The sequence below is a fragment of the Streptomyces sp. NPDC005774 genome (assembly GCF_042871645.1).
In the GTDB taxonomy this organism is placed as follows: Bacteria; Actinomycetota; Actinomycetes; order Streptomycetales; family Streptomycetaceae; genus Streptomyces; species Streptomyces pratens.
Map to the genome: position 1 here is coordinate 1 of NZ_JBIAIV010000011.1, position 57,211 is coordinate 57,211.

Annotated in this window: 44 protein-coding genes and 3 pseudogenes (1 of these 47 cut by a window edge); 13 read left to right on the plus strand and 34 right to left on the minus strand. The window is 72.1% G+C overall.

From position 1 onward, the window contains the following. Positions 1 to 10: 10 nt before the first annotated feature. Positions 11 to 952, minus strand: coding sequence for a hypothetical protein (locus ACFYQA_RS12855; protein WP_388915682.1), 942 nt, complete (start codon positions 950 to 952; stop codon positions 11 to 13). 314 nt (positions 953 to 1,266) lie between these two features. Beyond that, positions 1,267 to 1,887, minus strand: coding sequence for a hypothetical protein (locus ACFYQA_RS12860; protein WP_388916125.1), 621 nt, complete (start codon positions 1,885 to 1,887; stop codon positions 1,267 to 1,269). Positions 1,888 to 2,387: 500 nt separating this feature from the next. On the opposite strand from ACFYQA_RS12860, the gene ACFYQA_RS12865 reads away from it, so the two are divergent. After that, positions 2,388 to 3,254, plus strand: coding sequence for a transposase (locus ACFYQA_RS12865; RefSeq protein WP_388915685.1), 867 nt, complete (start codon positions 2,388 to 2,390; stop codon positions 3,252 to 3,254). A 98-nt stretch (positions 3,255 to 3,352) separates the two neighbouring features. Then, positions 3,353 to 3,601 (plus strand): annotated as a pseudogene (locus ACFYQA_RS12870) (ISL3 family transposase); the annotation flags it as partial. A gap of 23 nt (positions 3,602 to 3,624) precedes the next feature. Here the strand turns inward: ACFYQA_RS12870 and ACFYQA_RS12875 are convergent. The 21 genes from ACFYQA_RS12875 to ACFYQA_RS12975 form a co-directional block, all read right to left on the minus strand. Continuing rightward, positions 3,625 to 5,556, minus strand: a complete 1,932-nt coding sequence (locus tag ACFYQA_RS12875; RefSeq protein ID WP_388915688.1) for a GAF domain-containing protein — start codon at positions 5,554 to 5,556, stop codon at positions 3,625 to 3,627. 141 nt (positions 5,557 to 5,697) lie between these two features. Further along, entirely contained in the window at positions 5,698 to 7,086 is a 1,389-nt protein-coding gene (locus ACFYQA_RS12880) for an MFS transporter (protein WP_388915691.1), read from the minus strand. Positions 7,087 to 7,223: 137 nt separating this feature from the next. Continuing rightward, positions 7,224 to 8,021: a 3-hydroxybutyrate dehydrogenase gene (locus ACFYQA_RS12885; protein ID WP_388915694.1), complete on the minus strand. Its 798-nt coding sequence runs from the start codon at positions 8,019 to 8,021 to the stop codon at positions 7,224 to 7,226. A gap of 152 nt (positions 8,022 to 8,173) precedes the next feature. Further along, on the minus strand, positions 8,174 to 9,601 hold the full coding sequence (locus tag ACFYQA_RS12890; RefSeq protein ID WP_388915697.1) for a tannase/feruloyl esterase family alpha/beta hydrolase: 1,428 nt from the start codon (positions 9,599 to 9,601) through the stop codon (positions 8,174 to 8,176). Positions 9,602 to 9,778: 177 nt separating this feature from the next. Further along, positions 9,779 to 11,311 (minus strand): PHB depolymerase family esterase, encoded by a 1,533-nt coding sequence (locus tag ACFYQA_RS12895; RefSeq protein WP_388915700.1) that lies wholly within the window; start codon positions 11,309 to 11,311, stop codon positions 9,779 to 9,781. Positions 11,312 to 11,492: 181 nt separating this feature from the next. Continuing rightward, a complete protein-coding gene (locus tag ACFYQA_RS12900) occupies positions 11,493 to 12,152 on the minus strand; it encodes a CoA transferase subunit B (protein ID WP_388915703.1) in 660 nt (219 codons plus the stop codon). A gap of 1 nt (position 12,153) precedes the next feature. Beyond that, positions 12,154 to 12,936, minus strand: coding sequence for a CoA transferase subunit A (locus ACFYQA_RS12905; RefSeq protein WP_388915706.1), 783 nt, complete (start codon positions 12,934 to 12,936; stop codon positions 12,154 to 12,156). Positions 12,937 to 13,662: 726 nt separating this feature from the next. Further along, complete coding sequence (locus ACFYQA_RS12910) at positions 13,663 to 14,508, minus strand: endo alpha-1,4 polygalactosaminidase (protein ID WP_388916128.1); 846 nt, start codon at positions 14,506 to 14,508, stop codon at positions 13,663 to 13,665. A gap of 50 nt (positions 14,509 to 14,558) precedes the next feature. Next, complete coding sequence (locus ACFYQA_RS12915; protein WP_388915709.1) at positions 14,559 to 15,233, minus strand: spherulation-specific family 4 protein; 675 nt, start codon at positions 15,231 to 15,233, stop codon at positions 14,559 to 14,561. Further along, entirely contained in the window at positions 15,230 to 16,195 is a 966-nt protein-coding gene (locus ACFYQA_RS12920) for an NAD-dependent epimerase/dehydratase family protein (protein WP_388915712.1), read from the minus strand. Before ACFYQA_RS12920 ends, ACFYQA_RS12915 begins: the two co-directional genes overlap by 4 nt. Before the next feature lie 6 nt (positions 16,196 to 16,201). Next, complete coding sequence (locus tag ACFYQA_RS12925) at positions 16,202 to 16,915, minus strand: sugar phosphate nucleotidyltransferase (RefSeq protein ID WP_388915715.1); 714 nt, start codon at positions 16,913 to 16,915, stop codon at positions 16,202 to 16,204. 90 nt (positions 16,916 to 17,005) lie between these two features. Continuing rightward, on the minus strand, positions 17,006 to 18,007 hold the full coding sequence (locus ACFYQA_RS12930) for a GDP-mannose 4,6-dehydratase (RefSeq protein ID WP_386397133.1): 1,002 nt from the start codon (positions 18,005 to 18,007) through the stop codon (positions 17,006 to 17,008). A 178-nt stretch (positions 18,008 to 18,185) separates the two neighbouring features. Continuing rightward, entirely contained in the window at positions 18,186 to 19,595 is a 1,410-nt protein-coding gene (locus ACFYQA_RS12935) for a hypothetical protein (RefSeq protein WP_388915718.1), read from the minus strand. After that, the gene (gene pelF, locus ACFYQA_RS12940) at positions 19,592 to 21,244 is read right to left on the minus strand and encodes a GT4 family glycosyltransferase PelF (RefSeq protein WP_388915721.1); all 1,653 of its coding nucleotides are present in this window, start codon (positions 21,242 to 21,244) and stop codon (positions 19,592 to 19,594) included. Before pelF ends, ACFYQA_RS12935 begins: the two co-directional genes overlap by 4 nt. Positions 21,245 to 21,347: 103 nt before the next feature. Further along, positions 21,348 to 23,549, minus strand: coding sequence for a hypothetical protein (locus tag ACFYQA_RS12945; protein WP_388915724.1), 2,202 nt, complete (start codon positions 23,547 to 23,549; stop codon positions 21,348 to 21,350). A gap of 467 nt (positions 23,550 to 24,016) precedes the next feature. Beyond that, positions 24,017 to 24,553, minus strand: a complete 537-nt coding sequence (locus ACFYQA_RS12950) for a hypothetical protein (RefSeq protein WP_388915727.1) — start codon at positions 24,551 to 24,553, stop codon at positions 24,017 to 24,019. 322 nt (positions 24,554 to 24,875) lie between these two features. Then, the gene (locus ACFYQA_RS12955) at positions 24,876 to 27,101 is read right to left on the minus strand and encodes an SWIM zinc finger family protein (protein WP_388915730.1); all 2,226 of its coding nucleotides are present in this window, start codon (positions 27,099 to 27,101) and stop codon (positions 24,876 to 24,878) included. Further along, positions 27,098 to 30,010, minus strand: coding sequence for an SNF2-related protein (locus ACFYQA_RS12960; protein WP_388915733.1), 2,913 nt, complete (start codon positions 30,008 to 30,010; stop codon positions 27,098 to 27,100). The genes ACFYQA_RS12955 and ACFYQA_RS12960 overlap by 4 nt, the downstream gene beginning before the upstream one ends. A 156-nt stretch (positions 30,011 to 30,166) precedes the next feature. Beyond that, positions 30,167 to 30,745, minus strand: a complete 579-nt coding sequence (locus ACFYQA_RS12965; RefSeq protein WP_388915736.1) for a sugar kinase — start codon at positions 30,743 to 30,745, stop codon at positions 30,167 to 30,169. Further along, complete coding sequence (locus tag ACFYQA_RS12970; protein WP_388915739.1) at positions 30,742 to 31,926, minus strand: ROK family glucokinase; 1,185 nt, start codon at positions 31,924 to 31,926, stop codon at positions 30,742 to 30,744. Before ACFYQA_RS12970 ends, ACFYQA_RS12965 begins: the two co-directional genes overlap by 4 nt. Before the next feature lie 398 nt (positions 31,927 to 32,324). Continuing rightward, a complete protein-coding gene (locus tag ACFYQA_RS12975) occupies positions 32,325 to 33,062 on the minus strand; it encodes a GntR family transcriptional regulator (RefSeq protein WP_388916131.1) in 738 nt (245 codons plus the stop codon). Between the two features lie 128 nt (positions 33,063 to 33,190). On the opposite strand from ACFYQA_RS12975, the gene ACFYQA_RS12980 reads away from it, so the two are divergent. Next, the gene (locus ACFYQA_RS12980; RefSeq protein WP_388915742.1) at positions 33,191 to 34,213 is read left to right on the plus strand and encodes a Gfo/Idh/MocA family oxidoreductase; all 1,023 of its coding nucleotides are present in this window, start codon (positions 33,191 to 33,193) and stop codon (positions 34,211 to 34,213) included. Between the two features lie 62 nt (positions 34,214 to 34,275). Here the strand turns inward: ACFYQA_RS12980 and ACFYQA_RS12985 are convergent, their stop codons facing one another. Then, positions 34,276 to 34,707, minus strand: coding sequence for a PaaI family thioesterase (locus ACFYQA_RS12985; RefSeq protein ID WP_388915745.1), 432 nt, complete (start codon positions 34,705 to 34,707; stop codon positions 34,276 to 34,278). Here ACFYQA_RS12985 and ACFYQA_RS12990 point away from each other — a divergent pair. Continuing rightward, complete coding sequence (locus ACFYQA_RS12990) at positions 34,706 to 35,500, plus strand: SDR family oxidoreductase (RefSeq protein WP_388915747.1); 795 nt, start codon at positions 34,706 to 34,708, stop codon at positions 35,498 to 35,500. The two genes, ACFYQA_RS12985 and ACFYQA_RS12990, sit on opposite strands and share 2 nt — an antisense overlap. Positions 35,501 to 35,571: 71 nt before the next feature. Here the strand turns inward: ACFYQA_RS12990 and alc are convergent, their stop codons facing one another. Continuing rightward, the gene (alc, locus tag ACFYQA_RS12995) at positions 35,572 to 36,747 is read right to left on the minus strand and encodes an allantoicase (protein WP_388915750.1); all 1,176 of its coding nucleotides are present in this window, start codon (positions 36,745 to 36,747) and stop codon (positions 35,572 to 35,574) included. Positions 36,748 to 36,882: 135 nt separating this feature from the next. Beyond that, positions 36,883 to 38,223 (minus strand): allantoinase AllB, encoded by a 1,341-nt coding sequence (gene allB / locus ACFYQA_RS13000; protein ID WP_388915753.1) that lies wholly within the window; start codon positions 38,221 to 38,223, stop codon positions 36,883 to 36,885. Between the two features lie 227 nt (positions 38,224 to 38,450). Between allB and ACFYQA_RS13005 the strand changes: the two genes are divergently transcribed. Continuing rightward, positions 38,451 to 39,257 carry an IclR family transcriptional regulator gene (locus ACFYQA_RS13005; protein WP_388915756.1) on the plus strand — a complete coding sequence of 269 codons (807 nt, stop codon included), beginning with the start codon at positions 38,451 to 38,453 and terminating at the stop codon, positions 39,255 to 39,257. 186 nt (positions 39,258 to 39,443) lie between these two features. Here ACFYQA_RS13005 and ACFYQA_RS13010 read toward each other — a convergent pair whose 3' ends face one another. Further along, positions 39,444 to 39,761 (minus strand): DUF5955 family protein, encoded by a 318-nt coding sequence (locus ACFYQA_RS13010; RefSeq protein ID WP_386397177.1) that lies wholly within the window; start codon positions 39,759 to 39,761, stop codon positions 39,444 to 39,446. A gap of 299 nt (positions 39,762 to 40,060) precedes the next feature. Between ACFYQA_RS13010 and ACFYQA_RS13015 the strand changes: the two genes are divergently transcribed. Together ACFYQA_RS13015 and aceB are read left to right on the plus strand one after the other, a co-directional pair. After that, positions 40,061 to 40,792 (plus strand): NTP transferase domain-containing protein, encoded by a 732-nt coding sequence (locus ACFYQA_RS13015; RefSeq protein WP_388915759.1) that lies wholly within the window; start codon positions 40,061 to 40,063, stop codon positions 40,790 to 40,792. A 130-nt stretch (positions 40,793 to 40,922) separates the two neighbouring features. Further along, complete coding sequence (gene aceB, locus ACFYQA_RS13020; RefSeq protein ID WP_388915762.1) at positions 40,923 to 42,548, plus strand: malate synthase A; 1,626 nt, start codon at positions 40,923 to 40,925, stop codon at positions 42,546 to 42,548. Positions 42,549 to 42,664: 116 nt separating this feature from the next. Here aceB and ACFYQA_RS13025 read toward each other — a convergent pair whose 3' ends face one another. Beyond that, positions 42,665 to 43,579, minus strand: a complete 915-nt coding sequence (locus ACFYQA_RS13025) for a HipA family kinase (protein ID WP_388915765.1) — start codon at positions 43,577 to 43,579, stop codon at positions 42,665 to 42,667. A 655-nt stretch (positions 43,580 to 44,234) separates the two neighbouring features. On the opposite strand from ACFYQA_RS13025, the gene ACFYQA_RS13030 reads away from it, so the two are divergent. Both ACFYQA_RS13030 and ACFYQA_RS13035 read left to right on the plus strand, forming a co-directional pair. Beyond that, positions 44,235 to 45,896, plus strand: coding sequence for an IS1182 family transposase (locus ACFYQA_RS13030; protein WP_388915768.1), 1,662 nt, complete (start codon positions 44,235 to 44,237; stop codon positions 45,894 to 45,896). 160 nt (positions 45,897 to 46,056) lie between these two features. Then, complete coding sequence (locus ACFYQA_RS13035) at positions 46,057 to 46,431, plus strand: TrkA C-terminal domain-containing protein (protein WP_388915771.1); 375 nt, start codon at positions 46,057 to 46,059, stop codon at positions 46,429 to 46,431. A gap of 45 nt (positions 46,432 to 46,476) precedes the next feature. On the opposite strand, the gene ACFYQA_RS13040 is transcribed toward ACFYQA_RS13035, so the two are convergent. Next, positions 46,477 to 46,920, minus strand: a complete 444-nt coding sequence (locus tag ACFYQA_RS13040) for a universal stress protein (RefSeq protein ID WP_388915774.1) — start codon at positions 46,918 to 46,920, stop codon at positions 46,477 to 46,479. Positions 46,921 to 47,834: 914 nt separating this feature from the next. Between ACFYQA_RS13040 and ACFYQA_RS13045 the strand changes: the two genes are divergently transcribed. After that, positions 47,835 to 50,198 (plus strand): heavy metal translocating P-type ATPase, encoded by a 2,364-nt coding sequence (locus ACFYQA_RS13045; protein ID WP_388915777.1) that lies wholly within the window; start codon positions 47,835 to 47,837, stop codon positions 50,196 to 50,198. 4 nt (positions 50,199 to 50,202) lie between these two features. Here ACFYQA_RS13045 and ACFYQA_RS13050 read toward each other — a convergent pair. The 4 genes and pseudogenes from ACFYQA_RS13050 to ACFYQA_RS13065 form a co-directional block, all read right to left on the minus strand. Beyond that, positions 50,203 to 50,358 (minus strand): annotated as a pseudogene (locus tag ACFYQA_RS13050) (flavodoxin domain-containing protein); the annotation flags it as partial. A gap of 225 nt (positions 50,359 to 50,583) precedes the next feature. Then, entirely contained in the window at positions 50,584 to 52,983 is a 2,400-nt protein-coding gene (locus ACFYQA_RS13055; protein WP_388915780.1) for a glycoside hydrolase family 65 protein, read from the minus strand. Between the two features lie 58 nt (positions 52,984 to 53,041). After that, positions 53,042 to 53,914 (minus strand): universal stress protein, encoded by an 873-nt coding sequence (locus tag ACFYQA_RS13060; RefSeq protein ID WP_388916134.1) that lies wholly within the window; start codon positions 53,912 to 53,914, stop codon positions 53,042 to 53,044. A 287-nt stretch (positions 53,915 to 54,201) separates the two neighbouring features. Further along, positions 54,202 to 55,023 (minus strand): universal stress protein, encoded by an 822-nt coding sequence (locus tag ACFYQA_RS13065; protein WP_388915783.1) that lies wholly within the window; start codon positions 55,021 to 55,023, stop codon positions 54,202 to 54,204. A gap of 363 nt (positions 55,024 to 55,386) precedes the next feature. Between ACFYQA_RS13065 and ACFYQA_RS13070 the strand changes: the two are divergent. From ACFYQA_RS13070 to ACFYQA_RS13080, 3 genes and pseudogenes are all read left to right on the plus strand, one after another. Then, positions 55,387 to 55,570: pseudogene (locus ACFYQA_RS13070) on the plus strand (DUF4389 domain-containing protein); the annotation flags it as partial. A gap of 53 nt (positions 55,571 to 55,623) precedes the next feature. Next, entirely contained in the window at positions 55,624 to 55,884 is a 261-nt protein-coding gene (locus ACFYQA_RS13075; protein ID WP_388915786.1) for a 2-oxo acid dehydrogenase subunit E2, read from the plus strand. 111 nt (positions 55,885 to 55,995) lie between these two features. Beyond that, positions 55,996 to 56,130 (plus strand): hypothetical protein, encoded by a 135-nt coding sequence (locus ACFYQA_RS13080; protein WP_388915789.1) that lies wholly within the window; start codon positions 55,996 to 55,998, stop codon positions 56,128 to 56,130. A 35-nt stretch (positions 56,131 to 56,165) separates the two neighbouring features. Here ACFYQA_RS13080 and ACFYQA_RS13085 read toward each other — a convergent pair whose 3' ends face one another. Then, positions 56,166 to 57,211, minus strand: the 3' portion of a protein-coding gene (locus tag ACFYQA_RS13085; RefSeq protein WP_388915792.1) for an alcohol dehydrogenase catalytic domain-containing protein. The gene runs 1 nt beyond the window's last position; only the last 1,046 of its 1,047 coding nucleotides appear in the window; the start codon is cut by the window's right edge — 2 of its three bases fall inside, at positions 57,210 to 57,211; its stop codon occupies positions 56,166 to 56,168.

Consider the following 57,211-nt stretch of genomic DNA (forward strand, 5'->3'; position numbering starts at 1 on the left):
GACCCGCAGCTCAACCGACCCCGGCACCCGCCGAGTCACCCGCACCATCGTGCTCCACCAGCTCACACCCCACACGGCTTAACTCATGGCCATTGACGCTGGGGTAGTCGAGGTGCCCTTGGACCTTCCACCAGCGGCGCAGGGACTCCACCGCGAAGGCGGCGGTGTTTCGGTCGGTGCCCACGTTCACCCAGCCGCTGTCGCGCCCCAGGTCGTAGATGCCGTACGGAATGGCGACCGGGGTGTCGGGGCCGACGAAGTCGTGGTCCGGGGCGGTGATCGGCTGGCCTTTGGGGCGGTAGGTGCGGCCGGGCCGGGCGAAGTCGCCGATCGGTTCCTTCTGTTTCGTGTCCACGCTCACCACCGGCAGACCCCCCGCCAGGAAGCGTTCGGCGGCGGTGTTGATGTGACGGAACTGGGCGTCTCGGTCGGGCACCTGACTGCCGGCCCGAGTCTTGGCCATGCCCTGCAGGCTGAAGCCCATCGCAGCAGCCATTCGGGGGGGACGAGCCGGCCGGCCCGGCATCCCGGACAGGACACCGCGACGCGACCGGCCCACATCAAAGGCGACCGGGTTCATCTGCCGCGCTGGGTGACATACGCGTGCCAGGACGGTGCGAGGCTGCGTGCTGGGAACCATGGCGACTGGCGTAGCCGGTGGTAGCGGCACTGACATCAGTCGCTTGCTGCTTCGCCGTCGCGGTGCGGGCGCCGAGTCGGGCCAGGACGTCCTCGGGGCCTTTGTCGCCCATCCACCGATCGCCGTGAACGTCTTCGCTCCGGTGACGACAGCGGAGCACGCGATCGGCAGGACTGCCACGAACGGGTGACGCTTCCCGCGTCGGCGCCGCGGACCGGCCGGCGTCAGCGGCCGCTCGGCCAGCGGACCGGTCGCGTGGTGCTGATGAGTGGGCGACTTGACCAGGCAGACGGTGGAAGACTGACGGCACATCGAAGCTCCTTTGCGCGAAGAGGACTGGGGAAGGTCACCTCCACAACGGAGCTTCGTTGCGTACGGTCGCGTACACACCCGACATCGTCACACCGCCGCGACCTGCACACCTACATGATCGCTCCGGCTTTGAAATCGCCCTGAGTGCGCCGGCGTGGTGGGCTGGGCTGGCAGGGCTTCGCTGTCCGGATTTATGATGGGATGCCCGGGCGGGTATGTGAAAGCGGGGTGTTCGGGGTGGGGTGTCACAGGGGGGACCCCGGCCCGATTCCAGCGGGCCGGGGTCTTTATGTTGTGCTGGGGTGGCGGTTTGGTCAGCGTCCGCCGTGTCCGCCGAACTCGCCGAATTCGCCGAATTCGCCGAAGTGGTGGTTGATGACTCGGAAGCTGCCCACCACTCCGTCCTTGACGAAGACGCCGCCCTCGACGGGGCAGGGGAACACGCCGTCGCTGGAGCTGTGTGGTCCGACGGTGGCGATGGGGGCGCCGTTGTCGCAGGTGGCCCCGCGGAAGACCTCGACACTCCTCCGGCTGTCGTTGCGGATGTTCAGGCTTCGGGAGCCCAGGCCGCTCACGACGGTGATGCAGTCGCCCGGGGCGTCCGAGTAGGAACGCTCGTTGATGTGGATCCGGCCTTCGAAGCCTCGGTCTTCGAAGCCTCGGCCTTCGTTACCTCGGTCTTCGTTGCCCCGGTCTTCGTTGCCCCGGCCTTCGTTGCCCCGACCTTCGTTGCCCTTGCCCTCGTTGCCCTTGCCTTCGTCGCCCTTGCCGGAGTCGCCGCCCATGGGGGCCGAGGCGGGGGCGGCTGCCTGCTGGACTGCGGGGGCGACCTGGGCCGGCCCGTAGGCGGACGCCGAAGCGTAGGTGATACCGGTGGCGGCCAGGGCCGCGGCGGCCGCGACGGCCGCGGTAACGACGGTGGAACGGGCAATCATCACGCGCTTCTCCTGTCTCGGAAGGTCGGCTGGCCAGCCGACTCGTGATGAACGTACTGACCGATTCCCATATCTGTCATATCGGGACATGAGGGGAAGTCGGAAGATTGCCTCCAATCGGGTTGCAGGGGGCGCTCGCACGCCGTGTCATGGCGTGCTGATGGCCAATCAGGTAACCCTTCCTGTAATGGACTTGATTCTCCGATACGCCGTCCGGGGGACTTGCCGGCGCCTGCTCACCCGCAGCCGCGGCGTGTCGTTCGTTGACATATCGAGTGAAACCGGCATTCCCGTTGTGCTGCTGGGTGGCGGGCGGGGTGTTCGAGCGGGCGGGCCGGTGACGTGACGTGTCGCCGTCCGCAGGGTGAAGTTCCGCCAAGGCCGGTTAGTTAGCGTTTCCGCAGGTCACGCGAGGGGCGTTGACGGGTCCTTGACGTGGAGCAACGGAGCTCGTTGGTACAGGCAGTCGTCCAAGACAGCTTGTCCCGCAAGGAGCTCCGTTGCCTGTTCATTGTGTCTCGCCGTCGGCGCTGACGGCCATCACCCGTACGGTGACTGTGGCCGCGGGCCGGTTCGCTCCCGGGCATCTGGGAGAACTGACGCCCATCATGCCGTTCGAGCTGGTCGAGACCGGCGCCCGGGCCGTGATCGGAGCGGTCTTCGGCCCCACCCGGGAGGGCGAGACCTCCTACTCCACCAGGCTGTTGCACCATCCGGACCCGAAAATGCTGGTGTTGTGGGACCGGGGCTTCGACGGCAACGACTTCCTCGCCGCCGTGCACGCCACCGGCGCACAGGTCCTGGGCCGGATCAGCCGACGCCGCCGCCCACCGGTCCTCCAACAACTCGCGGACTCCTCCTACCTGTCGGTCATCGGCGGCGTCCCGGTGCGGATCATCGAAGCCCGGGTGAACGTCACCTGCGCGGACGGCAGCACCTTCGAGGACTCCTGCCGCCTGGTGACCACACTCCTGGACGCCCGCCGCTACCCCGCCGACCACCTCGTGCGCCTCTACCACGAGCGCTGGGAGCATGAGAGCGCCTATTACGCTCTGCGCCGCACAATCCTGCATGGACGTGTTCTGCGCTCACACGACCCGGTCGGCATCGAGCAGGAGATGTGGGCCCTGCTCACCCTTTACCAGCTCCTGCGCCGCACCATGGTCGAGGCAGCGGAGTCCCAGCCGGGCACCGATCCCGACCGCTGCGGCTTCACCACCGCCCTCCAAACCACCCGCAACCTGCTGGTATCTGCGGGTCATATTCTGCGGGCCCCGGCGCGTCCTGTCCGTGAGTCCCGTGGACCGGCCCAATTTTCGGCCACGAACGTCACGCGGGCGCGGGGCGTCACAGGGCGTCCGGAGTGACCGGAATGTCCAGGCCGGTGAGGGCGCCGGCGGGGTCGGCGCTGCTCGTGGCCGTCCGGTGACCCCGGGCAGCGGCCGGCCGCTGCCCGGGTGACGCCACTCCCTCCGTCGGCAACGACACCAAGTTCACCGAGTGGATCACAGCCGTCCGCGCTTCCGACCCTCCCCACCTGCACGCCTTCGCCAACGGCCTCGAACTCGGCCGCACCGCCATCGCCGTCGGCCTCGCCCTCTCCCACCACAACGGCCCCGCCGAGGGCGTCAGCACGCGAACCGGGAGAACCACGAGGCAGATGCACGGCCGGGCCGGGTTCCCCCTGCTCCGCCACCGCGTCCCCCTCCAGTGATCACCACACGGCGCTACCACCGATTACGGGACGGAGCCCCCCCTGCCTTGTTGGGCGAGGCGGTACAGCCGTAGGGCGACTTGGATTTCGAGGGCTTTGCCGGGGGTGTTCCAGTCGGGGCCGAGGAGTTGTGCGACGCGGTCGAGACGCTGGACCACGGTGTTGACGTGGACGTGGAGGGCGTCCTTGGCCCGGGCGAGGCTGGCACCGTGGTTGAAGTAGGCGGTGAGGGTGCGGGCGAGTTCCGTGCCGCGCTGGGTGTCGTAGGTGAGAACGGGGCCGAGGACGCGGTCCACGTACCCGGTGATGTCCGTCTGGTCGCCGAGGAGGACCCCGAGGAAGCCGAGGTCGGTCAGGGCAGCGCCGTCGCCGGTGCGGCCGAGTGCTTCGAGTGCCTGGAGGCAGCGGTGTGCCTCGTCGTGGGTGTGGGGAAGGTGTTCTGGGCCCGTGGCGGGGCCTGCGGCTCCGATCGTGATGGGGGTGCCGAGGCCGCGGGTCAGTTCGTGGGCGAGTTCCTGGGCGAGTGCGCCCGGATGCGAGGTGGGTGCGAGCAGGATGGTGTGCCCGCTGCGGGTGCCGGCCAGGCCGCCGAGCGCGCGTGCACGGCGCGCGGCCTCGGTCAGCAGGCGTGAGCGCAGGGCCGGGTCACAGGTGAGGACGAGGACCGCGTGGGGCCGGGCGAGATGGATGTCCAGCTTTCTGGCCCGCAGCGTCAGGCTGCCCGTGTTGCGATGGCCGCCCGGTGGTTGGGCGGTGAGCAGGTCGTCGAGGAGTTCGCCACGGACACGGTCCTCCGCTTCGGCCACCGACCGGCGCAGGAGGAGCAGCAGGGCGGTGACCAGACCGGCTCGTTCGAACAGGTGCCGGTCGGCGTCCGTGAGATCGGCCCGGCCGGTGAGGACGAGACTGCCGAGGAGTTCCGGGCCCGCCAGGACGGCGCACACCCAGCTGCCGTCGACGGGGACGGCCCGCCCGCCTCTGCGGGAAGCTTCGATTCCCTGCTCGGACAGGATGACGGGACCGGTCTTCAGGCGGGCGAGTTCGGTGCCGTCCGCGTCGTGGACGGCCAGGCCTCCGCCGAGGAGGGCCGCGATCTCGCGGGCCACGTCGTCGACGGCGCCGCCTCTGAGGACCAGGTCGGTGAGCCGGTCGTGGGCGTCGGCCGCGCGGTGCAGGGCGTCGCTGTGGGCGCGAGCCGTTCCGTTGGCGGCGTTCAGTTCGACAAGAGCGGAGCGGGTCTCTTCCAGCAGACGTGCGCTGTCGATGGCCACGGCGGCGTGGTCGGCCAGGGAGGAGAGCAGGGCGATGGCCTCGGGGGCGAAGTCGCGCGGAGTGCGGTCCGCGGCGAACAGGACGCCGATCACACGTCGGCCGACGCGCAGTGGCACGCCGAGGATGCCGCGCAGGCCCTCCTCGTCGACTCCTTCGTCAATGGCTCCGGTGTGCTTGAAGCGGTGGTCGGTGCGGTAGTCGGGGCTCGCGTAGGGGCGGGCGGTCTGCGCGACCAGACCGCCGAGCCCTTCTCCCATGCCGAGGCGCAGTTGCTGGAACTTGGCGGAGACCGAGCCGGCGGTCACCCGCATGAACGTGTCGCCCGCGGCGGGGTCGTTCAGGGTGAGGTAGGCGATGTCGGTGCCCAGCAGGGTGCGCGCCCGGTGCACGATGGCGCGCAGTACGGAGTCCAGGTCGCGCAGCGCCGCCAAGTCGCCCGCGGTGTCGAACAGGGCGGCGAGCTCGGCCTCCCGTCGCCGACGCTGGGCCAGGGTCCGGTGGATGTCCAGCGCGGTCCGGGTGGCCTCGTCGACGACGTCCTGGTCGTGCGGGTCGGCACCGGCGGCGCGTGCCTGTGCCGCGGGCTGGGCCAGTTGCTCGGCCGGAGCGTCCGCGGCGAGCAGGGCGAGCAGCTGCCGGAGTGCTGCCGTCGCCGCGGTGGAGGCGTCGTTCTTGGTGGTCATGACGGCAGTCTTCCCTCCAGCGCCGCGGCTGGTGCGTGGATGGGCTGTGGTGGCTGGTCCGAAGGACGCTGCGTCCGAAGTGGACGTGCCGCGGTCCGCCCGTGCCCTCCTTGAGCGAGCGGACCGCGGCACAGTGGCTTCTCAGACCCGGTTGGTACTGGCGACCGGTGCCTTCTGCTGCTGCGGCGGCGCATCCGTGGTCGAGACGGTCAGGTCACGGCCACGGGTCTCCTTGATGACCACGACGGTGATGGCGGTGATCACCGCGGCTGCACTGAGGTACACGGCGATGGGAGTCGACGATCCGTAACGCCTGAGCAGCTCGACGGCGATGAGGGGGGCGAGGGCGCCGGCGACGATGGACGCGAGCTGTGAGCCCACGGAGGCCCCGGAGTAGCGGACCTTGGTGTCGAACATCTCGGAGATGAAGGCGGCCTGGGGACCGTACATCGCTCCGTGGAGCAGCAGGCCCGCGGTGACCGACAGGGTGATCACGGTGAAGGACTCCGTGTCGACCAGGGAGAAGAAGAAGAACGCCCAGACTGCCATGCCGATGGCGCCGATCAGCGTCACGGGTCTGCGGCCGATGCGGTCGGAGAGTGCTCCCCACAGCGGGATGGTGACGAAGTGGACGGCGGAGGCGATCAGGACGGCGTTCAGCGCGGTGCTCTTCGGCAGTTCCAGGTGGGTGGTGACATAGACCAGCAGGAAGGAGGTCACGATGTAGTAGGAGATGTTCTCGCCGAACCGGACGCCGATGGCCCCGAGCACCTCACGCCAGCTGCGGCGGAAGACCTCGATGACGGGCGCCTCGTCCTTGGCCCCCTTGGCGGCGTCCGCTTCGGCCTTGGCCTGGGCGGCGAGGAAGACCGGCGATTCGGTCACCGAGATGCGGATCCACAGTCCGACCACGACCAGGACGCCGGAGAGCAGGAAGGGGATGCGCCAGCCCCAGGACAGGAATGCCGCTTCGGACTGGACGGAGGCCAGCAGCGCGAGAACAGCGGTGGCCAGCAGGTTGCCGGCGGGGACGCCGCACTGCGGCCAGGAGGCCCAGAAGCCGCGGTGCTTGTCGCCCCCGTGCTCGGAGACGATCAGCACGGCGCCGCCCCATTCGCCGCCCAGGGCGAAGCCCTGGATCAGGCGCAGGACGGTGAGCAGGATCGGGGCGCCGACGCCGATGGTGCCGTAGGTGGGCAGCAGGCCCATGGCGAAGGTGGCGCCGCCCATCAGCAGCAGGCTGAGCACGAGCAGCTTCTTACGGCCGATCTTGTCGCCGTAGTGTCCGAAGACCATGCCGCCGATCGGCCGGGCCAGGAACCCGATCGCGTAGGTCATGAAGGCGAGCAGCGTGCCCACCAGCGGATCGCTGCTGGGGAAGAAGAGGGTGTTGAACACCAGCGCGGCGGCGGAGCCGTAGAGGAAGAAGTCGTACCACTCGACGGTGGTGCCGATCAGGCTCGCACCGACGATACGGGCGATGCCGCTGGAGCGGGGCTCGCCCGGCTTGGCGGTTGTGGTCTCGGTCATGGGTTCACCGATTCTCGGGTGAGGGTGCGGGTGCGGGGACAGGCGTGGGGGGCAGTCGTGGGGGGCAGTCGTGGGGACAGGCGTGGGGGGCAGTCGTGGGGACAGGGCGGCGCATGGGCGGCGCCCGAGGCGGCGGGTCAGCCGGCTCCCCAGCCGCCGTCGAGGGGCAGTGAGGTGCCGGTGATGTAGCTGCTGTGGCCGGCGCACAGCCACAGCGCGGCCGCGGCGACCTCCTCCGCCTCCAACAGGCGCTTGATGGGTGAGCGGGTGAGTAGCACATCGGTCAGGACGTCGGCGGGGCTGATCCCGTGCGCGACGGCCTGGTCGCGGATCTGGTTCTCGACCAGGGGGGTGCGGACGTAGCCGGGGTTGACGCAGTTACTGGTCACGCCGTGGGGGGCGCCCTCGATCGCGACCACCTTGCTCAGGCCCTCCAGCGCGTGTTTGGCGGCGACGTAGGCCGATTTGTAGGCGCTGGCCCGCAGTCCGTGGACGCTGGAGATGTTGATCACCCGTCCCCAGCCCTGCGCGTACATGTGGGGCAGGCTGCGGCGCATCAGCAGGAACGGGGCGGTCACCATGACCTGCTGGATGAGGGCGAACCGCTCCGGCGGGAACTCCGTCACAGGCGCCACGTGCTGCAGGCCGGCGTTGTTGATCAGGATGTCGACCTCGGCCGGCAGCGCGTCGATCGCGGCCGGGTCGGCCAGGTCGGTGATGTGTGCCTCGCCGCCGATCTCGGCGGCGACCGCCTTGGCTGCCTCGGCGTCCCGGTCGACCACGTGCACCATGGCGCCCGCTGCTGCCAGCGCCGCGGCGCACGCCTTGCCGATACCGCTGCCGCCGCCGGTGACCAGGGCGGCCCGGGACGTCAGGTCCACGCCGGAACCCGTGGACGCCGAGCGGACGGTGGGTGGACGGAATTCGCTTGTCATGGCCGGAAACAGTAGGGACACCGTCACGTCACACCTATGTATTCGACAGACACAATGAGACCTCGATCTGTAGCGGGTGCCACCACAGACCGAGGCGTTCGGTCGGGCAGGGCATGCGGCGGCCGTGGCGCAGGGCCGCGGCCGCCGGGTGGTCACCCGTCGAGACGGCAGCTGGTGAGCAGGCTCGCCGGGGTGGCGCCTTCGGGCCGGCCGACGGTGTGGCTCGCGGGCGGACGATGCCCGGTGGCGAGCCAGCTCTCCAGGGCGGTGAAGGCCGAACGGTGGCAGGGCAGCAGGGGCCGGAGCCGGTCGGGGAAGCTGTCGACGAGGGAATCGGTGTGCGTGCCGTCCTCGATGCGGTAGTAGCGGTGCAGGTGGCCGCGGCCCGATTCACGGATCATGCGGGAGTAGACGTCGGAGTTCTCACTGCTGGGCAGCAGGACGTCCAGCGTGCCGTGGACGGTGATCAGCGGCTTGCCGATGCGGCCGGTCAGCGCGACGCGTTGCACGGCCTTGTGGACCTCGGCCGGACGGGTGGCGTAGTCGTAGTCGGCGTCGCAGCCGGGGGTCTTGGAGGCGCAGTACGGTGTGCCGGCTTCCGTCGCACCGTCGAAGGAGGGGTCGAACTCCTCGCGGTAGATGCGCTGGGTCAGGTCCCAGTAGACCTGGTGGTGGAAGGGCCACAGGAACTCCGAGCCGGCCGGGAAGCCCGCGCGGTGCAGTTCCTTGCGTGCCGGTTCGGCGCCGGGGCCGCCCGCCGCGTAGGCGGGGTAGTGACGCAGGGCGGGCGGCAGGAAGGTGAACAGGTTGGGGCCCTTCGCGTGCCAGAGGGCGCCTTCCCAGTCGACGCCGCCGTCGTAGAGCTCGGGGTGGTTCTCCAACTGCCACCGCACGAGGTAGCCTCCGTTGGACATTCCCGTGGCCAGAGTGCGCACGGGCGGCCGGTGGTACCGCTGGGCGACCACCGCACGGGCGGCGCGGGTCAGCTGGGTGAGCCGGGTGTTCCATTCGGCGACGGCGTCACCGGGCCGGGAGCCGTCGCGGTAGAAGTTGATACCGGTGTTGCCCTTGTCGATGGCCGCGTAGGCGTAGCCGCGGGCGAGCACCCAGTCGGCGATGGCCCGGTCGTTGGCGTACTGCTCACGGTTGCCGGGGGTGCCGGCCACGATCAGCCCGCCGTTCCAGCGGTCGGGCAGCCGGATGACGAACTGCGAGTCGTGGTTCCAACCGTGGTTGGTGTTGGTGGTCGAGGAGTCGGGGAAGTAGCCGTCGATCTGAATACCCGGCACCCCCTCGGGAACAGTGAGGTCATTCGGGGTAAGGCCGGCCCAGTCGGCCGGGTCGGTGTGGCCGGATGCCACGGTTCCCGCCGTGGTCAGCTCGTTCAGACAGTCGGCCTGCTGATGAGCGGCACCCGGGACGCGGAGGTGGGACTGGTTGGCGCAGTGGCCGGCGGCGCGGTCGGGGGCCGGCCGGGCCGAGGCCGATGAGGGAAGCAGGGCTACGGCAGTGGCCAGGGCGAGAGCACCGAGTGCGGTGCGCCCTCTCCAGCTCGAACTGACGCCGATGGACAAAGCCATGGAGAGCCTCCAGGGGACGGCGGTGGATGGACGGGCTGGAGGCTAGGCGGCGCATCCGGCACGGGAACATGTGTGTGCCCGCCACGACGGCGGCTTCTCTCAGGTGGGCCGCCACCATGACGGGCACGGGACCCTGGATGCTGTGGGGAGGCGTCCACGGTCATGACCGGCCTCGCGTCAGTCGCAGGTTCCGTCCGCGACGGTGAAGTGGCCGGCGGGTGACTCCTTCAGGGTGTGGGTGACGAATATGTTGTACAGACCCATGTTCTGTTCCGAGCCCTTGGCGTAGGTGTAGCCGCCGCTGGTTGTGGCGCGTCCTGCCTGAACGTGGGCGTAGTTGGTGGCGGTCCAGCAGGCGGTCACGCCGCCGGTGGTCCGCGCGGTGATCGCGCCGGAGAGCCGTCCCGGCTCGCCGTCGGCGTCACGGGCGGCGACCGCGTAGGTGTGGGAGGAGCCCGCGGTCAGGCCGGTGTCGGCGTGGAACGTGGTGTCTGCCGTGGCGAGCAGGGCACCGTCGCGGTGGACGAGGTAGCCGTCGGCGCCGTCGACGGGGTCCCAGCTCAGGCGAATGGTGGTGTCGGTGGCATCGCTCACGGTCAGACCGGTCGGGGCGGGCAGCTTATTGTCCTCGAAGGGTTCCGACAGGCCGAAGAACCGGGTGATCCAGTGGCTGGAGCAGATGGAGTCCTGGAAGTTGGCGGTGCCGGTGCTGCCGCACTGCTGAGCCCCACTGCCGGGATCGACCGGCGTGGCGTGCCCGATGTCCGGTACGCGGTTCACCTCGACGGCCACCGAGCCGTCCGCGGCGGCGTACTCCTCGTGCCGGGTGGAGTTCGGGCCGATCACGGACGTGCGGGTCGGCTTCTGGGACAGGCCGTGCAGTGCGGTCCACTGGTCGCGCAGTTCGTCGGCGTTGCGGGGAACGACCTTGGTGTCCTTGTCACCGTGCCAGACGGCCACGCGGGGCCAGGGGCCGGACCACGAGGGATGGGCGTCGCGAACCCGCTGCGCCCATTGGGCCGGGGTCAGATCGGTTCCGGGGCTCATGCAAGTGCCGGCGGCTATGAGGTCGTTGGCACAGCCATAGGGCAGACCCGCGACGACCGCGCCGGCCTGGAAGACGTCCGGGTACGCGGCGAGCATCACCGACGTCATGGCGCCGCCGGCGGACAGGCCGGTGACGTAGGTCCGCCGGGCGTCCGCGCCGTAGGCGGAGACCGTGTGCGCGGCCATCTGCCGGATCGACGCGGCTTCGCCCTGGCCTCTGCGGTTGTCGGCGGGCTGGAACCAGTTGAAGCACTTGCCCATGTTGTTCGCGAAAGTGGTCTCGGCGAACACCACCAGGAACTTGTGCCGGTCGGCGAGTTCGGGCAGGCCGGAGTTGTCGGCGTACGTCTGGGCGTCCTGGCTGCAGCCGTGCAGCGCGAACACCACCGCCGACTGGGCGGGCAGGGACGCGGGCCGGTAGACGTGCATGTTCAACTGGCCCGGGTTGGCGCCGAAGTCGGTGACCTTGGTCAGGCCGACCGCGGCGTGGGCCGTAGGCGCCGGACCGACCAGGACAGCGGCGAGGACGAAGACCACGACTGCCACGAGGCGGGACAGCAATCCGCGCCACCCACGCCCCGAGGGGCGCAGCGACGCAACCGGGGGCGGTGCGGACGGGATACGGGACAGCGGGGCGGTGGTTCCCCGAAACGGCGACTGCATGGCGGCTCCCTCGGTGTCATGGGGGGACACCGGGCGCTCTCCTGGCCTGATTCAGCCGAAGTGGCCCGGTGTCCGGCACCGTAGGGCGTGGCTGACGAGCCACGGTATGGCAGGGATCCCCACAGCCCGCTTGCCACGACAGGAACGCGCAGGGATTGTGCCGCCGGCATGTATCTGTTAGTCAGACACCGGCAGGCGCTACCAGATGTGCGGGCACGAGCAGGTCGGCGCCTGTCGCGGTGCGCACGTCGTCGACGCTGACTCCGGGGGCGAGTTCGGCCAGCGAGAACCCGTCGGGGGTGATGTCGATGACGGCGAGATCAGTGATGACGCGCTGCACGACACCCGTGCCGGTCAGTGGCAGATCGCACTTCGCGACGAGCTTGGGGCTGCCGTCCTTGGCGGTGTGCTCCATCAGCACGATGACCCGGCGGGCCCCGTGGACCAGGTCCATGGCACCGCCCATGCCCTTGACCATCTTTCCCGGGATCATCCAGTTCGCCAGATCCCCGGAGGCCGCCACCTGCATGGCCCCCAGCACGGCGGTGTCGATGTGGCCGCCGCGGATCATGCCGAAGGACAGCGCGGAGTCGAAGAAGGACGCCCCGGGCAGCACCGTCACCGTCTCCTTGCCCGCGTTGATCAGGTCCGAATCGATCTCTTCCTCGAGCGGGTACGGGCCGACGCCGAGGATGCCGTTCTCGGACTGCAGCACCACCTCGACGCCCGGCGGCAGGTGATTCGGGATGAGCGTGGGCAGGCCGATGCCGAGGTTGACGTACGTGCCGTCCACCAGTTCGCGGGCGGCCCGGGCCGCCATCTGCTCGCGAGTGAGCGCCATGTCAGGCACCGCCTTCCTGCTCGGTACGCACACACCGTCGTTCGATCCGCCGCTCGGCGGCCGGATCGTCGGGAAAGACCCGAACCACCCGTTGCACGAACACCCCCGGCAAGTGCACCTCGTCCGGATCCAGTTCACCCGGCTCCACCAGGTGCTCGACCTCGGCGACGGTGACGCGACCGGCCATCGCGGCCAGCGGGTTGAAGTTGCGGGCCGAGGAGCGGAACACCAGGTTGCCGTGACGGTCCCCGATGGTGGCCCGCACCAGGGCGTAATCGGTCCTGATGCTCTCCTCCAGCAGGTACTCACGGCCGTCGAACGTCCGCGTCTCCTTCGGCGGCGACGCCACCGCGACCTGCCCGTCCGGGGCGTACCGCCAGGGCAGCCCGCCGTCTCCGATCTGCGTCCCGGCCCCGGCCGGCGTGTAGAACGCCGGGATGCCCGCCCCGCCGGCGCGCAGCCGTTCCGCCAGCGTCCCCTGCGGCACCAGCTCCACCTCCAGCTCGCCGCTCAGGTACTGGCGGGCGAACTCCTTGTTCTCACCCACGTACGAACTGGTCATGCGCGCGATCCGGCCGGCCCGCAGCAGGAGCCCCAGCCCCCAGTCGTCCACTCCGCAGTTGTTGGAGACGACCTTGAAACCACCCGCACCCTGCTCCAGCAGCGCGGCGATCAACGCACTCGGTATGCCGCACAACCCGAACCCGCCGACGGCCAGTGACGCCCCCTTGGGGATGTCCGCCACCGCCTCGTCCATACTGTCGACCGTCTTGTCCAGCCCCATACTGCCCCTTTACGCCAAGGGGCGCGTACGCCCCGAACGGCCCCAGGCGCGCACATCGTCCGACCTGTGCGCCATGGCCTTTCCAACGACGCAACGACCCTAAGGACGCACGACAGCCGACCGGTATAGGTGCTTCCGACACCTTCCGGCCGGGCAGAGTGTGGCTCTCGACCAGGTCCATCGGAAAGGCACACGCCCGGGCTCACCGGCCTCGCGACCGGCCGCCATAGCGCCTGCGACCACACCTGCGGCTTTCAGCTGTGCGATCCAGCCATAGCAGCAACGACCCGACCGTTTCGCCACTCTGGCCGGTCGGTCCCGTCCGCACGAGCCGGAAGCATTCCTGCCGCTCGGCCCGGAGCTTCCTGGCCTCTGCGACTTCCGCTCCTTGCGGATCTCGAAGTCCGTCCCGCCCCTTGAGCCGGGGAGTTGCAACGACCGCCGGATCCGAAGTGCTCCGGCGGGACTTCGTCGTCCCACACGCTCTCGCGCAGGTCTCCCCGACTGTACGGACACCTCCGCGCCTTGAGGCTCTGACCTGGCATTATGCACCTACCGTGGATCGACTGGACGCCCCTGGACGGCCGTTGCCACCTGTGCCACGTCATGTCGAGCGAGGGGCCCGGAATCAGGGCCGGGGCCTCTTTGGGCCCGTCTCAGCGGTATTGCGGGGTGTTCGGTGGTGTCTCACTCACGCTCTGCACGTTCTCCCCTCTCACGCTCGGGTCAGCACGGGTCCCGCCACACCCCCAGTTCCGGCTTCTTGCGCATGGACGACAGTCCCAGCTCGCGGGACTCGGCGCAGAACCCTCCGGTCGGCTCCGCGTACTCCACGTGGAAGACCGCCTTGCCCGCCTCGATGAACGGAGTGAGCTCGGCGCACTCGCCGTACTGCGCGCACTCCTCGTTGACGGCGAAGTCGAAGTCGTCCACGAGGCGCGGGATCTGCGGCAGGTCGTTCTTGAGGCCCACCGACAGGCCGCGTTCGTGTGCGATGTCCGCGATCATGCGGTTGTAGCGGATCTGGTCGGCGGCGGTGAGCGGGAACCCGGTGTCGTGGTCGTAGCCCTCCACCAGGTCCGGCTCCACCGCGTCGAAGCCCTTGTCCCGGCACATGTCGAACCGCCGCTCCATGATCGGCTTCAGCACGGCGATCCGGCGGATGTCCAGCCAGCGCTCGCCCTGCCAGCCGTTGGTTCTGCCGAGAACGGAGCGCGGGAACGCGTCCCGGTCGGGCCGGAAGTCCTCCCAGGCTCCGACGTTGACATAGCAGATCACCTTGCGGCCGTCGCGGTGGAGGCGAGCCACGTCCGCGGCGGTGTTCTCGAAGCCGTCGATGTCGTAGACGGGCACCTCGGCCGACGGGTCCGCCCTGCCGTCGAGCTGCCACTGCCAGGCGAGCCCGGGGCGCGGGCGCCAGGGTGTCCCGCCGGGGGTGTGGGAGGTCCCGGGCGGGACCGGTGAGGTGCGGGACGGGGCGGACCGGTCGTCCGTGCTCCTGGCGCCGTCGGGGCCGGAGCACCCGGTCAGGACCGTGGTGGCCAGCACGGCCAGCGCGGCCAGCACCGTCATCACGGGCGATGCGGGCCGTGCGGGCTCGTACGGCAAAGGATTATTCCCGCTCATGTCCGTCCCTCGTCCTCTGTCACGGCCAGGGCAGGGGTCAGCTCTGCCCAGGGATTGGGCAGTTCACCCGTCACGGGGCCGCAGATCCCCGCGCCCCGGTCCTGCGCGGTGCGTACGGCCAGGGGCACGAGCGCTTCGGGCACACCGTAGACGAGGTGGCAGAGCCGTTCCGGTGGGGGCGGCTTCGCCCGGGCGGAGCGGCTGAACGCGGCGACGTAGGTGGACCAGTGACCCTCGAAGGTGACGGTCAGGTCGGCGAGGCGGACGTAGCCGGGCGCCGGGTCCACGCCGGGGTTGAGCACGACGGTCCGCGCGCCGGTCCGGCGCAGGGACCGGACCAGCCTGCGGCAGCCCGGCAGGCCGTCCGGTCCCGCGGTCACCCGGTCCAGGAAGCAGCCGTCGACCGCGTACCACTCCCGGTGCCGGCGCGCGTCGGCGGTGACCGCGGACGGGTCCCGCGCGCCGTAGTCGGTGTCGACGTAGCCGAGCAGCCGGGCGCCCGCCGCCCGCAGCGCGTCCGCGACCGCCGCGAAGGCCTGGTCCGGGCCGGTCCCGGGACCGTTCGCGGGGTTGAGCACGACGGCGTAGGTACGGTCGGCGGCCATGATGAGCCGGTGCCAGGCGCCCGGGTCCTCGGCCGGATGGACGTACAGGGGGATCAGCAGACTCACGGCGAGCGGTCGCCTTCCGTGCCGGTGGTGTCCGTGCCGCCGTCCGCCCACAGCGCGGCCAGTGACTCCTCGAGGGTGTACGAGGGACGCCAGCCGAGTGCCTTGTCCGCCGCCGTGCTGTCGGAGCACTGCCACGACACCGCCGCCGAGCGGCCCGAACCTCCCGTGGTCCCCGCGCACTCCTCGATTCGTCCCCCGAAACCGGCCCGACGGGCCAGCATGTGCACCAGGTCGCGCACACGGACCGCCTCGCCGCCGCCGATGTTGAGGACGGGCGGGAGCGGCCCGGCCGCCGTGACGGCGAGTACCGCCGCGCGCGCGACATCGCGTACGTCGACGAAGTCGCGGTACGCGGACAGGTCACCGAGCCGCAGCGTCGTCGCTGCTCCGGTCCCCGCCCCTGCCCCTGTCGCCGCGCCGGCCTCGCGCAGCAGGGCGGCGACCCGGCCGGGCAGGCCGGTGGGCGGCGCACCCGGTCCCACCGGATTGCCCACGCGCAGCACCACCGCGTCCAGGCCGGAGGCCGTCACCGCCGCCGTGCCCGCGAGTTTGGTCGCGCCGTACGCTCCGAGCGGGCGGGTCGCCGCCGTCTCCGTCACCTTGGCGCCGGGTTCCCCCGGGCCGTACTCGGCGGCCGACCCCAGATGCACCAGCCGTGCCCGGGGTGCGGCCTGCCGCAGTGCGGCGCACAGGGCGGCGGGGCCACGGGCGTTGACCTCGGCCAGGGTGACCGCGTCCCCGCCGGTCGCGCCCGCGCAGTTGATCACGGCGTCCGGCGCCGCCTCCGCCAGGGTCTTGGCCAGCCGGTCCGGGGAGTCGGCGGCCAGGTCGATGCGCAGACCCGCGCCGGCCCCCGTGGGCGAGCGGCCGGCCTCGGGCAGGTGTGTGTCCGGCAGACCGCGCAGGTGTGCGACGACATGACGGCCCAGGTAACCGGTGCGGCCCAGGACGAGAATGCGCATGGGTACTCAGGCTCCCTTGAGCAGCATGGCCTTGCGGGTGGTGAACTCCGCGTTGGCCCGGTCGTAGTCGTCCGGACGTCCGATGTCCAGCCAGTATCCGTCGAACTCGTAGGCATGCGGCGGGCGCTGGGCGGCGAGGAGGTCCAGGACGAGTTCGTCGAAGCCCAGCGGGAGGCCGGGCGTGTATCCCTCGAGCGTCGAGCGGGACAGCCCGTAGACACCCATGGAGACGAGGTAGTCCATGCTGGGTTTCTCGGTGAAGGCGATGACCCTGCTCGCCCGGGTGGTCAGCACGCCGAAGTCGATGTGGACCTTGCGGGCGTAGGTCGCGATGGTCAGCGGGGCACCGGACTCCCGGTGCCGGTTCAGGACGTCGGCGTAGTCGAGGTCGGTCAGGACGTCGCCGTTCATCACCAGGAAGGTCTCGGGCAGCCGTTCACGCAGCGTGAGCAGGGGGCCCATGGTGCCCAGGGGGTTCTCCTCGGTGGCGTAGTCGATGTCCATGCCCCACTGGGAGCCGTCGCCGACGTAGGCGCGGATGATCTCGCCGAGATGGCCGATGGCGATGGTGCAGTGGGTGAAGCCGGACGTGGCGAGCTGGCGCAGCACGATCTCCAGGATGGCGTGCTGGTCGCCGATGGGGACGAGCGGCTTGGGAAGGGCTGTGGTGTAGGGCCGCAGCCGGACGCCCTTGCCTCCTGCCAGTATCACTGCGTGCATGGGCCTTCTCCTTCGGATCCTTCGTGTTTCCCGGGGACGTGCCGGACGCGGATCGGGTGGTACGGGTCGGACCGGGGCGGACGGGGCGGGTCAGATGTTGTAGATGCCGGCCTTGTAGCGGGCCAGGTTGGCCGGGGCGCGGAAGAACTCCACGGTCCGGGCGAGTCCTTGCTCCAGCGTGTGGGCGGGTTTCCAGCCGGTGGCGTCGGCGAGCCGGGTGGCGTCGGCGACCAGCCGCATCACTTCGGAGTTGGCGGGCCGCAGCCGGGCCGGGTCCTCCCGCACGTCGAGGGCGCTGTCCATGACCTCGCCGATCAACGCGACGAGGTCGCCGACCGAGATCTCCCCGCCGGTACCGGCGTTGAAGGTGCGGCCCACGACCTGCTCGGCGGGGGCGGTGCCGACGGCGAGGAATGCCTGCGCCGTGTCCTCGACGTAGGTGAAGTCCCGCGTGGGCCGCAGGTCGCCGAGGGTGATGGTCCGCTCCCCCGCCGCGACCTGGCCGATGACGGTGGGGATCACCGCGCGCATCGACTGGCGCGGCCCGAAGGTGTTGAACGGCCGCAGCGTCACCACCGGAGTGTCGAAGCTCGCGTGGTAGCTGTCGGCCAGCCGGTCCCCGCCTGCCTTCGAAGCGGCGTACGGAGACTGGGTGTTGATGGGGTGGTCCTCGGTGATCGGCACGGTCCGCGCGGTGCCGTAGGTCTCGCTCGTGGAGGTGTGCACCAGTCTCGGCGTACTCAACTGGCGTACTGCTTCGAGCACGTTGAGGGTGCCGGTGACGTTGGTGTCCACGTAACTGTGCGGCGCCCGGTAGGAGTACGGGATCGCGATGAGCGCGGCCAGGTGGTAGGCGCAGTCGGCCCCTGTGAGCAGGTCGCGTACCGATCCGGGGTCCCGGACGTCGCCGAGGACGATGTCCACCTGGTCCAGGACGTCCGGGGAGAGGGTCTCCAGCCATCCGTAGGAGGAGAAGGAGTTGTACTGGGCCATGGCCCGGACGCGGTACCCGGCAGCGACGAGCGCTTCGGTGAGGTGTGAGCCGATGAAGCCTTCGGCCCCGGTGACGGCGGCGAGCGGTGCGGAGGTCAACTCGGTTTCCTTCCGGTTACTTGAACGGGTGAGGTGCGGCGGTACCGAGTGGTGCGCGGTACCGGGTCGTGGTGCGCGGTGCCCAGGGGCGGTGCGCGGTGTCGGGTCGTGGTGCGGGATGGTGCCCGTCTGCCCGGCTGCCCGGTGGCACTGGGGTGCGGGGGATACGCGGGGACGGTCAGGCGTGTACCGCCGGCCGGCCGAGCAGCCTCAGCACGCACACCGACAGGCACAGGGCCGCGGCGCCGCAGCACAGCGGCAGGACGGCCGGCCCCGGCGGCAGGCGCAGCAGGGTGACCAGGGCGGCGCAGCCCGCGGCGGTCAGGCAGATCAGGGCGGAGGGCCAGGCGACGCCGAACGCCTGGAGCAGCAGGGCCGTCCACAGCGTCGCGGCCAGGAGCAGCAGCGCGGCCGGATCGGCTCCGGTGAGGAGTGCCGCGGGCGTCAACGGCAGGAGATAGGCGAGCAGGCAGAGACCGAGGAGGCCGGCGGACCTCAGGAGGAAGGCGGTGGGCGTCGCGGTCGCCCGCAGCGCCGCGACCGACCAGCCCCGGTAGCGGTACAGCAGCCACTCGGCCGGTCCCATGCTCACGGTCAGCACGATCACGGCGTACGGGTGCTGTCGGCCCTCCAGCAGGACCAGTGACGCCGCGGCGAGGCCGAACAGTCCGTAGGGCAGGGAGGCCGGCAGGGGTGGTCGGCGCGCGCCGGGGACGGGCGGGGTGCCGAGCACGCTCCGAAGCGACCAGCCGGCGGCGGCGAGCGTGGCCACCAGGGCCAGCAGGGGCAGACCGAGCCTCAGCACGGGGCCTGGCTCCCCCCACGCCAGCAGCACGGCGCCGGCGATCAGCGGTGTCAGGGATGCCAGCAGCAGCCTTTCCCGGGCGAGGACCAGCAGTGCCGAAGCGGCGGCCAGGTACAGCGACTGGCCGGCGGCGGCCAGGGTGACCGGTCCACCGCCGGCCACCACGGCCGCGGTCGCCGTGGCCAGGACCGCGCCGAGGGCGGCCCCGGTCAGCAGGGTGCGGCCCGCCTCGTGGCGCCCCGTCGCCAGGCGCAGGTGGGCGCGGTGCCCCAGCGCCTGGCCCCAGGCCCAGGAGACGACACCGGCCGCGATGAGGGCGGGTGCGTACCGTGCCGCCTGCCCCAGCGGTGCGGCGAGCAGGTAGGCGAGGCCCGGCAGGGCGAACAGCACGCCGCGCAGCAGACAGCGCGCGGTGTCGGGACGCCAGGGGTCGGAGGTGGGCGCGAGCTCGGGGAACGTCCTGGGGACGCGTTCGTACAGGGCGGAAGCCAGGGAGAACAGGTTCGGATGGCCGTACCGCTGCCGGACGGCGTCCGCGGACAGTCCTTCCGCCTCCAGCAGCGCGGCCACCTCGTAGGGGTGGACGGCGGGGCCGATGCGGTCGGCCAGGGCGGCGGCCAGCCGGTCCACCTCCTCCTGGTCCGGGACGGGCCGCGGTGAGCGCATCACGAGGGTGGGGTCGTCGGCCGGGAGGGTCCGCGGCAGCCGTAGGGCGGCGGCCGGCCGGAGGGCGAGGGTCTCCTGTTCGGCTCCGCCCGGCTCCAGTGCCATGGGGCCGCTCATATGGCCGCACTCCTTGTCGCCATGGGTGACGGAACCTGTGTGCGCTCGTTCGGGGACGGTGCGGCCGCGACGGCACCCGGAACGTGCCCGTTCTCGTCCGCGGCCCGGACGGCCGTGGCGGCGGGGCCTGCCGGCCGCTGTGCGTACGTCCTCGTGCCGTCCTGTGTCCCCGTGCCGTCCCGTGTTCCCGCCTCGGCCGACTGCCGCCGGGTGCCGGACAGTTCCAGGTAGATGGCGCGGAAGGTGTCGACGGTCCGGCGCAGGGTGAACTGCTCGATCACCCGGAGCCGGGCCGCGTCCCCCATGGCCGCGCGCCGCGCGGGATCGCCGAGCAGTTCCAGCGCGGCGGCGGCCATCGCGGCCGGGTCCCGCGGCGGTACGACGAGACCCGTGTCCCCCACGGCCTCGCGGACTCCGCCGACGTCGGTGGACACCGTCGCCCGCCCGCAGGACATGGCCTCGATCAGTGTGAAGGGGAAGCCCTCGCTGATGCTGGAGAGCATCACGACGTTGCCGGCGGCGTACGCGTCCTTGATGTCGTCGACGCGGCCCTCGAAGGTGACGGCGTCCCCGTGACCGAGTTCGGCGGCGAGGGCCTCGCACCGTTCCCGGTAGGCCTCCCCGCCCCGGGGTGTTCCGCCGAACAGCCGTAGCCGGACGTCGGGACGTTCCGTCCGGACCAGGGCGAGGGCCCGGACGAGGGTCTCCAGGTCCTTGATCGGGTCGACGCGGCCGGCCCAGCTGAGGGTCGGCACGTCCGGTTCGGGTCCGGCCGGTGGGAAGGCGTCCGGGTCCACCCCGTTGTAGACCGTGCGGATCGACGCCGGGTCGGCCCCGCCCTCCTCCTCCCACAGTCGGTTGTAGCGGTTGCCCGGCGTGATCAGGGCGGCCCTGCGGTAGCTCTCCTCGGCCAGGAGCCGGAAGAAGCCCAGGACGAGTGCCTTGACCGGCCAGCGGTAGGGACCGGTGCGGTAGCCGAGGTAACGCTCGCGGAGGTAGACGCCGTGTTCGGTGAGAAGCAGAGGGACACCGTGCCGTTCCAGGGCGGCCAGTCCGGGCAGGACGGCGAGACCACCGCTGACCGCGTGGGCGACCCCGTCCTTCGGCAGGGGTGCGGCCAGCGGGCGCAGGGCGTGCTCGAGCAGTCCGGTGGCGGTGACCGCGTCGTGCAGCGTGGGGCGGGCCTCACGGACGACCAGGCCCCGGCGGTTCCACACGGCGGTCAGCACCGCGATCGCCCGGTCGCCGCGCAGGAACGGGCTGAGTGTTCCGTCGGCGGCGGCCCGCGCCATGGTGTACAGGGCCGGGGCGAATCCGCTCTCCGCGCACGGGTCGAGCAGCGCCGTCAGGAACTGCTCGTAGGCACCGGCCAGGACTTCGCGCGGACGCCGCCCGGGCGTGCGGCCCTCGGGCGGGATTCCCCACATCGGGACGGTCAGGACGTTCGAGACGTGCGCGGGCAGGTCCCACACGACGGGTTCGCGGCCGGTGCCCGTGACGGCGAGGACGTCGAAGTCGAGGTCGGGCATGCCACGGACGAGTTGGTCGCACCAGACGCTCACTCCGCCGTGACTGTGCGGATAGGTGCCTTCGGTGAGCAGGGTGACGCGCGTCGAGCTGGGGCGTCGCGCGCCGTGGTGAACGTGCATCGGTGGGCTCCACGGCCGGGTGTGAGGTGCGGGGAGGGTCGTGCAGGCCCGGTCCCGGCCCCCGCTCACGCGTCGGGGGCCGGGCTCTCGGGTCGTGCGCCGTTCAGCTCCGCACGGTGTACGGGACGTGGTCGCTCACGCCGGCGGGGACCCGGGTGTCCGGGGCCGGCTCGGTGACAGGGGCCGTCCCGGCCGGGGCGCTCGGGTCCGGCGCCTTCGTCCCCGGGGCCGTCGGTTCCGGGGCCCGCCCGTCGTCGGTGGCGGCACCGGTGCCGCCACCGGTCGTGGCGGACTCCGGCAGGGTGAAGGCCAGGGCCTGGCCCTCCGTCGGCGTCCAGCCGGACGTCCGGCCCGCGTACGCCTCGCCGAACGCATCGCCCTCGAGGGTGGTTCCGGTGGGCACGGTGACGGTGACGGTCGTGCCGTCCGGTGCCTCGACGGTCACCGTGCCGCCGGTGCGGTAGGCGGTGACCTGACCGCCCCGCAGGGCGTCGGCCCAGGCGGCGCGGCGCTGGAGTTCGGCGCCGATGTCCTTCATCCGCAGGTTCACCACAGGGGTGTTGTCGGCGAACAGGGCCTCATAGCCGTCGAGTACGCCGTCCAGGACCGGGTAGGCGATGCGGTCCTCGGCCAGGTTGGACTGGTGGATGAAGTGCGGTTTGGGGTCGTTGGCGAGGACGTGGCCGAGTCCGATCCGGGTCTCGAGGGGGACGATGTGCTCGGTGTACCCCGTCGCGGTGTCCAGCGGAGCCGGCAGGCACGTCGTGGTGGCCGGGTTGTCCTCGCAGATTCCGCTTCCGCCCTGGGCGCGGCTGGTGTAGATCCAGTTGTACTCGTCGACCTGCTCGGCCGCCCGTCCGGCGTTGAAGAAGACGTTCATCGGGTAGCGCGAGACGGTCGTGGCCGGGCCGACCCTGCGCTGCGCGGGATCGCGGGAGTTGTCCGAGGCGAGCCAGGTGACGCCGTTGTCGGCGAGGGCGGGGGCGAGGTTCGGGTTGTCGTCGGGCTGCTGCGGCAGCACCTTGAGTCCGGAGTGTTCGCCGGTCACCAACTCGTCGTTGTGCAGGGGCAGTCCGGCGGTCTCGCCCCAGACGCGGTTGGTGGCGATCTCGTCGGAGATGGCCGTGCGGCCGACCCACTTGGTACTGCCGTCGGCGTGGGTGGCGCACCGCCACGGCACCACTGCCGTGTCCTGTTCGCAGCCGAGGAAGGCGTGCGTGTAGGTGTGGTTGATCCAGCGGAACCGGTCCCGCTCCGCGATCAGTCTGTCCGCCAGGGGGTCGGCTCCGCCGTTGCCCTCGCGGTGGTCGACGCTGCCGGCGCCGTTGTAGGCGAGGTCGAGGGTGAAGTCCTGCTCGTTCTGCCAGGAAGTGGCGTGGTCGACGTCGGCGGGGAGCATGCGGATCGGGTCGGGTGTGCCCTCGCCCTCGGGGCAGTCGACGTCGCCGGGGGTGCAGTTCAGCTCCGTGTCCCAGCGGTCGTCGGCGGCGAGGACGTCGTCTACGTGCACGGCGAAGTAGTTCCTGGAGGCGCCCAGGTGCACGCCGCCGGTCATCCAGTCCACGATGCCGCGGGCCAGCAGCCTGAACTGCTGCTGGTGCTGGTTGTAGACGAACGTGACGACGAGTTCCCGCCGCCCGTCGTGCCGGTACTCCCCCACCAGTGAGCCCCGCCCGGGCCCGCCCGGGATCGCGGCCTCGACGTACGGGGTGAAGTCCGCACCGGCCACGGGGGTCGAGAGGTAGGCGTAACTCTCGCCCACGGTGGGAGAGTTGTCCTCGAAGGGGACCTGGCCTTCCAGGTAGCCGAAGGGGCCTGCCCGGCCCGCGGTGGTCACCTCGGCCCGCACTCCGTCGACGCTGCCGGCGTAGCCGCCGTCGACCGGGTACCGCAGGCCCGCCTCCGGACGCGCGTAGGTGTAGGCGTCGACCTGCGGGATGTCGTAGGTCCGCTCGTAGGCGGCGAGCGCCGTCATCTCGGGCGAGTTCACCGGGAACGGGTTGTCGTTGGGCAGAACCACCGCCTGGTACTTGGCACGGGGTCGCCCGTCCACGGTATCGGCGAGGAAGCCTGCGTCGAGGGCGGGGCGGTCGGACCGGGTGAGGTCCACTTCGGTGTACGGCGTGCCGGCGGCCTCGAGTTCGGCCGCGATCGCGTCCACGGCCGGGCCTCCGTCGCTGACGACCAGAATGCGCAGGTCGACGCGGGGTAAGTCGTCGGCGGCGTGTGCGGCCGCACACGGCAGGCCGAGGGCGGCGATGAGTGCGCCCACCGTGAACACGGCGGTGCGTGTGATCCGCTTCATGCGGTGCAGTCCCCTCCCACGGACAGGGGTGGACACCGCTCCGCCGGAGCCGACGCACCCCCTCGCGTGACGCCGGCGTCCCCCTCAGAAGCCAGTCGTCGACGCATCCGTCGCATCACATGGTGATGCCTTTGTGTGCTTTTTGTGGGTGAGTTGCGAAACCTGACGGAAAAGTGCGGGTGGCCATTGGGGTGCCGGCGGTCCGGAAGCGACCGGTGCGGCGCCTCGGGACACGGGAGGCCGGAGGGGGCGCGTGGAACACCGGAGCAGGTCGGAGACGTGAACGGCCCACCGGCGGGCCGGGTGGCCCGCCGGTGCGACTGCCGGAGGTCTGGACTTCTTGGCGGGTGTGGTACCGAACCGGATTCGGTCAACGGCGTCGGAAACCGGCAGACCGTCAGACCGCCAGACCGCCAGACCGCCAGACCGCCAGAGGCACGGCGGGCCAGTCAGGCCCGACAGACCCGTCAGGCGCAGAGCACCCGGGTCTCGGGCGTGTACACCGGACCGCCGCCGGCGCTCTCGCTGTCGCTGAACTCGGCGTAGTAGTACGAGTAGAAGCCGATGTTGCCGTTGCAGCCGGAGTCGGGGGCGACCTGCAGGGTCAGCGTGACGGTCCGGCTCTGCCCGGGCGGGACGGTGGCGCCGTAGTTGGCGCCGAGGTCCGCGGGCCCGGTCCCCGCGCAGGGGGTGCTGCCGGCCGCGGTGGCCAGGGCGCAGCCGGTGAAGCTGTACTTCAGGTCGGGGCGCTGGGTGGTGAGCCACGTGGGGTCGATCGTCTGGTACACGAACCAGACGTCGTACGTCCTGTTGTTGGTGAGGGTCATCGACAGCTGGACCGTGCCACCGGGCGTGGTGGTGGCGGCGTCGGCGGTGAACGTCAGCTCGGCGGGCGCGGGGTCGGCCGCGGTGGCCTGGGGGGCCATGCCGAACAGGGCGAGGACGAAGGCGAGAACGGTGGCGAGAACGGTGGCGGGACCGAGGCGTCTCAGTGGTGATCGCATGACCCGGGAGGCTAAACAGGCACCCCCGCGACCGTCTCCCCCGCACGTGGCCTCCCGCCCGCCCACCGACCGAAAGCGCACCTGCCGTGAAGGAGTCGTGCGCACCTCGTGACGCCCGCCGGCCGGTGGCATCACCGCACCACACGGGCGGTCCCGGTGGGGCAACCTGGGCGACGGGCGGAACGGAGCGGCCGCACTGCCGCACCCGGGGCATTGGCGCGTACCGCTCGGGTGACAGCACGATGGCGTACGGTGACGACCGGTGGTGATCGGCGTAGGCGGCCTTCGGCCGCCTACGGACCCGCCCCGGACACCTGGCGCATCACAGAGCGCTCGGAGCGTCCAGGCCGATGAGGGCCCCGACGGGGTCCGGGTCGGGGGTGCCGCGGGGCCACCAGTCGTCGTGGCCGGGCTCGGACTCGTACGCGTACCAGAGGTGGTCGCGGCCGAGGCGGAGCTGGAGGTGTCCCCGGGGGTGGGTGAGGCGGTTGTGCCAGGGGCGGAAGGCGGGCAGGTCCGCGGCGAGGAGGAGGGGGCGGGCACGGTCGAAACGGCCGGCCGGCGGGTCCCAGGGTTCCTCCAGGACCTCGAGTCCGGCCGGGCCGCCCTGGCGCCAGGCGGCGACCGCGCGGGCCAGCTCGGCGGGGGTGCTCCCGGCCGCGCGGGCGAGGGAGGAGTACAGCGCACGGGTGCCGGCGGTGAGTCCGGAGCCGGGGCGGGCGGCGGCGAGCCGCACGGCGTCCTGCCACAGCGTGAACCGGGCGACGGGGTCACGGCCGGTGGTGAGCAGGGCGTGCGCGCGGGCGGCGGCGTCGGTGGCGAGCTGGTCGAGCGCGAACGGATCCGGGCCGCCCGGGGCCGCCGGGTACGCCGGGGGCTGCTCCGGGTGCGGGGGTGGGGGCAGCGGCGGTGGAAGCGGCGGGAGAGCCCGCGGCGCGACGGCCTCACCGGCCCGCACTCCGGGGAGCGGCTCCGGCTCCCTGTCCCGGGCGACACGGGCCGTGCGGGCGGCACTGAGCCGGGACAGGGCGTCGATCACGTCGCGCTCGCCCCGCCCGCGCAGCAGGAGCAGCACGAACGGGTCGGCGTCGAGCAGCCGGGCGGTCTGGTAGCAGAGGGCGGCGGCGTGCTTGCAGGGATGGCCTGAATCGGGGCAGCTGCACTGCGGGGCGAGGTCGCCGGGGTGGGGCAGCAGCGGGGCTCCGCAGTCGGCGAGGGACTGGGGCATCTCCTTGTCCAGCAGGGCCGCGATGTGGCCGGGCCGGTCGGCGGCCGCGTCCAGGAACCGCTCCCACTCGGTGTCCGCGAAGGTGCGCAGCCGTACCTGCACGCGGTACGGGCGGGGACGGCTGCCCTGGACGTAGGCGAGGACGAGCCCGGGGGTGACGGTGATGGCGTCGACGTGCCCCCGCTCCGCGTACCGGCGTCCGCGCGCGAGCCGCGCGGCGTCCAGCGCACCCTCCTCCAGCGCCGTGACCCACGCGTCGCCCCACCAGGTGTCGGCGAACCCCGTGCCGTCCGCAGTGCGGGGAGGGAACGCGGGGAAAGTACGGCGCAGTTCGCCGTCCCGGGTGGGGGCGGCCATGGAGTGGGTCGCTCGGGGGACGGCGGGGAGTCCCTCGGGGGTCGAGGGTTCCTGAGATGTCGGGGGTGGCGGGGGTGTCTGGGGTGGCGGGGGTGTCTGGGGTTCGTGGGCGGTCGGCGGCCTGTGGGGGCGGCCGTCGGGCTTCGGGGGTGGTTCGGCCGCGTCGGAGGGCGCGGGCGAGGGCAGGGGCGGGGGCGGGAGCGAGGGGACGGCGCCGGTGAGCAGGCTCCGTACCACGGGTGTTCCCGTCTCTTCGGCCTGTGCCTCGCCCGACCGGACACCAGCGGCCCGGTCGCCTCGGGTGGTGCGGGGGAGGCGAGGAACTCGGGGGGCGGTGCCCGACGGGACACGGCTGGTGCGCGGGCCGGTGGTGGTGTCCCGGTCGTCGCTCCTCCGGTCGCCGGTTGCCCCGGCGTCGGAGGACCCGGCGTCGGAGGACCCGGCGTCGGTCTCCGGCCGCGCGCGCAGCGCTTCCTGACGGGCCGAGCGCAGGGCTTCCCGCGCGATGTCTCCGGGGCGCCGGGCGGGCCGAGGCTCCGGGTGGTCCGGGCGGCTCCCGATGCCGTCGGCAGCGGACGGCGGGGCGGCGCCGTCCGCCTCCCCTGCGCGCCGCTCCGCCTGTACGCCGGTGTCGGTACCGGCGTCACCGGCCGCCGATGCGGTCGCCGGGTTCTCGTGACCCGTCGCCGTCTCCCCCTCGGCCTCCGGGCCCGAATCGCCCTTCGCATCCCCGGCCCTGCACTCGTCCCCGTCCCCGTCCGCCGTCCCGGGGCTCCCCGTGTCCGTCGTGCGCCGGGCCCGTACCGCCCTGCGCAGGGCGGTACGGGCCACGTCACCGGGGCGTTGCTCCTGGGCGCCCGCGGGTTTCCCGTCCTCCCCCGCGTCCGGCACCGGATCGGCGCTCGCGCGCCTGCGGGCGGCCCGCAGGGCCTCCCGGGCCTCGTCGGAGGGGCGGGGGGTCATGACGTCCTCCGCAGGGAGACCAGGTCGGACAGCTCGCGGTCGGTCAGTTCCGTGAGGGCCGACTCGCCGGAGCCGAGGATCGCGTCGGCGAGGGCCCGCTTGGCCTCGAGCATCTCGGCGATGCGGTCCTCGATCGTGCCCTCGGTGATCAGGCGGTGGACCTGGACCGGCTGGGTCTGGCCGATGCGGTAGGCGCGGTCGGTGGCCTGATCCTCGACCGCCGGGTTCCACCAGCGGTCGAAGTGGACGACATGGCCCGCGCGGGTGAGGTTCAGGCCGGTGCCCGCCGCTTTCAGGGACAGGACCAGCACGGGGGTCGCGCCGCTCTGGAAGCGGTCCACCATGCGCTCCCGCTCCGGTACCGGCGTACCGCCGTGGAGGAGGTCGACCGGCACCGCGCGCTCGGTCAGATGTGCGGTGATCAGCCGGGCCATGCCGACGTACTGCGTGAAGACCAGGGCCGATCCGTCCTCGGCGAGGAGGGTGTCCAGCAGTTCGTCCAGCAAGGCGAGTTTGCCGGAGCGGGCCGCGAGGCGGTCGCCGCCGGCCCGTGCGTGCGCGTCCTTGAGGTAGAGCGCCGGGTGGTTGCAGATCTGTTTCAGCGCGGTCAGGAGCTTCAGCACCAGGCCCCGGCGGCCCATGCCCTGGGCGGTCTCGATGGCGAGCATCGACTCGCGCACCACCGCCTCGTAGAGCGCGGCCTGTTCGCGGGTGAGCGGGACGGGGTGGTCCGTCTCGGTCTTGGGCGGCAGCTCGGGGACGATGCCCGGGTCGGACTTCTTGCGCCGCAGGAGAAAGGGCCGCACCAGGCGGGAGAGCCGCTCGACGGCCTCGTCGTCCTCGCCGGCCTCCACCGCGCGGGCGTGCCGGGCGCGGAAGGACGTGAGGGGGCCGAGGAGTCCGGGGGTCGTCCAGTCGAGGAGGGCCCACAGCTCGGAGAGGTTGTTCTCGACGGGGGTGCCGGTGAGGGCCACGCGCGCGGGGGTCGGGATGGTGCGCAGCGCCTTCGCCGTGGCCGAGTGCGGGTTCTTGACGTGCTGTGCCTCGTCGGCGACGACCATGCCCCAGCGCTGTGCGGCCAGTGTCGGGGCGGCCGAGCGCATGGTGCCGTAGGTGGTGAGGACGAAGCCGCCGGTCAGGTCGTCCAGGGTCCGGTCCGGGCCGTGGAAGCGGCGCACGGGTACGCCGGGGGCGAACCGCGTGATCTCCCGCTGCCAGTTGCCGAGCAGGGAGGCGGGGCAGACGACCAGGGTCGGCTCGGTGCGGTCCCGTTTCAGATGCAGCGCGATGAGGGTGATCGTCTTGCCGAGGCCCATGTCGTCGGCGAGGCAGCCGCCGAGGCCGAGGGAGGTCATGAGGTCGAGCCAGGCCAGGCCCCGCAGTTGGTAGTCGCGCAGGGTGGCGTCGAGTCCGGGGGGTGGGTCGGCGGGCCGGACGCCCGTGGTGAGGCGGTCCCGGAGGACGGCGAGGGCGCCGACGGGGACCGCCTCGACGGTCTCGCCGTCGGCCTCCGCGGTGCCGGTGAGGGCGACGGACAGCGCGTCGACGGGATCGAGCAGGCCCAGCTCCCGTTTGCGGGCCTTGCGGACGAGGGCCGGGTCGACCAGCACCCACTGGTCGCGCAGCCGGACGACGGGGCGGTGGGCCTCGGCCAGGGCGTCCATCTCGGCCTCGGTGAGCGGGTCGCCGCCGAGCGCGAGCTGCCAGCCGAAGCGCAGCAGATCCTCGCTCTCGAAGAAGCCGCTCCCGTCGGTCGCCGATCCGGGAGCCGGCCGGACCACCGCCGTCGCGGTGAGGTCCTGGGCCAGGTCCCGGGGCCAGTGCACGGCGACACCGGCCGCGGCGAGGCGGGTGGCGGCGACACCGAGCAGGTCGTTCAGCTCGTCCTCGGACAGTGCCAGTACGTCGGGTACGTCCTGGTCGGAGAGCCGGTCCAGCGGGGGCCAGACGCGGGCGGCCCGGCGGACGGCGAGGGCGGCGTCCACGCGCGCGCGGGGGCCGAACGCGCTGTCCGCCGTCCCCGCCCACAGGGCTGCCGCGTCGGCGACGAGGGTGGGGTCGGCGAGGCTGTGCACCTGGACGACCGCCGCGCCCGCACCGCGCGCGCCGGTGCCTCCCGCACTCTCGTCGGCGCCGTCGAACAGGTCGTACGCGGAGAGGTCGAGGCGGAGCGAGACGCGCACACCGGCGTCCATGCCGGCGGCGACCTCGGCGGCCCAGTCCTGGGCACCGGGCAGCCGCTGGGCCTTGCGGGCGGCGAACGGCAGCCCCGAGGCGTACGGCGCGGCCGGGGTGCGGGGCAGCGTGTCCGCGACCGCGTCCAGGAAGGCGCGGACCAGGGCTTCCGGCTGCGGCAGCCGGAGCGGGCCGGGGCCGGGCAACGGGGCGGCGTGGCCCTCGAAGGGCAGGGCCGCGGCCACCGCGCGCAGGTGTGCCACGTCGTCCGGGTCGAGAGGTCCAGCCCGCCAGGCATCGTGGCCGGTGGCCGTCAGGCCGGGCAGCAGCCGGCCGCGCGCCGTGAGCCGCAGGGCGTGCAGGGCGGCGGCGCCCCAGCAGGCGGTGGCGGGGTGCGCCGCTGGGTCGTGCCGGGCGCGGACCAGCAGGGGCAGGGCCTCGTCGAGGGGGAGGGAGAGCGCGGTGACCGTCCGCCGCCGGACTCCGTCTCCGTGCGGGCGGATGACGGTGAGCCGTGTACGCGGGGCGTACTCCGGGACGGCTTCGGCGGGGCCGCTCCCGGGGTCGTAGAAGGCGATGCGTCCGTCGCGCGGCAGGGCCGCCGGCAGGAAGACGGCGGCGAGACCGACGGGGATCTCCGCGGCGGCGGCCGCGATCGCCGCGTCCGCCGGGCCGGCCTCCCCCGTGCCCGCCCCGGCCGTGTGCCGTTCGGCTGTCATGGTCCCCTCGCTCATGCGCCCTGTCACCTCCCGCCCGTCCCCGCGCACGCCCACCCGTGTCGTCGGATTGTTTCGCCTTCGACTCTACGGGCGGGCACTGACAACCGGTTCCGCGGCCGGACCTGTGCGGACCGGGCGCATCCGGTCACGGGCCGGGAGCGGCGGTACGGATCAGGGCACCGTCCGGGAGACGACGTACACCCTGGGGAAGCCCGGCTTGCCCTCGTTGACGACGACATCGTGCGTGGGCGCGGGCTTCTTCTGTCCGTTGACGAGACCGGACCAGATGCCGGGGCGGTCGAACTTCCAGCCGGTGACTTCCCGGTCGCGGTCGCTGATGGTGAGGCTGTCCCGCTTCAGGTCGTCCTGCTGCACGCCCATGCTGGTGAGAAAGGCGCTCAGGCCGGCGTCGGTGGTCTCGAACTCGACGTACAGGCGGCTGGTCTTCCAGTTGTTCGTCTCGTAGGTGGCCACCCACCAGGCGGGGTGCGGGATCGGCACATGGTAGAGGCGGCGCTGCACCTTCGACGGCCAGCCCTGGGTCAGGCTGTTCGCCGAGTACCTGGCCTCCTTGTCCTTGCCGCTGGCCCGGCTCTGGTTCGCGGAGATCATCAGATACCCGGCCGGGACACCGATGAGCAGCACGATGATCAGCAGGGTGAGCGCCCTGCGGCGGATCATGTGCCCGCGGCCCTCGGGCGGCCGGGGCCCGCCGGGACGGCCGGCCCGATGGGGACCCTCGCCCGTCACGGCGTCTCCTGGGTGGCTCGGCCGGCCTCCGCATACCGCTCGTAGCGCTCGTAGCGCTCGACCCGGCGGCGCTTGGCACGGCGGAAGCGGCGGGCGACCAGGCGGGCGAGGTCGGCGGCGCCGACCATGCCGGCCTCGGGGCCGAGCTGGGCGCGGACGATGTGGGCCTCGGGGCGGTAGCCGCGGCCGGTGAGGTGCCGTTTGAACGCGTCCCGCGCGGGGCCGATCAGCAGGTCGTCGGCGGCCGAGACCCCGCCGCCGATGACGAAGCAGGAGGGGTCGAGGGCGGCGGCGAGGTTGGCGATACCGACGCCGAGCCACTGGCCGATGTCCTGGAGCAGCTCGATGCACATGGCATCGCCCTCACGGGCCAGCTCGGTGATCATCGGGCCGCTGATCTCGGCGATGTTCCCTTTGACGTGTTCGATGATCCCGTAGGCGACCGGCGAGTCGGCGGCGGCCAGTTCGCGCGCCTCGCGTACCAGTGCGTTGCCGGAGCTGTACTGCTCCCAGCAGCCGCGGTTGCCGCAGGGGCAGCGGTGGCCACCGGGGACGACCTGCATGTGGCCGAACTCGCCGGCGACGCCGTACTTGCCGCGCTTGACCTGGCCGTCCTCGAGGATCGCGCCGCCGATGCCGGTGCCCAGCGTGATCATGACGAGGTGGTCCTCGCCGCGTCCGGCGCCGAAGCGCCATTCGGCCCAGGCGGCGGAGTTGGCGTCGTTGTCGACCAGGACGGGAACGGCGAGACGGCCGGCGAGGCGGTCGCGCAGCGGCTCGTTGCGCCACGACAGGTGCGGGGCGAACAGCACGCGGTTGCGGTCGGCGTCGACCCAGCCGGCCGCGCCGATGCCGACCGCGTGCACATCGTGCCGGTCGGACAGGTCAAGCACCAGTTCGACGATGGTGTCCTCGACGACTTTCGGGCTCTTGGACTTGTCCGGGGTCTCCGTGCGGAGCCGCTCCAGGATGTTGCCGTCGGCGTCGACGACGCCCGCCATCACTTTCGTGCCGCCGATGTCGATGCCGACGGTCGGCACGCGCGGTGCCGTCAGGTGCGAGCGGCGTTCCCGGGTACCGACCGTGCGGAGCACGGGAGCACGGCGGGAGCCGATGGGGGCGGCGCCCGCCCGGGCGGAACTCAATGCCCTGGGGAGTGTGAGGTCGCGGTAGGTGCTCATCGTCGCCGATTCTGCCTCACGGTGACCCAGGGTGGCGTACCCGGGAGCAAAGGGATCACGTGACACGCGCCGTCTCCGGGGCGCTTTCGGCCGCTTCCCGGCGGGGTCCCGATCCCTCTCGAACGGCTTCCCGACGGCTCCCCCGGTGCGCTCCGGCGGCACCACCCGAGGGGATATCCTTCACTTTTCGACGCCCCGCTCCACAGCCTGGTCACATTGTCCGGACAATGCGATGAAGATCATCTCAAGTCCCTCAAGTCGCCTGGAGTTCACCGGGACTTCAGAACCGGGAAAGAGAGGCCGGGGGGGGCCGAGAACCTCGGGTCCCCGGGCCACGGGGCCACGGGGTCCCAGAGCTCGGGGACCCCGAAGCCCGGGACCTCCGTAACCCGGGGGCGTCACGACCGTACGAGCAGCTGGAACTCGAACGAGTAGCGGTCGGGCCGGTAGGTGTGGGTGCCGAACTCCACGGTGCGGCCGGTGTCGTCGAAGGTCACGCGCTGCATGGTGAGCAGCGGGGCGCCCCGCTCCTCGCCGAGCCGCTCGGCCTCGGCGGCCCCGGCGGCGCGGGCTCCGATGGTCTGGCGGGCGCTGTGCAGGGTGATCCCGGCCGCCCGCATCAGCCGGTACAGACCGGTGGCCTCCAGCTGGCGGGTGTCCAGGTCGAGCAGCCCGAGGGGCAGGTAGTTGGTCATGTACGCCATCGGCTCCCCGTGCGCGAGCCGCAGCCGCTCGATGCGGTGCACCTCGCCCGCCTCGGCCACCCCGAGGGCGGCGGCAACCTCGGGAGAGGCGGGAACGACCGTGTTGACCAGGACTTTCGTGGCGGGGCGATGCCCGGCGGACTCCAGATCGTCGTAGAGACTGCTGAGTTCCAGAGGCCGCTTGACCTGGCTGTGCACCACCTGGGTGCCGACTCCGCGCCGCCGCACGAGCAGGCCCTTGTCGACGAGGGACTGGATGGCCTGACGGACGGTCGGCCGGGACAGGCCGAGGCGCCCGGCCAGCTCGATCTCGTTGCCCAGCAGGCTCCCGGGGGTCAGCCTGCCGTGCTCGATGGCGGCTTCCAACTGCTGGGACAGCTGGAAGTACAGCGGTACGGGGGAGCCGCGGTCCACGCTCAGCTCCAGCTGCACGGTCGGGTCCACTCCTGGTTTGGGCACGGCCCGAGCGTAGCCCTGTGCGGGGTGGACGGGAAGTGGCGTAGTTCGGTTGTCCGGACATACGGATTGACAGGGAGGGGCGCGGGCCGCAGTTTGTTCCCATGCGCATCGGGGTCATCGGTACGGGCCGTATCGGCACCATTCACGCCCACACACTCAGCAGGCATCGCGACGTCGGATCCTTGATCCTCACGGATGCCGACCCTGCCAGGGCCCAGGCTCTCGCACACCGGCTCGGTGAGACGGCGGCGCCCGGGGTGGACGAGATCTACACCTGGGGGGTGGACGCCCTGGTGATCACCACGGCCACGTCCGCCCACGCCGAACTCATCGGCCGGGCGGCCCGTTCGGGGCTGCCGGTGTTCTGCGAGAAGCCCATCGCCCTCGACCTCGCGGGCACGTTACAGGCGGTCTCGGAGGTCGAGGCGGCCGGAACGGTCCTGCAGATGGGCTTCCAGCGCCGGTTCGACCCCGGCTACACCGGCGCGCGGGAGGCGGTGCGTTCGGGCCGGCTCGGCCGGCTGCACACCGTCCGGGCCATGAGCAGCGACCCGGAGCCCCCGCCGGCCGGGTATCTGCCGCAGTCCGGCGGGCTGTACCGGGACACGCTGATCCATGACTTCGACATCGTGCGCTGGGTGACCGGCCGGGAGATCGTGGACGTCTATGCCGCCGGGTCCGACGCGGGGCCGGCGATGTTCCGCGAGGCGGACGACGTGGACACCGGCGCGGCGCTCCTCACCCTCGAGGGCGGCACCCTCGCCGTCCTCACCGCGACCCGGATGAACGGCGCGGGCTACGACGTGCGGATGGAGCTCGCCGGGGAGCGGGACCAGATCGTGGTCGGCCTGGACGACCGTACGCCGATCGCGTCCACCGAGCCGACCGGGCCCCCGGCCGCGGACAAGCCGTGGATGGGCTTCCTGGAACGCTTCGGGCCCGCGTACCAGGCGGAACTGAACGGGTTCGTCGAGGTGGTGCGGGGCGATCGGGCCAATCCCTGCGACGGGCGCGAGGCCCTCCAGGCGCTGCGCGTCGCGGAGGCGTGCGAGCTGTCCCGGCGGGAGCGCAGACCGGTGCGGCTGAGGGAGATCGCGGGCGGGGCGGTGGCGGCCTACGGATGAGCGACGGCCTCCGGGCGGTGGGGAGCTCGGGCGACAGGCGGCGGGCGACAGGCGTCAGGTGCTCAGGGCACGGAGACCGGCAGGACCGTGCCCTGGGCGACCGCGCACAGGGTCGCGGCGCCGTCGTCGTCGAGGGTGTGCAGGTCGCAGCGGACGACGGCCTGGCGGCGTCCGGCGTGCACGACCTCGGCGCGGGCGCGCAGGGTGCGCCCGGTGGCCGGACGGAGGTACTGGATGGAGAAGCCGCCGGTGAGGACGTACGGGCCGAGCACGGTGCCGCCCGCGAAGGTGAGGGCGTTGTCGGCGGCGCAGGAGAGGACGCCGCCGTGCAGGAAGCCGTTCTGCTGGTGGAGCTCCGCGCGTACGTCGATCTCGAGGGTGGCCGCGCCTCCACTCCACCGCGGAGCGGGGCCGGTCGAACGGCATGGAGCCGGTGACCTCGACGTCCGTTCGCCGCCGGTGCCTTCCCCTGCCGGCCGCTGGAATGGAGGCATGACTTCTCATCTCGCCGACAACACGGCTCACACCTTTGACAGCACGCTTCCCCACCCCGAAGGCACCCTCCTCGGCAAGGTGGCTCTGGTCACCGGCGGCAGCCGGGGGATCGGTGCCGCGACGGCCCTGCGTCTGGCCCGCGAGGGCGCGGACGTGGCCGTCACCTACGTCGACGGCAAGGAGGCCGCCGAGGACGTCGTCCGGGCCGTCCAGGCGCTGGGGCGCCGGGCGGTGGCCCTGCGCGCGGACGCCGCCGACGCGGACGAGGCCGGCGGGGCGGTGACGGGCACCGTGCGGGCGCTGGGCCGGCTCGACGTACTGGTGAACAACGCGGGCCTCGGCGTACTCGGCCCACTGGACACCCTGACCGTCGCCGATGTCGACCGGGTCCTCGCCGTGAACGTACGCGGCGTCTTCCTGGCCTCCCGCGCGGCCGCCTCGCACATGACGGCGGGAGGGCGGATCATCACGCTCGGCACCTGCATGACCCAGCGTGTCCCGGGCCCCGGCGGCACGCTCTACGCGATGAGCAAGGCGGCCCTGGTCGGGCTGACGAAGGCACTCGCGCGGGAGTTGGGCGGGCTCGGCATCACGGCGAACATCGTCCATCCGGGGCCGATCGACACCGATATGAACCCGGCGGACGGCCCCCATGCTCCGGCTCAGGCGGCGATGACCGCCGTCGGCCGCTTCGGCACGGCCGACGAGGTGGCCGCCACGATCGCCCATCTGGCCGGCGCCGCGTACGTCACCGGCGCGGAGTTCGCGGTGGACGGCGGCCACGCGGCCTGACCGGCGTAAGCGGCCCGACCGATGTGACCCCCCGGACCGCCTGCGGCGACAGCAGCCGATGGTCCGGTGGGTCAGCCGCCCGGTTCCCGGCGGCGTGCGGCCAGGGTGGCCGAGCCCTGCTCGGTCAGTGAACCGAACAGGCGCAGCCGGGAGATGCCGCCGTCCGGGAAGATGTCCACGCGCGCGTGCGTGCCGGTCGTCGGGACGGGGAGGACGAAACGGTGGTTGGTGTCGGGCTGGAGACGGGTCCGGGGCAGGACCTCCCGCCAGCCGCCTTCCCCGCCGCCTCCACCGTCCCCGCCTTGCGCGTCGGCCACGCCGTCCTCGCCGTCCCGTACCGACACCGAGGCCCAGCCGGCGCTGTTGCCCTTCAGGCAGGCCGTGTCGATCTCGAGGGCACGGATCTCCGCCTGGCCCGCGAGCCGGTAGCGGATCCAGTCGTGCCCCTGGTCACGGCGGCGCCGGGTCTCCCAGCCGTCGTCCATCCGGTGGGAGCGACCGGGCCGGATGGTGTTCGCGGGCGGTGAGTAGAAGCGGTCGGACGCGTCCTCGACCCGGCCGCCGTTCTCCAGGGCGACGACGTCGAAGGTGCCCAGGGCCTCCAGCCACACCGGGTCCGGGACGACCTCGCCGTACACGCGCAGGCGCGCGATGCCTCCGTCGGGGTACTGGGACAGGCGCAGGTGGGTGAAGCGCCGGCCGGCCGGTACGGCGAAGCCGTTGGCCGCGTGGCCGCCCACCGGGGTGCGCGGGAGCAGCGTCGTCCACGCCACCTCGCCCGACAGCAGTTGCTCCGGTCCCGGGGAGCCGGGCACCGAGGCACCCTCGACCGACACGGCCCGGGGGTGGTTGCCGCGGAAGTGGGCGGTGTCGACGACGATGCCGTGGACGACTCCGGGCGCGCCGAGGCGGATCAGTGCCCAGTCGTGGTCCTCCGCCGCCGGCCAGGGGTGCCCGGCGGAGGAACCGCGGCGGCGCCGGGTCTCCCAGCCGTCCATGACCTTGCCCTTGTGGCCGAAGTGCTCGGGGTCGAACACGGCACGACCGGGCAGCAGCAGGTTCTCGCGCTCGGCGAAGAACTCGTCGGCGGCGGCGACGACACCGGCGCCGAGCCGGCGGTCGGCGAGGTCGGTGAGCCGGGTGAAGGGGAAGTCGGCGGTGCGGTAGTCCGCGTACGGGTCGCCGCCGCCGTAGGGACGTGCGGCGCCGGTGAAGCGGGACGCCGGGTGTGCGTGCTGCGCGGTCACGGTGGTCCGGTCCTGCCTTTCGCTGGGCGGTGGGAGTGGGCTGTGGGCGATGGGAGTGGGCGGTGGGCGGCGGGCGCGTTCCTGGCCGACGGTCGGCGGGCGTCGGGCGCCTGCTGTCCTTCCTCCCCCGCCCCGTCAGGGGACGCGGGTCAGCAGCCGGCCCCGTGGTGCGGTGAACTCGCCGTCGGCCATGATGCGCCGGCCTCGCAGCCAGGTGGACTTCACGACGCCGTACAGGGTTCTGCCCGCGTACGCCGTCACGCGGTTGCGGTGCTGGAGCCCCGCCGGATCGACGGTGAAGGTGTCGTCGGGGGCCAGGACGGCGAAGTCGGCGTCCCGGCCGGGCGCGATGGCGCCCTTGCGGTCGTCGAGGCCGACGAGTTCCGCCGTCCGCGCCGACATCCAGCGCACGACGTCCTCCAAACCGTGTCCGCGTTCGCGGGCCTCGGTCCAGACGGCGGGCAGGCTGAGCTGGAGGCCGGAGATGCCGCCCCAGGCAGTGGCGAAGTCGGCCGTCTTGAGGTCGGCGGTGGACGGGGAGTGGTCGGTGACCACGCAGTCGATGACGCCGTCCGCCAGCGCCTGCCAGAGCGGGCCCTGGTTGGCGGCTTCGCGGATGGGCGGACAGCACTTGAACTCGCTGGCGCCGTCCGGGACTTCCTCGGCGGTGAGGGTCAGGTAGTGGGGGCAGGTCTCGACGGTGACGCGTACTCCGTCGGACCTGGCCCCGGCGATCAGCGGCAGCGCGTCGCTGGAGGACAGGTGCAGGATGTGCACGCGCGCGCCGAGGCGTTTCGCCTGCGCGAGGAGCCGGGCGATGGCCGTGTCCTCGGCGTCGCGCGGGCGGGAGGCGAGGAAGTCGGCGTACCTGGGGCCGCCGTGCTGTGGGGCTGCGTCGAGGCGGTCCGGGTCCTCGGCGTGCACGCTCAGCAGCCCGTCGAAGGCGGCGATCTCCTCCAGGGTCCGGGCGAGCCGGTCCTGTCCGAGGTGCGGGAACTCGTCGACGCCGGACGGTGACAGGAAGGCCTTGAAGCCGAAGACGCCGGCCTCGTGCAGCGGTCGCAGGTCCCCGACGTTGCCGGGCAGGGCACCGCCCCAGAAGCCGACGTCGACATGGGTCCGGCCGGCGGCGGCCCGCTGCTTGGTGCGCAGACGGTCGGTCGTCGTGGTCGGCGGGAGGGAGTTGAGCGGCATGTCGACGAGCGTGGTGATGCCGCCGGCCGCCGCCGCGCGGGTGGCGGTCCAGAAGCCCTCCCACTCGCTGCGGCCCGGGTCGTTGACGTGCACGTGGGTGTCGACCAGGCCGGGCAGCAGGACGTCGTCGCCGAGGTCCGTCAGGCGCGCCGTCCCGGGGACCGGTGCCTCGTACGGCAGGACGGCCGTGATCGTGCCGTCGGCGACGGCGACCGCCGCGGCGCGCGCACCCTCGGGAGTGATGACGCGTGTCGAGCGCAGCACCAGTTCGACGTCGGACACCCGCGCCCTCCCGCCCGGTTTCAACGTTCTGTTGAAGGAGTCTTCACTCCCGCTCCGATGCCGTCAAGGGGTGTCCCGACCGCACGGGCACCGGCGGCCGCCGCCTGGAATTTTCCACAAAGTGGAATTAGGATTCTGATAAGTGGAACGAATGAATGCGCAGACAGTCAGTCGACCCGACTGCCGGGTAGGCTTCCTCCTTCCCGCCAGTCCGAAAGGAACGCGCCGTGCCGACGTCCAGCGCCAGCACCAACGACTCCGTCCGGCCCGCCCCGGGCGGCGGAGTGCAGTCCCTCGAGCGCGCCTTCGACCTGCTCGAGCGGATGGCGGACGCGGGCGGCGAGGTCGGCCTCAGCGAACTGGCGGCGAGCAGCGGGCTGCCCCTGCCGACGATCCACCGCCTGATGCGCACCCTGGTCGCGTGCGGTTACGTACGCCAGCAGCCCAACCGCCGGTATGCGCTCGGCCCGCGCCTGATCCGGCTCGGCGAGTCCTCCTCCCGGCTGCTGGGCACCTGGGCGCGCCCGTATCTGGCCCGCCTGGTGGAGGAGACCGGCGAGACGGCCAACATGGCGCTGCTCGACGGGGACGAGGTCGTCTACGTCGCGCAGGTGCCGTCCAAGCACTCCATGCGGATGTTCACCGAGGTCGGCCGCCGTGTCCTGCCGCACTCCACCGGCGTGGGCAAGGCCCTGCTGGCCGGCTTCCCGCCCCGGGACGTACGGGCCCTGCTCGCCCGCACCGGAATGCCCGCGGCGACGGACAGGACCATCACCACGCCGGAGGGTTTCCTGGCCGCGCTCGACGAGGTACGCCGCCAGGGCTACGCCATCGACGACAACGAGCAGGAGATCGGCGTCCGGTGCCTCGCCGTCCCCGTGCCCGACGCCCCCACCCCGGCCGCCCTCTCGATCTCCGGTCCCGCGGGGCGGGTCACGGAGGCGGCTACGGAGCGGATCGTGCCGGTGCTCCAGCAGGTGGCGACGGAACTCTCCGAGGTACTCACCACCCCGGGCGGCGGCCCGGCGGCCTGACCCGGACCGACGACCCGCCCAGGGCCGACAACCCGCCCCGGACCGACGGTACGACCGAACCCGGTGACCGGTCCGTCCCGATGACGACCCGACCCGGCCCCGCTCGCCCCGCTCGCCCCGCTCGCTCACCGCGACCGCAGCGCCCGCGTACGCCCCCCTTTCGAGAGGCGTACGAACAAGCGTGCGTCAAGCCCTCGGTGACGGTCCGAACAGATCCACCGCGTCCCGCACTTCGCCCAGCCCCCGGCCCAGCGCGCTCACCGAGCCGATCGCGCCGGCGATCAGCAGCAGGGAACGACGTAACCGGGGAATCTCGGGATTGCCGCCGGCCGCATGGGCGTCCAGTGCGGCGAGTTCGTCCTCCGCGATGATCCGGTCAGGGAACTCCGCCGGATGGGCTGCCAGTTGGCGACGCAGCCGGGCCACGGCGGAGCGCAGCTCCGTCACCCGTGGATCGTCCTCTCGACTGCCGGTCGCATGCCGCTGCTCTACGCTCCGCAACACAGTCCTCCCCCTCGCACGCGGTGGTGCGCCTCCCACCGGCCCCGCCGCCCCGTCGGCCGGTGCGCGCCAGTAAACGCCACCCCGCCCCCTCCGCGCCAGTCCGCTGCGTCATCGTCTTGCTCCACAGCGTGACATCGCAGGCCGGATGCGCCCCTTCACGCTCCCTGCCTCCGCCCCGTTTCCGCCCCGCCCGCCCCTCCCGCGCCGTCCGCCACGTCACCCGTCGCGCCACCCCCGCGCCACCCGCCGGGTTCCTCCGGCACCCGGCGGTCCCCGAGGCATTGAGGTATGCAGAACGTATGACGACACCTCGGACGAACCCGGACTCGGGACGGGCCACTGGACACGTGGCGGGACTGCTGCTCGCGGCGGGCGGTGGACGGCGGCTGGGGGGCCGGCCCAAGGCGCTGCTGACCCACCGGGGGCGGCCGCTGGTGGAGCACGCGGTACGGGCGTTGCGCGCGGGCGGCTGCGAGCGCGTGCACGTGGTGCTCGGCGCGCGGGCGGAGGAAGTCCGCGCGCGTGCCGAGCTGCCGGACTGCGTGCTCGTCGACAACCCGGACTGGGAGCAGGGCATGGGCTCGTCCCTGCGGGCCGGGCTCGCCTCGCTGGCCGGTACGGAAGCGCGGGCCGCCCTGGTCCTGCTGGTCGACCAGCCCGGAATCGGCCCGCAGGCGGTCGCCCGGGTACTCGCCGCGTACGCGGCACGGAAGACGGGGTACCCGCAGGAGGCGCGGAACGCGCGAGAGGGGAAGGATGCGCGGGCCCCCCTCGTCTCGGCCACCTACGCCGGCGTACGCGGCCACCCCGTCCTGTTCGGGTCCGCGCACTGGGCCGGCGTCGCCGCGGCCGCGACCGGCGACCAGGGAGCACGCGCCTACCTGAAGGAACACGCGGACGACATCGTCCTCGTCGAGTGCGGGGACGTGGCCGAGGCCTACGACATCGACACGAAGGAGGACCTGAGCCGCCTCGGACAAGCGAGCGCCACCTGCCCGACCCCAGGTCTCCCGACATCAACAAACCATTGAACTTCCACGATAAGGAAACTATTATCCACAACTCGGAGCGCCCCTCGGACCCGTCCCTCCCCGGGCGTTCTCCGCCGCACCCGGGTCGACCGGCACCCGGTGCCGTGCCCGCCGAAGGAAGTGACAGCTGATGTCCGCACCAGCGCCGCACCCGCTGGCCATCGTCGACGCCGAGCCCCTGCCCCGGCAGGAAGAGGTCCTCACCGAGGCGGCCCTCGCCTTCCTGGCCGAACTGCACCGGCGGTTCACGCCCCGGCGCGACGAACTCCTCGCCCGCCGCGCGGAGCGCCGGGCCGAGATCGCCCGCACCTCCACGCTCGACTTCCTGCCCGAGACGGCCGACGTCCGCGCGGACGACTCCTGGAGGGTGGCCCCGGCCCCGGAGGCCCTGAACGACCGCCGGGTCGAGATCACCGGCCCCACCGACCGGAAGATGACCATCAACGCCCTCAACTCGGGCGCGAAGGTGTGGCTCGCGGACTTCGAGGACGCCTCCGCGCCCACCTGGGAGAACGTGGTCCTCGGCCAGCTCAACCTGATCAACGCCTACACCCGGACCATCGACTTCACCGACCCGGTGTCCGGCAAGTCGTACGCCCTGCGCCCGGACGGGGACCTGGCGACGGTCGTCACGCGCCCGCGCGGCTGGCACCTGAACGAGCGCCACCTCACCGATGCCGACGGCACCCAGGTACCCGGTGCTCTGGTCGACTTCGGGCTGTACTTCTTCCACAACGCCCAGCGTCTCCTGGACCTCGGCAAGGGCCCGTACTTCTACCTCCCGAAGACGGAGTCCCATCTCGAAGCCCGCCTGTGGAACGACGTGTTCGTCTTCGCCCAGGACTACGTGGGCATCCCCCGGGGCACCGTGCGCGCCACCGTCCTCATCGAGACGATCACGGCCGCGTACGAGATGGAGGAGATCCTCTACGAGCTGCGCGACCACGCCTCGGGGCTGAACGCGGGGCGATGGGACTACCTGTTCTCCATCGTCAAGAACTTCCGTGACGGCGGGGAGAAGTTCGTCCTGCCGGACCGCAACGCGATCACGATGACGGCCCCGTTCATGCGCGCGTACACCGAACTCCTGGTGCGCACCTGCCACAAGCGGGGCGCGCACGCGATCGGCGGCATGGCGGCCTTCATCCCGTCCCGCCGGGACCCGGAGGTCAACAAGGTCGCGTTCGAGAAGGTGCGCGCCGACAAGGACCGTGAGGCGAACGACGGTTTCGACGGCTCCTGGGTCGCCCACCCGGACCTGGTCCCGATCGCCATGGAATCCTTCGACCGGGTGCTCGGCGACAGGCCGCACCAGAAGGACCGGCTGCGCGAGGACGTCGACGTCCACGCCGCCGACCTGCTCTCGATCGACTCCCTGGAGGCCACTCCGACGTACGCGGGCCTGGTCAACGCGGTCCAGGTGGGCATCCGTTACATCGAGGCGTGGCTGCGCGGTCTCGGCGCGGTGGCCATCTTCAACCTGATGGAGGATGCGGCCACCGCCGAGATCTCCCGCTCCCAGATCTGGCAGTGGATCAACGCGGGCGTCGTCCTCGACAACGGCCAGCCGGTCACCGCGGAGCTCGCCCGCAGGGTCGCCGCCGAGGAACTGTCGAACATCCGCGCCGAGTCGGGCGAGGAGGCCTTCGCGGCGGGCCACTGGCAGCAGGCCCACGACCTGCTGCTGACGGTCGCCCTCGACGAGGACTACGCCGACTTCCTCACCCTGCCGGCCTACGAACAGCTCAAGGGCTGACACCCGGCAGCCGTCACCCCCCGGTCCCAGCCCCGCCGTGGCGGCGCTGGGACCGGGGGGTGGGGTTGGGGCTGGGGGGGGGGGGGTTGGGGCTGGGACGGGCCCGCGGCCCCGGGTCACCCCAGGTGCACCGACCAGTCCTGCTCCGCCGCGGGCCTGCCGTGCAGATCGGGAACGTTCTTGAGCCAGGCCGGGCGCCCCTGCCGGGTCCGCGCCGCCCGGCGGGCATTCTCCGCGGCCAGTTCCGCCGCGCCGGGGAAGTCGGTCGGCAGCCACTGGGCCGAGGTCCGCACGCGCGCGTACAGATACCTCACATACGCCTCGCGGGCCGCGTCGGGCGTCGCGAAGTCCGGCTCCCCGGCGAGCCAGGCGTCGGGCACCTCGGCCGTGATGGAGCGCAGCAGTTCCTCGGTCACCCGGGGCGCGAGTTCGGCGTCGGCGGCGCGGACGTCGGGCCCGTAACCGCCGAGGGCGTGGTGGCGGAAGTCGTACGCCTTCGCCGGGTCGGACGTGTCCCAGCGGTGGTGGAAGACGAGCGCGGCCCCGTGGTCGATGAGCCACAGCCGGGGCGGTGCGACGCCGAGCGTCGGCCAGACCATCAGGTTGGAACTGTGGACGGTCCGGTCCACGTTCACCGTGAGGGCGTCGAGCCAGACGATCCGCCCGGCCTCCACCGGGTCGACGGGGAAGACCTCGGCGACCTCGGTCGTGAAGTCCCGCGCACCCGGGAGGAAGTCCATGCCCAGGTTGATCCCGGCGCTGGCGGCATGCAGCTCCCGCACCTCCTGATGCGGCTCGCTGTCGGCGATCGCCGGATCGAAGTCCACCAGCACCAGTTCCGGGAACCGCAGCCCCAGCGCACGGGCCAGCTCCCCGACGATCACCTCGGCGACCAGAGCCCTGCGCCCCTGCGCGGACCCCGTGAACTTCACGACGTAGGTACCGAGGTCGTCGGCCTCGAATACACCGGGAACGGAACCGCCGGACCGCAGGGGCGTGATGTAGCGGGTAGCGGTGACCTCAGTCAGCATTTCCCCAGGCTACGCGATCCCTTGGCCTTGCATTCCATGACCTTCCCAAGACCCCCGCGTTCCGGGGAATCGGCCACGATCAGCCCTGGGGAGAATCTGGGGAGTTTCGGCCGGCGCACTGATCTTCCGGCTCCCCGAGCAGTCCGTCGATCATCGTGCGCCCCTTGCTCCCGGCCTCCGGCATGAAGTGAGCGCAGTAACCGAACGTGACGGCCGGCGAGGAGTGCCCGAGCCGTCGTGCCAACGTCACCACGGACTCCCCCCGCCTCCAGCGGGATCGGGGACTGTAAAACGTTCGACTCTGTCTCACATGCGGTGGTAACGGCAAGTGGCTGCCGTGGCCGGCAGTAACACTCCCAGACCAGCACGGGTGACGCGACCGTGGACACCGTGCCCGTCCCGCTCGACGGCGCGTCTGCCACTGCTCTCCTCGGAGCTCGGACCAGGCACATCAGCGATGACGCTCTGTCACCACCGCGTGTGGGACAGAGCCGTTCGTTCGACAGACCCAAAGCAAGATCAAGAAAGCGTGTTAAAGATCTGCACGGCCTAAGTCACCGGCGTGATTCTGTTGGCGATCTTCATGGGGTGGACGGGACGGTCCTGAGGCGGTGTCCTGGAAGGGCGGGGGCTGATCCGAAGGCGGTGGTGGGGCATGTCTCTGCGTCCGCGGGGTTTCGAGGAGATCCCGACGGCGACGGTGCGCACGGCCTGGCGGGCGTGTCCGAAGGGCACGAGGGCGATGCTGATCCGCGACCGGCTGGCCGAGGTGTTCCGGGACGAGGACTTCGCCGACCTGTACCCCCGCAATGGGTGCCCGGCCCTCTCCCCGGCCCAGTTGGCGCTGGTCACGGTGCTGCAGTACACCGAGCACCTGTCCGACCGGCAGGCCGCCGAGGCCGTGCGCACCCGCATCGACTGGAAATACGCCATGGGTCTGGAACTGGACGACCCCGGCTTCGACCACTCGGTGCTGTGCGAGTTCCGCGCCCGGCTGGTCGACGGCGATGCCGCTGACCGGATCTTGAACCTGATGCTGCGCCACCTGATGGCGGCCGGCCTGCTCGCTGGACGGGGCAGGCAGCGCACCGACGCCACCCATGTGCTGGCCGCGGTCCGCCGCATCAGCCGCCTGGAGCTGGTCGGCGAGAGCGTGCGCGCGGCGCTGGAGGAACTCGCCCGCCAGGATCCCGACTTCCTGGCCCCGCTGATCCAACCGGGCTGGGACAAGCGCTACGGGCACCGTGTGGAGATCGGCAAGGTCCCCGGTGGCGCGGCCGGCGTCACCGCGCTGGCCGAAACCTTCGGCGAGGACGGGCGCCGGCTGCTGACCGCATTGTGGCAGCCCGGCACGCCGCCGGGGCTGCGCGGCCTGCGCCAGGTGGAGATCCTCAGGCGGGTGTGGACGCACCACTTCTACTGGGATGCGGCCGGGGTGCTGCGCTGGCGCGATGGCCACGCCCTGCCCCCGGCGAGCCTGCGCTTCGACTCCCCCTACGACACCGACGCGCACTACTGCGTCAAGAACGGCCTGGAGTGGAGCGGGTACCGTGCGCATCTGACCGAGTGCTGCGACCGCGACCGCCCCGAGATCGTGGTGCATGCCACCGCCACCATCGCCCCCGTCCAGGACGGCACCCTTCTCGACCAGATCCACACCGACCTCGCCGCCCTGCACCTCCTCCCGGACGAGCACCTGGTCGACGCCGCCTACCCCACTCCGGCCCGGATCGCCCGCGCCCGAGCGGCCCACGCCGTCACGCTGACCGGCCCGATCCCCACCGCTTCGGGCCGCACCGCGCCCCCGGACCCGGCCTTCTCCAAGGCCGCCTTCACCGCCGACTGGGACACCCGCAGCTTGACCTGCCCCATGGGCCATAAGAGCCTGCCTTGGAAAACGCTGACCCTCAATCAGCACCCCTACCTGCAGGCCTCCTTCCCCGCTGACACCTGCCGGACGTGCCCCCAACGCCCGCGCTGCACCACCAGAGCCGATCGACCCCGCACGGTAACCCTGCAGCCCATCCAGGAACTCCACGAGATCCAACTGGGCAACTGGGCCGAGCAGCACACCCAGGAATGGAAGGACTGCTACGCGACGCGCGCTGGCGTCGAGGCCCTGAACTCCCAGGCCGTCCGCGCCTTCGGCCTGCGCCGCTCCCGCTACCGCGGCCTGCCCAAGACCCGCCTGCAGACCGCGCTCACCGCCGCGGCCTGCAACTTCGTCCGCGTCGCCGACTGGATCCGCACCCCCGTCCGGACCGAGCGCGGACCCACCCGCTTCCACGCCCTCTGCCTCACCTACAGCCTCACCTGAAGATCGCCAACAGAATCCCGGCATTGGTGCTAGGACAGGAAGCTGCCGGGGCGCCGCACGAAGCGGCGGGCGTCCTTGTACCGGCGTTCTGCGTACCGGCCGCGACGAGGACAACCTCGTCATCAGCCTGCTCGCCAAGCGGCAGTTCGGGGTGGGGCGGGTGGCTGCGCGCGTCAATGCAGCGGAGAACGACCGGCTCTTCGGCCAGCGTTGGGGCGTGGACGTGGCCGTGCCTGCCGCCACCCCACTGATCTCCCTCATCGAGGAGGCCAGCGGCGCGGCGGACACGGTGGCGCTGCTGCGGCTGAGTAAGGCGGGCGTCGAGGTCATCGAGACCACGATCACCGAGCGGTCCCGGGCCTCGGGGCGCACGCTGGGCGAGATCACCCTGCCCGCCGGCACCGTGGTCGCCACCGTCGTACGCGACGGCCGGCCCACGGTCCCCGGCCCCGAGGTGCGGTTGCTCCCCGGCGACGAGTTGCTGATCGTGTCCCACGAGTCGACCGAGCAGGAGATCCACGCGGCGTTCCGGTGACCTGGGGCCCTGCACCGTCCCGGGCCGCAGGTCACTGCTTCGGGGTCACTCCTTCTCGGAGCGCACGATCACCACCGGGCAGCTCGCATGCTGGGACACGTGCTGGCTGACGGAGCCGAGCAGGGCGCGCGCGAATCCGCCCCTGCCCCGGCTGCCGACAACCAGGACCTCGGCTCCTTCGGCGGCCCGCAGCAGGACGTCGGCGGGATTGCCGTGCACCACATGGGTCCGGATCGAGCCGGCCGTGTCCGCGCCGAGCACGTCGGTCAGCTCCCGGCTCATCTTCTGCCGGGTCTCGTCCTCGTCGACGTCCATGTCCACGGCGGGCGCCGACCAGCCGTACAGGCCCGGCAGCTCCCACACCGCGATCGCGTCCACGGTGCCGCCGACGAGACCGGCGTAGCGCACGGCCCAGCGCAGAGCCTCGTACGAGGACTGCGACCCGTCGACACCGACCACCACCCGGCGCTCGGAGGCATCCTTGTCCATGCGTCCCACCTCTCCTTCGGCGTACGTGCCCACCGGGCCGGTCCGCCCCTGCTCTCCACGCTGCGGGAACCATCGCCACACCGCCAGAGATGCGCATCCGGCGGCATGACGGACGGCGGTGCGCCGTCAGTACGCAAAGCGGGCCACCCAGCCGGATCCCACGCCCTCACGCATTCAGCCAAGAGCCGTCAGCCGTCAGCCGTCAGGCCGGAGCATGTCGTGACTTACCAACTGCCGTTCGGGCACGACCGCGACCGGGCACTGCGTTCGTCGCGGGCCTCCCTCAGCGGATACTGAGGGCTACAGCCGGGTGCGGTCGTGTTCAGGGCTTGGTGGGAGGGCCGGCGTACAGGACGACCAAGGTCTCTCGCGGGCCGGCCGCTCACCGAGGATCTGCCGGGGTTTGGGTGCGGCTGAGGTAGGGGGGTGCTCGTGGTGCCGGCTGAGGGCGCGCCCTCCAGGAAGTCTCCGGCTCGAGGGTGGAGATCAAGCAGAGCGATGCCCCACGGCGTTCACGGTGTACGGCGGCGGGTAGTACCTGCGGCACCCGCAGCGGCCGGCCTGCCGCCGCCCAGGCCCTGACCAGGCAAGGTGCGGGCACCGGGCGGGGAAAGGCTCACCTCGCCCCGGTCGCTCGCCGCACCCGCGCGTACTCGCCCTCGCCCGGCCGGTCGGCCACGCGCTGCCGCTCCTGGCCTCTCGGCGGGGAGCACCGTGACGGACCCTGGGTGTGGCGGGCCGGGGGCCGGACGAGGAGCATGGGGACCATGCGGCCCTGGAGCCGCCCGATGAATCGTCGGATCCTGGATGCATGGCGAGGGAAGTACCCGCGCGGCCGGTCCGTGGTTTGGCCGGACGGGCGGCGTCGTCCCCGGCTGCTCCCTACCGCGAACCCGCCGACGGTGAGGACTGCCATGCGTCACGTCAACCGCGCCGACCCCACCCGCCGGGCCGCCACGGAGAAGTCGCTGCCCGGACCTGCCTCAGCGCCGACAGGGACGTCCTGGCTCGAACCCGCTCTCCTGGCTGTCACGGCCTCGGCGCTGACGGCGGGGGGCGTCCTCCGGCTGCTGGGCGACACCGTCGCCGCCGACCTGTGCTGGGCGCTGGGCGCGGCCTCCGCCGTCATCCCCGCGATCGGCTGGGTACTGGCCGCGCTGCGGCGCGGTCACGCCGGCGTGGACCTCATCGCGGTCCTGGCACTCGGCGGCACCCTGGCCGTCGGCGAGTATCTCGCCGGGGCGCTGATCGGTCTGATGCTGGCCACCGGCCGCGCCCTGGAGGCCGCCGCCCAGCGCCGTGCCTCCCACGACCTGCGTGCGCTGCTCACGCACGCGCCCCGCACGGCCCGCCAGCGATCCGGTGCCGAGGTCCGCCAGGTCCCGCTCGCCGAGGTCGCCGTGGGGGACCTGCTCGTCGTGGGCGCGGGCGAGGTCGTCCCCGTCGACGGGCAGGTGGTGGGCCCGGCGGCCGTCCTCGACGAGTCGGTGCTCACGGGAGAGTCTGCGCCGGTGGAACGGGTGTCCGGGCAGACCGTGCGCAGCGGAGTAGTCAACGCGGGCGGAGCCTTCGATCTGCGGGCCATGGCGACCGAGCAGGACAGCGCCTACGCCGGGATCGTGCGGCTGGCCCGGCAGGCGGGCGCGGAGGCGGCCCCCGTCGTCCGCCTGGCCGACCGCTACGCGGCATGGTTCCTGCCCCTCTCGGTGGCGGTCGCAGGGCTGGCCTGGCTGTTCAGTGGCTCCGCGGTGCGGGCCGTCGCGGTGCTGGTGGTCGCCACCCCCTGCCCGCTGCTGCTCGCCGCCCCGGTGGCGATCGTCTCCGGGCTGTCCCGGGCGTCCCGGCTGGGTGTGGTGGTCCGGGGCGGTGGCGCCCTGGAGCGCCTGGGACGGGCCCGGACGCTGCTGCTCGACAAAACCGGCACCCTCACCGGCGGTCGCCCGCGCGTTCTCGACGTGACTGCGGGCCCCGGCTGGAAACCCGCCGAGGTGCTGCGGCTGGCGGCCACCGTCGACCAGTACTCACCACACGCCCTGGCCCACGCCATCGTCGACGCGGCCCGCGAGCGCGGACTGGAGCCGTCGGCGGCGACCGACGTGTCGGAGGAGGCCGGCCGGGGCGCGCACGGCGTGGTCGAGGGCCGCAGGACGACCGTCGGCCGCCTGGAGCCCGACGCGCCGGTCCCGGACTGGGCACGGGCGGCGGAGAACCGGGCGCTGCTGGACGGGGCCGCCGTCGCCTGGCTCACCATCGACGGCGGCCCCGTGGGGGCCGTCCTGCTGCGCGATCCGCTGCGCCACGACGCACCGCGGGCCCTGCGACGGCTGCGCACGGCCGGCATCGAGCGGATCGTGATGCTCACCGGTGACCGGCCCGAACCCGCCCGCGAGATCGCCGCCGTCCTCGGACTCGACGGCGTACGGGCCGAACTGACGCCGGCCGACAAGGTGGCCGAGGTCCGCGCGGAACGCGAGCACGCGGTCACCGTCATGGTCGGCGACGGGGTGAACGACGCGCCCGCGCTCGCCGCCGCGGACGTCGGCGTGGCGATGGGGGCGCGAGGTTCCACCGCGTCCTCCGAGGCCGCGGACATCGTCCTCACCACCGACCGCGTGGACCGGCTGGCCGACGCCACGTCGATCGCCGTACGGGCGCGCCGCATCGCCGTACAGAGCGCCCTCGGCGGCATGCTGCTGTCCCTGGCGGCCATGGGTGCGGCCGCCATGGGACTGCTGCCGCCGGCGGCCGGCGCGCTGCTGCAGGAGGGAATCGATGTGGCGGTCATCCTCAACGCGCTGCGCGCCCTGCGCGTGGACCAAGGGGTCCGGCCCGCCCTGGAACCCGCCGCCGAGGCCCTGATCCACCGCTTCGCGGCCGAGCACGAGGACCTGCAGGACGTGTTGCAGGCCGTGCGCGACGCGGCGGCCCGGCTCTCGGTTCCCGGCCGGGACGCGCAGGCCCTGGAGTCGGTCCGCGAGGTGAACCGGCTGCTCACCGAGCGGCTGCTGCCGCACGAGTACGCCGAGGAGCACCAGCTCTATCCGGCTCTCGGACCCGCACTCGGCGGCCCCGAGGCGACGGCGACCATGAGCCGCGCCCACGCCGAGATCGAACGGCTCTCCGGGCGGGTGGCCACCCACGTGGCACTCGCCGAAGCGCAGGGCGCACTGAAGCCCGAGCAGCTCGAGGACCTGCGCGCCTGCCTCTACGGTCTGCACACCGTGCTGCGGCTGCACTTCACGCAGGAAGAGGAGAACTACTTCTCCCTGGCTCCCTGATCGGCACGACCGCGTCGTACGACGCCGCGCTCGGAACGGACCCGGCGGCACGTGCCTCGGCAGTGAGCCCTTCCTTGCGCAGGACTCCGGCGACGGTCTCGGCAATCTCCGCTGTCGATCCATTGGCTGTCCCGTAGGCGACCAGCACGTTCTTCGGCATGGCGGGTCCGCCTCCTCTCACAGCCTGGGCAGCCGACGGACAACCACTCGGCGCAGCGCCCGTTCGTTCGACTGTAGCCGGGCGCCGCCCAAGCGCCGGCTGAGCCCGTTGAGGACTACGCCCACGCTCTCAGTGACGGAGACGTCGAAGCGTCAGAGACGGCCGGCGACTTGAACTCCGGCGGCTCGTGACGTCCCCTGGGACTTCTCCCGTCGGCGGCGCGGATCAGCTCGCCGGCAGCTGGAGCGTGCAGGTCTCTCCGGGAGCGATGGTGACGGCCCGGTCCGCCAGGACCACGCGGACCGGCGATTCCTCCGAGTCCGGTACGCCGAGCTCCAGCTGCCCGCTGTGGCACCGCAGGCTGATGCCCCAGTGACCGCGATAGCTCAGTGCGAACCCGTACTCCGACAGGGCCGGCAGAGGCACCGGATCCAGCGACAGGGCGTCCTCGCGGGTCTCCATTCCCGTCAGGCCGCGTTGGACCAGATCAAGCGTGCCGACCATGGCTCCCAGGTGGATGCCTTCGCCGGTCGTGCCGCCCTGGATGTCGGCGATGTCCGCTTCCAGGGCCTCATGGAAGTGTTGCCACGCCTCGGCTCGTCTCACCCGGGCGAGGACCCAGCCGTGCACCAGTTCGCTGAGGGTGGAACCATGGCTGGTGCGGTGCAGGTAGTAGTCGACGGTTCTGCCCCAGACCTCGTCGTCCAGGTGGTATCCGAGGCGCCGGAACAGGCTCTGCAGTTCCGTGGGCGGGAAGAGGTAGCCGAGCATGAGGACGTCGGCCTGCTTGGAGGCCTTGTAGCGGTTGACCGTGTCGCCCTCGGCCTCGAGGATCCGGTCCAGTCTCCGGATGCTGTCGTACCGCGCGCGGTAGCCGCCCCAGTCCAGTTCGGCAAGGTCACCGTAGCCTTCGAACTGGCTGATGACGCCTTGGTGGTACGGCACCTGCAACCGCCGGGACACCTCCTCCCACCTCGGGAACTCGTCGCCGTCCAGCTGGATACGCTGGAACAGCTCCTCCCGGCGCCAGGCGGGCAGGCGGCGCAGGAGGTCCAGGGCGCGGGCGATGACCCAAGCGGCAGTGACATTGGTGTACGTGTTGTCGTCCAGTCCTGGCCGGACTGCGCCGGGATAGCCGTCGTGGTACTCGTCGGGGCCGACGACGCCGCGGATGTGGTAGCGACCCGCCGCGGAGTCGAGGACCGCGCTGTCCGCCCAGAAGCGGGCGATCTGCACCAGCATCTCCGCACCCTTGGTGTACAGGAACTCGGTGTCGCCGGTGGCCTCGCAGTACTGCCACACGTTGTAGGCGATCGCCGAGCCGACGTGGTGCTGGAGCCTGGAGTTGTCCGGCAGCCAGCGGCCCGAGCGGGGGTTGAGGTGCAGCTCCTGGGTCTCCTCGCGGCCGTCGCTGCCGCTCTGCCACGGGTACATCGCCCCGGCCCGGCCGATGGTGGCGGCGGCCCGGCAGGCCCGGCCGAGGCGCCGGTGGCGGTAGGTCAGCAGCGCCCGGGAGACCTCGGGGAGATGCAGGTTCAGATACGGCAGCACGAACAGCTCGTCCCAGAACACATGGCCCCGGTACGCCTCGCCGTGCAGTCCCCGTGCCGGCACGCCGACGTCCAGATCCGCGGTGTGCGGGGACAGTGTCTGCAGTACGTGGAAGAGGTGCAGTCGCAGGATGCGACCCGCCTTGCCGGGGATGCGGATGTCCGCGCGCCGCCACAGCTGCTGCCAGGCGGCGGTGTGGGAGTGCAGCAGGGCGGCGAAGTCCGGTGCCGCGGTCACCCGGTCGACGGCCGCGCCGAGCGGGTCGCTGATCGCGGCATCGCGGGAGGTGTGCAGCGCCACGGTCTTCTCGACCTCGACGGGCCGGCCCGGAGCGATCGGGATCACCAGGCGGTGGACCGCGCGGCGCCGGCCGGGACGCAGCTGCGAGGAGGACGAGGGCGGCCCCACGACGACGTTCCGGGCGGCCATGGCGATCCCGATGTCCGAGGTGCTGGTCCGGCAGCGCAGCCACACCGTCCCGGGCTCCTGCACGCCGGTCCTTACGCGGGCCAGGTGAGACCGGTTGAGAGACCGGTAACGGTGGACGTTGGCGTTGATCACATCGCCGTCGAGGGAGGACTCGATCTCGACGTCCCCCGACCAGTCCTCGGCGGTGAGCACCGTCCGCAACGCCGCCAGATGCGGGTCCCCCATGTGCACCAGGCGGATCTGTTCCACCCGAAGCGCTCTCGCGGCATCGTCCCGGTAGCGCGAGGTACGGATGAGCACGGCCCGGCGCAGATCCAGGACCTGCCGGTGGTCGAGCAGGGCTGTGGAGTCCGGGGTGAGCCACGGCGCCCAGGTCCCTCCCTGGGAACGCAGACGGAAGCGCAGCAGCAGCCAGTTCGGGAGGTTGACCATGTCCTCGTTGACGACCTGGCGCCTCGCCACGGTCGACTCGAGGCGGTTGTAGCACCCGGCCGCGTAGGTCCCCGGGCAGTGCACCAGACCCGCCCTGCACTCGGGCACCGCGCCACGGGTGGCGAAGCAGCCGTTGCCGAGAGTGCAGAGCGATTCCCGCAGCCGCTCGGCAGCAGGCTCGTACCCCTCGTACTCCCACGTCCACTCCGACATCGGCCGCCCTCGCATTTCTCCTCGCCAAAATGTGCAGGAGCGCGACACCCCCTTGGACTCAGACCCGTTGCGGGACGACGGCGACCGGGCACTCGGCATGGTGCAGCAGGGTGTGGGCGACCCTGCTCAGCTGGAGACCGAAGTGGCCGTGCCGCCGCAGGGCTCCGACGACGATCAGGTCGGCATCGGCCGATGCCTCCAGAAGGACCTTGTGGGCGGGACCTTCGACCGGCCTGCGGCGTACGTCGACGTCCGGGTGTTCCCGTACCGCTTCGCGCAACGCCTCGGCGAGGCCGGCCGACGCCCGTTCCTCGGGCGCGGGCGTGGCGTCGTCCGCGATCCGGGGGTCCGCGTGCTCAGGAGCCGGACTGCGCCAGGCCCGCACGGCATCCAGGGCCGAGCCGCGCACCTCGGCCTCGCGGAAGGCGAACCGCACCGCACCCGGACCGTGGGGCTGATCGCCCACCCCGACCACCACCCGTCCGAAGGCTCCCTGCCTGTTCCGTTCCCCGCCGCGGACCACGATGACCGGGCACATCGCGCGAGCGGCCACCGTGAGACCGACCGACCCCAGCGTCAGTCCGGCGAACTCGCCGCGCCCGCGGGAACCCGTGACCAGGGACCACGCCTCGTGCCCGGCCGCCAGCAGCGCCGACACGGGGTCGTCGGGGAGCACGTCGCTCGACACCTTGACCTCCGGGCGGCGCTGCCGGGCGCGTTCCGCTCCGGAGGCGATGATGTGCTGGGCAAGGACGGCTTCGGCGGGACGCTGACGTCCGAAGGACGGGACGCTGCCTTCGTACCGCTCCCACAACGAGGCATGAACCAACCGCAGAGGAAGCCTGTGCCGCGCCGCTTCCTCCACCGCCCAGTCCACTGCCTCGAGGCTGGGATCCGAACCGTCGAGCCCCACCACCAGCGGAAGTTCCATGGTCGCCACCGCCTTCCTGTCCTGCCGCTCACGAGACTCCCTGCACATACCGTCGCACTCCCTACGGCACGTCGCGACCTCCGAACCCAGCTCCCGAAGGCTTGTCTGTGCCTCACACGTCGCCGCCACGGGGCACGGCCATCGCGGTCAGGCCCACCGGCGAGTCCACGGCTCCGGCCGGTCCGGAGAACGCGCCGGAACCGTGTCATCGGTACAGACTCGTCGGCTCGCCGGTCTCTACCCTCGTGCCCCCGGCCCCTCACGGTCCGCGTCTCCAGGGTGCCTCGTCATATCTGAGGGACGACTGCGATCGGGCATGGCGCGTGGTGCAGCATCGCATGATTGGTCAGGCCCAGTTGCAGGCCCAGGTGCCCCTTCCGCCTGTGCGCGCCGACGACCAGCAGGTCCGCTTCCGACGCCGCCTCCAGCAGTGCCCGGCGTGCCGGTCCCTCGAACACCCGCCGGCTCACCGATGCGTCGCGGTACCGCTGCGCAGGGTCGCGCAAGGCGTCATCGAGTACCTGCGCCGGCGGACGCCGGTGGGCTTCCAGGGCATACCACGACGGGGCCCGAGGTGGGGTGGGAGCACCGGCCGCTGCGCTCCAGGCATGCACCGCCACCAGTCGGCAGCGCCGCACCTGGGCCTCGCGGAGTGCGAACCGCACCGCTGTGCCACTCCCCTCCCCCTCCTCGACACCGACGACGATGTTCCCGAACCTCCCGTCCCGGTGCTCCCGCGAACCACGCACGACGATGACAGGGCAGTCCGCCCGCGCCGCCACGGCGAGGCTGACCGAGCCCAGGAGCATCCCGGACAGCCCTCCGCGCCCTCTCGGTCCCAGCACCAGCGCGAAGGCGTTGCGCCCCTCGCCGGTCAGGGCGAAGGCGGCGTCCTCATGCACCACCTCGCTCGACAGCGGCACCGTGGGAGCGGTTTTCCCGGCACGCGCCGCGGCAGCACCGAGGACGTCGGCCGCCTCGTCGTCCCGTACCACTGCGTGCAGGAGACGGAGCGGCACCCCGTGCCGGGCCGCCTCTTCCGCGGCCCAGTTCACCGCTTCCAGGCTCGCCTCGGACCCGTCGATCCCGACCACCAGGGGAAGGGTCACCGCCTGTGTCTCCTCTCGTGCCGGGTTCCGCGCACTCCCTGCACGCCCACATGCGCGGTGGAGGGGGCTGAGGGCACACTCCTCGGATGAGAGAGCGCCCCGGGCTCCGTGCCGGCCGTGTGCGGACTCTCGCCCCCACCGGACCCGTTCCTGCCCTTCACGGTCACTTCCAGCTTCGTACGGAACGGAGGCCGCCGCGATGCCGCCAGCCGTAACCGTGGGCCTCGACGGCTCCCCCGAGAGTCCTGCTGCCGCCCGTGTGGCCGCTGCTGCTGATACCAGGACATCGCATCACCCCCTCCTGATCGTCACCGGACTCCGTAGGGAGAGGTCACCATGAACACGAACAGCAGGCTCCCGGCCATGCCGGCCGCCGCGGTGACGCCCTCGCGCCATCCCGCGCAGCTGACCGCGGTCCTCGACACACCGCTGTCCCGTTGGCTGTGGCTGATCAAATGGCTGCTCGCCCTCCCCCACTACGTCGTCCTGTTTCTTCCTGTGGGTGGCGTTCGTGGGGGTGAGCGTGGCGGCCTTCTCCGCGATTCTCTCTTGAAAGACCTGGTGTCACGCGCCCGCACGGGCAGGCTGCGCGGTTCCGAAGTGTCCGATGCCACGATCACGGTCACCAACCTCGGCGACCGGGGCGTGGAAACCGTGTCCGGCGTGATTTATCCGCAGCAGGTGGTCCTGGTCGGCTTCGGGCGGGTGGTCGACCGGCCGTACGCCGTCGACGGCCTGCTGGGCGTACGTCCCGTCGTCACGGCCACCCTCTCTGCGTGCCACCGGGCGACGGGCGGCGCCGTCGGGGCCCGCTATCTGACAACGCTCGACCGTCTCTCGCAGAACCCGGAGAAACTGTGAACCGAACCGACGCGCTGAACGTGGTCAAGGAGTCGATCACCCAGGTCGTTCCTGACGCCGACCTGGCCACGCCGGCTGGGTCCCGACGACGCGTTTCGGGACGCGCTCGAGATGGATTCGCTGGACTTCCTGACCTACATCGAGATTCTGGGCGAACGGACCGGCATTCGTATCGACGACGAGGACACACCGCAGCTCACCACGCTGTCCGGCAGCGCCGACCTCCTCGTCGCCCACGGGAAGTAAAGGTGCCGTCGACCCGGCGCGGATCGGAGGACCGGTTACCGGGGCGGTGCCGGCAACTCGCGGTGCAGCACGACTTTGAGGGCGCCGGTGTCCGGGCCGTGCGAGAAGGCCTCGTAGGCGTCCTCCATGCCATCGAGGCGGAACCTGTGGGTGACGAGGGGCGAGACCGAGAGGCGTCCGAAGAGCAGCAGGTCGAGCAGCCAGGGCGTGGAGAAAGTGTCGACCTGGCCGGTGCTGATCGTCACGTTCTTGCGCCACAAGGCCTCGAGATGCAGGGTGGCCGGTTTGCCGGGCATGCCGATGTTGGCGATGTGCCCTCCCGCGCGCACCACGCGTGTCGCCAGGAGGAAGCTGTCCGGATCGCCTGCGGCCTCGATGACGACGTCGGCGCCGGGCCCCTCGGACAGATCGGCGACCATCCGCCCGGGCAGTTCGGCGGCATGGGCGCCCATGCGGGTGGCGGCTGCCAGCCGGGAGCGGGACAGATCCACCGCGACGATCCGGCGCGGCGAGTAGAGACGGGCGACGATGACGGCGGCAAGCCCCACGGGACCCGCGCCCATCACGACGACGGTGTCTCCCGGGCTCACGTGTCCGTTGCGCACTCCGACCTCGTAGGCCGTGGGGAGAAGCTCGGCGAGCAGGACCGCCTCGTCGAGGGGGAGGTTCGGGGGCCGTCGGTGCGTGGAGTGGTCGGCGAAGGGGACGCGGACGAACTCGGCCTGCGTCCCGTTGATCATGTTGCCCAGGATCCACCCACCACCACCGCGGCACTGTCCGTACATGGTGTCGCGGCACGGCGGGCAGTGTCCGCAGGCCGAGACGGACGACACGATCACCTGTTGTCCGGGACGCCGGGTGTGCACCCCGCTGCCGGCTTCCACCACTTCGCCGACGGCCTCGTGGCCGAGGATCGTCCCCGGCTTCACCTCGGGGAGGTCCCCCCGCCGGATGTGCAGGTCGCTTCCGCAGATGGTGGTCGCGTCGACGCGCACGATCGCGTCGGTGTCGGCCTCGATCACGGGATCGGGCACCGTGTCCCAGGAGGTCTGTGCAGGACCGTGGTAGACGAGTCCTCGCA

What these genes read in the sequence shown, in the direction of transcription:
- ACFYQA_RS12945 (WP_388915724.1), bottom strand. Translation starts at nt 23,549, where the DNA reads ATGAAGCGGATCACACGCACCGCCGTGTTCACGGTGGGCGCACTCATC.
- ACFYQA_RS12920 (WP_388915712.1), bottom strand. Translation starts at nt 16,195, where the DNA reads ATGCGCATTCTCGTCCTGGGCCGCACCGGTTACCTGGGCCGTCATGTC.
- ACFYQA_RS12880 (WP_388915691.1), bottom strand. Translation starts at nt 7,086, where the DNA reads ATGACCGAGACCACAACCGCCAAGCCGGGCGAGCCCCGCTCCAGCGGC.
- ACFYQA_RS12980 (WP_388915742.1), top strand. Translation starts at nt 33,191, where the DNA reads ATGCGCATCGGGGTCATCGGTACGGGCCGTATCGGCACCATTCACGCC.
- ACFYQA_RS12910 (WP_388916128.1), bottom strand. Translation starts at nt 14,508, where the DNA reads ATGACGGTGCTGGCCGCGCTGGCCGTGCTGGCCACCACGGTCCTGACC.
- ACFYQA_RS12950 (WP_388915727.1), bottom strand. Translation starts at nt 24,553, where the DNA reads ATGCGATCACCACTGAGACGCCTCGGTCCCGCCACCGTTCTCGCCACC.
- ACFYQA_RS12895 (WP_388915700.1), bottom strand. Translation starts at nt 11,311, where the DNA reads ATGCAGTCGCCGTTTCGGGGAACCACCGCCCCGCTGTCCCGTATCCCG.
- ACFYQA_RS12890 (WP_388915697.1), bottom strand. Translation starts at nt 9,601, where the DNA reads ATGGCTTTGTCCATCGGCGTCAGTTCGAGCTGGAGAGGGCGCACCGCA.
- ACFYQA_RS12935 (WP_388915718.1), bottom strand. Translation starts at nt 19,595, where the DNA reads ATGAGCGGCCCCATGGCACTGGAGCCGGGCGGAGCCGAACAGGAGACC.
- ACFYQA_RS13015 (WP_388915759.1), top strand. Translation starts at nt 40,061, where the DNA reads ATGACGACACCTCGGACGAACCCGGACTCGGGACGGGCCACTGGACAC.
- ACFYQA_RS12970 (WP_388915739.1), bottom strand. Translation starts at nt 31,926, where the DNA reads ATGAGCACCTACCGCGACCTCACACTCCCCAGGGCATTGAGTTCCGCC.
- ACFYQA_RS13055 (WP_388915780.1), bottom strand. Translation starts at nt 52,983, where the DNA reads ATGTCGGAGTGGACGTGGGAGTACGAGGGGTACGAGCCTGCTGCCGAG.
- ACFYQA_RS12900 (WP_388915703.1), bottom strand. Translation starts at nt 12,152, where the DNA reads ATGGCGCTCACTCGCGAGCAGATGGCGGCCCGGGCCGCCCGCGAACTG.
- ACFYQA_RS12875 (WP_388915688.1), bottom strand. Translation starts at nt 5,556, where the DNA reads ATGACCACCAAGAACGACGCCTCCACCGCGGCGACGGCAGCACTCCGG.
- ACFYQA_RS13080 (WP_388915789.1), top strand. Translation starts at nt 55,996, where the DNA reads ATGGATTCGCTGGACTTCCTGACCTACATCGAGATTCTGGGCGAACGG.
- ACFYQA_RS12960 (WP_388915733.1), bottom strand. Translation starts at nt 30,010, where the DNA reads ATGAGCGAGGGGACCATGACAGCCGAACGGCACACGGCCGGGGCGGGC.
- aceB (WP_388915762.1), top strand. Translation starts at nt 40,923, where the DNA reads ATGTCCGCACCAGCGCCGCACCCGCTGGCCATCGTCGACGCCGAGCCC.
- ACFYQA_RS12985 (WP_388915745.1), bottom strand. Translation starts at nt 34,707, where the DNA reads ATGCCTCCATTCCAGCGGCCGGCAGGGGAAGGCACCGGCGGCGAACGG.
- ACFYQA_RS12955 (WP_388915730.1), bottom strand. Translation starts at nt 27,101, where the DNA reads ATGACCCCCCGCCCCTCCGACGAGGCCCGGGAGGCCCTGCGGGCCGCC.
- ACFYQA_RS13060 (WP_388916134.1), bottom strand. Translation starts at nt 53,914, where the DNA reads ATGGAACTTCCGCTGGTGGTGGGGCTCGACGGTTCGGATCCCAGCCTC.
- ACFYQA_RS13040 (WP_388915774.1), bottom strand. Translation starts at nt 46,920, where the DNA reads ATGGACAAGGATGCCTCCGAGCGCCGGGTGGTGGTCGGTGTCGACGGG.
- ACFYQA_RS12855 (WP_388915682.1), bottom strand. Translation starts at nt 952, where the DNA reads ATGTGCCGTCAGTCTTCCACCGTCTGCCTGGTCAAGTCGCCCACTCAT.
- ACFYQA_RS12905 (WP_388915706.1), bottom strand. Translation starts at nt 12,936, where the DNA reads ATGGGGCTGGACAAGACGGTCGACAGTATGGACGAGGCGGTGGCGGAC.
- ACFYQA_RS12990 (WP_388915747.1), top strand. Translation starts at nt 34,706, where the DNA reads ATGACTTCTCATCTCGCCGACAACACGGCTCACACCTTTGACAGCACG.
- ACFYQA_RS12925 (WP_388915715.1), bottom strand. Translation starts at nt 16,915, where the DNA reads ATGCACGCAGTGATACTGGCAGGAGGCAAGGGCGTCCGGCTGCGGCCC.
- pelF (WP_388915721.1), bottom strand. Translation starts at nt 21,244, where the DNA reads ATGCACGTTCACCACGGCGCGCGACGCCCCAGCTCGACGCGCGTCACC.
- ACFYQA_RS12860 (WP_388916125.1), bottom strand. Translation starts at nt 1,887, where the DNA reads ATGATTGCCCGTTCCACCGTCGTTACCGCGGCCGTCGCGGCCGCCGCG.
- ACFYQA_RS13025 (WP_388915765.1), bottom strand. Translation starts at nt 43,579, where the DNA reads ATGCTGACTGAGGTCACCGCTACCCGCTACATCACGCCCCTGCGGTCC.
- ACFYQA_RS13030 (WP_388915768.1), top strand. Translation starts at nt 44,235, where the DNA reads ATGTCTCTGCGTCCGCGGGGTTTCGAGGAGATCCCGACGGCGACGGTG.
- ACFYQA_RS13045 (WP_388915777.1), top strand. Translation starts at nt 47,835, where the DNA reads ATGCGTCACGTCAACCGCGCCGACCCCACCCGCCGGGCCGCCACGGAG.
- ACFYQA_RS12885 (WP_388915694.1), bottom strand. Translation starts at nt 8,021, where the DNA reads ATGACAAGCGAATTCCGTCCACCCACCGTCCGCTCGGCGTCCACGGGT.